We start from the raw sequence: 57,671 nt of genomic DNA, 5'->3' as shown, positions 1-57,671 counted from the left end.
GTGGTCAGCTTAACCTATCCACAGGCTCCTTCACTTACGCCGACCTTTCGAACACCAGTTACAACCAAAATAGAAGCATGGGGTTAAACACGAGTGTCGGAGTAAATGACGGTGAACTGGATTCAACCAATAATTCAACGTCTGTTCAATACAAGAATACGTCGGGTTACAGCAAATCTAAGACCCTAGCGACCATAGGGCAAGGTCAGTTAACCATCGCGGACTCAGAAAACTCCGACGACACCTCACGCTTAAATCGCGACATTGAACATACAGATAAAGACTTGTTTAGTGTTGACCGTCAGCAGGGAGATATCGATGTTACGGTTGATCATCGGTTGTTGAGTAAGGGTGGGCGCCAACAGATCGCGGAGGATATGAAGCGGACTGAGTTAGCGGGACAATCACTTGCCGATATCGCCCTAAAAGACTCAGTCACACTCGCTGATACCTTTGAGCACATGAACGTCGTGCAGAAAGAGCTGGATGTTCAGTTATTAATTGCTCAAAACAACGGTGATGCAGCGGTCAATATCAATAACCTCGACAGTGCTACCGCTGAGCAGAAGCAAACAGCCATCAATGATTACGCTGTTGCCTACTCAGAAGTATTCGGTATTTCCATCGAGAGTGCCTTGGTTATTGCAGTTAATAAATCGATTGGTGGTGCGCACTATACAGGCGACAAGGGCAGTAACATTGTTCTGAATGATAAGGCAATGAAAAATGCTCAAGACTATATGAACACTCTGGCTCATGAAGTTACTCACGGATTAGAGAAGCAAGGCATCATCGGGGATAAAGGAGATCAAGGAGAAAACTACGCTGAACTGGTAGGTAGCTATGCTGAAGGTAACTACGAATTTGCACTAGAGAACAGCGGTCTTGGCAAGGTTAATAAAGGCAATACTAACTCACATATTGGTAACGACTCTGCTCTGGTTAGAAATAACTGGGAGACAGTTAAGAATGTTCCTGTAGGGCAACTGGATTTCGAAACGGTTAGAGATGGCGGGTATGGTCGATTTGCGCAGTTAATGGCAACCGACCCTAATACTAAGAAGCTGTCTCTGGATGAAATGAACAACCTGCTGGAAAATGTCACCCATATTATGACCTATGGACCGTTGGCAAATTCGGGCGCATCTTCTACGTCTAAAATGAGGTATGTAACCGAGCAACTAAACAAGCAAGGCGTGAGTCCAGAAATCACTAAATTCTTGGAGAACAATGAAGCTAAGATTAATGACTTCATGATTGGTCCTGATGATGAGCAAAGGGAAGCATTTAAAAGAGCCACTTTGAATATCACATCATTAGGTGTCTCCGACATGCTCTTGGACCCATCAACAAGTGAACGTGTTAATGCCATCAAGGATAATTGGGATACAGCATATACTGCCGCGGGTGCTCCTTCAGCGTTAGCGGGTGTTGTGGGTGTAGCTCAACTTGGACCAGACATAGCACAAGTTCTACTTACTAAAGGTGTCGTGCTTAAGAGTAAGGATGAGCTGGTTGCTTCCTTAAAGAGCTGGAAAGTGGATGTTACTGACGCGACTAAGGCTGGCTTGGATGATTTGTACATTGGGTATAAAAATGCAGTTGATACTCTTAAAAGAGTTGAGGTAAAGGCAGAACAAGGAACATTTGGCAGTAATGGCGCGAATATTACAGTCAAGTTAAAGCCTAAAGCCAGTGATACTACTGAGATAATCAGTGATTCAACAACTCGCAAGCCTAATGGAAATCAAGGCTTCTACATATCAGATGAAGCAAAGAACGCTCTTGAAGATAAATATGGTGCCGAGAACATAGCGAGGGTTTCTATCGAACAAGATACAGGGCGGACTGTTATTGAAACTACTCCGGGGCAAAAAGGTGGGTGGAATAAGTTCCTAAACAACCCAGAGCCAAATACGAACTATAAAACAAGTGATAGCTTGTATAAAACAGATGAGTTGGGACGAGTAGATTCGGTTTCAACGGATTTAACAGAACTAGTACGAAGAGATAGAAATACTTATCAGCAACGGCAAGCTGGTAAGACAGGCGGTATAAAAGATGGTTTAGAGGATGATCACGGAGGACATCTCATTGCGTCTATGTTCGATGGACTAGGTGAGCAGATTAATTATGTACCTATGAACAAAAAGGTAAATGGTTCTGGTGGTGAGTGGGGCAGCCTAGAGAGAATATGGAGAAATGAGCTAGATAGGGGGAGTGTTGTTAAGGTGGATATTAAACCAGTATATACAGGAAGCAGTAAGCGACCAGATGAAATTGTTGTAACATATAAAATCAATAATGGAATAGAAAAAGAACGTGTGATTAAAAACGTGAGGATGTAATACAGTGAGTGAGATTGAAGTACAAGACCCACAACGAATTTATCAGGAAATAGGAAGTCTAATTTGGTCGATTTTTCCAGAAGATGCGTTAGAAGCGTACTTCCAATGCCAACTTTTCGACACATTTACAGAGTATGCGTACTCATGGTTAGATGATAATGGTAATGAAGCATGGCATGAATTTGGTTGCAATCCACGTGATGTAATACGATTGATCTCCAAACAATTAGAGCTCCTTCAACAACACCCCATATTTGCTCAAGAACGTTGGACTCACTGTAAAGTTACTGTTACAAATGAAGGCAAGTTGCATATAGATTTTGCTTATATTGAAAAAGATAACACTTGGAGTGGTTTGTATATGAGAAGTATCAGTTCTTTAACGAAGGAAGAAGCCGATACGTATAGCGTCCCCGGTGATATCTGGAAAGAGCATCAAGCTCGGTCTTAATCAGATAATATGTGACTTTGTAAGCTTTGTGCTAACGCCACTCATCCGAGTGGCGTCCCTCTTCCCTTAACCACCCAATCCACCCACAGAAGCCTTTCTCGTGACCAGAAGCAAAAAAACTCCAACGGTATCAGCCACGGGAATGTATTGTTAAACTATACGGTACTAGGGCTACGATGTAGCCTGATACATTGTGGTAATTGGAGTTGTTTTCAGTAGAAAAGTGAGATAGGGCAGCTATTACCTAATAGATATTCAATTCAGCAGTTTCTCTTACTTTGTTTTTAGTGCTGAAGCAAAGATATTTATAAGGCCCGCATAGTATTGAGGGCCCTTAAGCATAGTAACTAATCGTTTAGCTATTACTCAATATTCTGGATCTGCTCTCGCATCTGCTCAATCAGAACTTTCAGTTCCACGCCAGATGCGGTGATGTCAGTGCTGATAGACTTAGAGGCGAGCGTGTTCGATTCACGGTTGAACTCTTGCATCATAAAGTCGAGACGACGGCCACATGCGCCGCCTTTTTTCAGGATATTAGTCGCTTCTTTAACGTGAGAGTCCAAGCGGTCCAGCTCTTCTGCTACGTCTGACTTTTGCGCTAATAAGATCAGTTCTTGTTCAACTCGTGAAGGGTCGAGTTCAACCTTAGCTTCTTCAAATTTGGCAAACAGGCGCTCACGTTGCCAATCGAGAATTTCCGGCATGCGTGCACGAACTTTGACCACTTCGTCAGTAATGGCTGATAAACGCTGTTCAATCAGCGCCTTCATGTTTTCGCCTTCACGGCCACGGGCTTCGATGAATTCGCTTACTGCTTGGTCAAAAGCCGCCAACAAATCTTTGTTTACCGCATCCATGTCCTGCTCAGAAGTTTCCATCACGCCCGGCCAGTTCATGATCTGGAATGGGTTAAGACGGCTTTCATCACCAGTCATCTTCATCACTTGGCTAGCGGCGTTGATCACTTGCTGTGCCAAACCTTCGTTAATGCTCAGCTCGCCTTTTGCTGCTGGGTTAGCTTCAAAGCGCAACGCACATTCCACTTTACCGCGTGCTAGGCGCTTGCGAAAACGCTCACGAAGAACGGGCTCTAAACCTCGGAACTGTTCCGGCAGGCGGAAGTAGGTTTCTAGGTAACGTTGGTTCACACTGCGGATTTCCCAAACAGCGGTACCCCAATCGCCTTTCACTTCTTTACGTGCGTAGGCGGTCATACTGTAGATCATCGAATTTTCCTATTTCATCATCTTCGAAAATAACGCGTTGCAATAGTAGCAGAATGCACGAGATTTGGAATGTAACGCAGATGGGATGCTTTCCCGATATCCCGCTTTCTGCTAGAATCCTGCTCCAACCAAATTCGTCTCCCCCTCTCGTTAGGTAGATAACTAAGGTAGATGCCCATGCGTCCAAATGACCGTCAGGCGGATCAAATTCGCCCAATCAAAATCACTCGTAATTACACGGCTTACGCTGAAGGCTCAGTTTTAGTGGAATTCGGCAATACAAAAGTATTGTGTAATGCGACCGTTGAAGAGAACGTGCCACGTTGGCTAAAAGGTCAGGGCAAGGGCTGGGTGACGGCTGAATACGGCATGTTGCCACGTTCAACGCATTCACGTATGCGTCGTGAAGCGGCAAGTGGTAAACAGGGCGGTCGTACCATGGAAATCCAACGCCTGATTGCACGTAGCCTTCGTGCCGTGGTCGACCTAGAAGCGATGGGTGAGATTATGGTGACTGTAGACTGTGACGTAATTCAGGCTGATGGCGGTACACGTACTGCATCGATTTCAGGCGCAAGCGTGGCAATGGCCGATGCGTTCCAACACCTAATTGAGAACGGTAAGCTGAAGAAAAACCCGATGAAAGGCCATGTCGCTGCCGTTTCAGTCGGTATCCTGGGTGAAGACGTATTGTGTGACCTAGAGTATGTCGAAGACTCTGCCGCTGACACGGATATGAACGTGGTTATGACGGAAGACGGCCGCATGATCGAAGTTCAAGGTACCGCAGAGGGCGAACCGTTCACCCATGCTGAGCTGATGAAGTTATTGGAGTCGGCGACCAAAGGGATCACCGAGATTGTAGCGGCGCAGAAGGCGGCGTTAGAAAATTAATTTTTGTTAAATAGCTTCCCCTAAAAAGGAAGCTATTTTTTTATCAAGGCTTGGCTCAGGCGAAGTTTTGACCTGTTTATAAACCGTCTAGAAAACTAGACCTTTTATTTAGAGAGAAAGTGATGAAAGCATACCAGCGTGAATTTATTGAGTTTGCACTAGAGAAAGAAGTACTGAAGTTTGGTGAGTTTACTTTAAAGTCAGGTCGTAAGAGCCCGTACTTCTTTAACGCTGGTCTTTTCAACACGGGCCGAGATTTGGCGCGTTTAGGTCGATTCTATGCCGCTGCGCTGGCAGATTCTGGCATCGAGTTTGATGTTTTGTTTGGCCCAGCATACAAAGGGATTCCAATTGCGACGACCACAGCCGTTGCATTAGCGGATCATCACGAGATTGACACGCCTTATTGCTTTAACCGCAAAGAGGCGAAAGACCACGGCGAAGGCGGCAATCTGGTCGGCAGTGCGCTGGAAGGCCGCATCATGCTGGTTGATGATGTAATTACCGCGGGTACAGCAATCCGTGAGTCGATGGAAATTATTAAGGCAAACGGTGCAGACTTGGCTGGTGTATTGGTGGCGATTGACCGTCAGGAAAAAGGCAAAGGTGAGCTGTCTGCGATTCAAGAAGTCGAGCGTGACTTTGGCTGCGCAGTGATCTCCATTGTTAGCTTGGGTGACTTAGTGACTTATCTTGAAGAGAAAGGGAATGCAACCGAGCACCTTGAAGCGGTAAAAGCTTATCGTGCTGAATACGGCATCTAACAGAGCGCTATGGAAGAGGTTTAGCCATAGCCAGTAGTAAGTGACTGAACCTCGATCTGCAAATATTAAAAAGGGTTGATGCACATGCATCAACCCTTTTTGTTTCTTGCCTCTCGCGAGCTTGTATTGCTCTAGTGAGAGTTATCGTAGATTTCGCTTCCGTCTCGCTGCGTTTTTAATAACGACAGATTCCACATGTATTGTTCAGGATGCGGTCTGACCAAATCTTCGATCGCTTGGTTCATTGCTCGCGCATCGGCTTCTTCATCGCCTGTCGGGAAGTTTTCCAAGGCTGGCAGAATATGTACTTCGTACTTACCTGATTTGTCGTTGTAAGCAGGTAAAACTGGAATCACCTTGGCTTTCGATAGGCGTGCCATTTTACCAAAGCCTTTTAGAGTCGCTTTCTCCGTACCAAAGAATGGGACAAATACCGAGTTGGCGGCGCCGAAGTCTTCGTCTGGTAACCAGTAGCCAAGATAACCGTCTTTAATTGAGCGTACGAAAGGTTTTACCCCCGCTTCACGGGCGAAGATACGACCGCCATATTGCATGCGCTGTACTTGCATTAGCCAATCGCCGATTGGGTTGCGCTGCGGCTTCATGATGGTGGTGACTTTGTAGCCCTTTGCAGCCAGCATCACTGCTGGGTAATCAACTGCCCAAGCGTGAGGCGCTAAGATGATCACTTTCTCCCCCGCATCGAGCAGCGGCAAGATGTTCTCTTCGCCAATCATGACACCTCGTTCTTGGTTGTGCTTGGTAGAGCGTACCAGAAACTCAGAATAGCCAAACAGGTACTGAGCTGCCTTAACAAAAGTCTCTTCCAGAATATCCTGACGCTCTTGGTCTGACTTTTCAGGAAAACAGTACTTTAGGTTCACTCGTGCACGACGGACAACACGACCATTTTTGCGTACCACAAATACAGACAGTTTTCGCGCCAAGCTATCGCGCCAGCGGTATGGAATAAAGGCCAACAAGGCGGCAAATAAAATGCCCAGCCACGTCCCCCAGTGTTTAGGGTGTAAAAATGCCCACTCAAAGGTTGGGTTATGCAAATGTTTATCGATGCTATTTTTATCGTTGTTGCTCATTGAAAGCAGCACCTATGTTATTGATATCTTGAGTTAGTAAGAGAGTGGTCTGGCAGCGATTTGAATCGCTTGTGTAGCCACATCCACTGTTCCGGAGCGCGCATGATAATCTCTTCGACGAATTTATTCATGTAGGCTGCGGCCGCCGTTTCATCTTTTTGCGGAAAATCTTGGTCGATAGACTTATCGGCCATGATTTCGTATTTGCCGTTTTGGTTACGGAATCCAGAACCTGGCACGATGGCACTCTTACTAGTGTAAGCAAGGATGCTGGTTCCTGTTGTTGTACAAGCTTCTTCGACAGCAAAGAAAGGCACGAACACAGATTTATTATGGCCGTAGTCCTGATCTGGTAGGTAGAACAGGCGATGGCCTTGGCGCAAAACGCGCACCATCTGTTTAAGATCACGACGATAGATGAGTTGGTTGCCGTTACGTGTGCGTCCTCTATATTGGATGAACTCGTAAGCTGGGTTTGTGTGGGGGCGGTAAGCGCCGTATCCAGGTAAACCCAGTACACCAAATGCACGAGCGGTAATTTCTAAGTTCAGCGCATGCACACAACAGAGCAGCACACCCTTACCTTCATCGTTGAGCCGCTGTAGCTCTTTGATATCTTTCGCAATCAAAATACGCTTGAAACGCCAAGTCGGCCAAAACCAAGTAATGCCCGTTTCGATCAAAGCCATACCGGTGTTTTTGAAGTTCTCTACGACCATGTGGTCGACCTCTTTGGCTTCCATCTCAGGAAAAGCCAGCTCAAGGTTACGCTTGGCGATTTTGACTCGGGATTTACCTAACTTCATACCCAACGCACCGATACCTCGGCCGATTTTAAGCAGTAATGCATAAGGCAGAAGGTTGACGGTCAGGGCCAGTAAACCAAACCCAAACCATACGCCCCAATATTTAGGGTGGAGTAGGGCTGGAGTAAACTTAGGCTTTTCGACGGTATTTTTTTTGCTCATAGTGATTACTTAATCTGTGCACTCAACAGTGACCAGTATTCTTCAAAGTTGGCGGTCGGTTGATATTTAAAGTCTGAGCGTACGAAACGGTTCAAGCTGCCTTCTACTTGCCCAAGAAGCTGAGCGGCCAGAATGGTTTCGTCCACAGGGAAGGACTTACCTTCTCTGAGCTTACGTTCACGCAGAATTTGACGAATAGACGTTTCAATGCGTTCAAACAGTTGATTGATGCGCTCTCTCAGTCGCTCATTCTCAAACATTAGTGCGTGTCCAGAAAGGATACGCGTAAGCCCAGGGTTACGTTCAGCAAAGGCCAGAATCAGTTGCAACACCAGACGAATGCGGGTCAGGGTATCTTTTTCTTCATCCAGTATACGGTTGATGCGCGACATCAAGGATTCTTCAATGAACTCGATCAAGCCTTCAAACATGCGAGCTTTGCTCGGGAAATGTCGATATAGCGCCGCTTCTGATACGCCGACGCGTTTCGCTAGCTTGGCGGTGGTGATGCGAGAACCACCATCGTTAGATTCGAGCATTTGTGCGAGTGCTTGTAAGATTTCTTCCCGGCGGTTGCTTTTTCTTGTTCCGGCCATGAACGTGTTCCTTTTGTTACCACTGTTGATGCCCATAGACACAGGCATTCGCCCAACTTAGCAGGCTAAGATGGGCGGAATAGACGAATTTCTGATTGTTAGAATAGCGACTTAATTGTCTAACTTTGCGGCGATAATTGTAAGTATCTGCTTCGCAATTTGTTGTTTTGATGCAAGGGTAAGTGATTGCTCACCATCTTTCCAGTATAGGTTAATCGCATTGTCGTTGCTGTTGAAGCCTTGTCCTTCTACTGAGACATCGTTGGCACAAATCATATCGAGATTTTTCTTGGTCAGCTTAGTTCGAGCGTAATGTTCTACATCCTGAGTTTCTGCGGCAAAACCAACGGTAAATGGGCGCTGTTGAGTCATACCGGCCACTGAAGCGACAATATCAGGGTTTTTGACCATAGTGATGGTCATTTGTTCGCTGTCATCCGTCTTCTTAATTTTCTGATCTGAAACCGCTTGTGGGCGATAATCCGCCACGGCTGCGCAGCTGATGAAAACATCATGCTCACAAGCCTTGTCCATTACGGCGTTATACATATCTTCTGCGCTCGCCACATCAATGCGCTGCGAACCAGCTGGTGTTTTAAGATTCACCGGGCCTGCGACTAACGTGACCGTTGCACCGAGCTGAGCCGCTGCTTCCGCTAATGAGAAGCCCATTTTCCCTGAGCTGTGGTTAGTGATGTAACGTACTGGGTCGATGGCTTCACGGGTTGGCCCAGCAGAAATTAATACTGATTTACCTTTGAGAGGTTTGTCGCCCCAGAACTGTTCGCACAATCCCACCAGTTGCATTGGTTCTAACATTCGGCCAGGGCCGACATCGCCACAGGCTTGTTCACCGGCTGCTGGTCCCCAGATGTGCATGCCACGTCGCTCTAGCGTCGCAATGTTCTCTTGTGTTGCTTGATTGAGATACATCTGTTGGTTCATGGCCGGAGAGACTGCGATTGGAGCATCGGTCGCAAGTACCAGTGTGGTGAGTAAATCATTGCCCATGCCCGCTGCCATGCGTGCAATTAGATCAGCGGTGGCTGGTGCAAGTAAGACCAAATCCGCCCATTTAGCCAGCTCAATATGGCCCATAGAGGCTTCTGCCGCCGGATCCAATAAGCTATCGGAGACTGGACGTCCGGAGACCGCCTGCATTGTCAGTGGTGTAATGAATTCTTTTGCGGCTTTAGTCATAACAATCTGAACTTCAGCGCCACGTTCAATCAGACGACGCGTCAGGTCGGCACATTTATAAGCGGCAATACCACCACCGATACCAAGTAGGATCTTTTTGCCCGCGAGTGTTTGCATGATGATCATCCTTAAAAAATACTGCGAGTAGATTACCACGCAGCCAATTGAGACTCTAGAAATGGAAAGTGTTGTTGCAGATTCCGTGCGCTTTTGCCTTTCTCGTTATTGCTTCTTTATATACCTATCATTTACAGAAAATCTTTCACTGCGACGAAGATAATTCTTTTGCTCGCCAGTGAGTGAATAAGAAAGTTTAAGCTAATACCACCCTATTTATTGTCTTAAGGATAAGTGTTTACATGTTGCCTAGAGAGTCGATGCCAAGAGAAAAACTGCTCAGCCGAGGTCCACAATCGCTCACCGATGCGGAGCTGTTAGCGATTTTTCTTCGCACTGGTACGCAGGGCATGAATGTACTCCAGTTATCAGACAAACTGCTTAAGGATCTCGGTTCGCTACGCAGCTTATTTGCGGCGAGCAAAGAGGAGTTCTGTCAGCACAAAGGGCTGGGAGAAGCCAAATATGTCCAGCTGCAAGCCGTGCTTGAGATGACACAGCGCTACCTAAGCGAAACCTTACAACGTGGCGAAGCGTTAACCAGCCCTCAGCAGACCAAGCTTTATCTTTCTAGCATGTTGCGCGATCGCCAGCGGGAAGCTTTCTATATATTGTTTCTTGATAATCAACATCGGGTAATCAAGGATGAAGTGATGTTTGAAGGAACCATAGACGCCGCATCTATATATCCCCGAGAGGTTGTGAAGCGGGCATTGGAGCATAATGCAGCGGCTTTGATTCTTGCTCATAATCATCCATCAGGGGTGGCGGAACCGAGTCAGGCTGATCGCAGAATCACCCAGCGTATCAGTGATGCGCTGGCTTTGGTCGACATTCGAATTCTCGATCATTTTGTGGTTGGAGATGGCGATGTAATTTCCTTCGCTGAGCGTGGATGGATTTAAATCACATTATTTGTTGTGAGTTGCGCGAATTCTGCTACAATCCCCCGACATTTTTTGAACTATTATCAGCTCTGCCTAAAAAAGATCACGAAAACCTTGAAAAAGGATCTGTTCGGGTCTTGAGCAATGCTAGTCAAGTTAGTATAATGCGCGACCTTTGATAGCCTTGTATGGGTTTCCATAGCGGTATAAGACCTCAAACTTCTATATTTAGAAACTGAGAGGTTCGGCCACCAAGGTTGATATCGAGCTGAAACGATTTTGGAGAAGACATTCATGTCACGAGTATGCCAAGTAACTGGTAAGCGTCCAGTAACGGGTAACAACCGTTCACACGCACGCAATGCTACTAAGCGTCGTTTTCTGCCGAACCTACAAACTCATCGTTTCTGGGTAGAGAGCGAAAAACGTTTTGTTAAACTACGTCTATCTGCTAAAGGTATGCGTATCATCGATAAGAAGGGCATCGATGCTGTTCTTGTTGACATTCGCGCAAACGGCGAAAACGTTTAAGAGGAAATAGGCAATGGCAAAGAAAGGCGTACGTGAGAAAATCCGTCTAGTATCTTCTGCAGGTACTGGTCACTTCTACACTACTGACAAGAACAAACGTAACATGCCAGGCAAATTTGAGATCAAAAAGTTTGATCCAGTTGTTCGCCAGCACGTTATGTACAAAGAAGCTAAAATCAAGTAATTGATTTCTTCTTTGAAGCTTCTAAACAGAAGTCTGAATTAGAAACCCAGCGTTCTCGCTGGGTTTTTTATTACCTGAAATTCCCAAAAGGCTTCACAGTCTAGCCTACCTCCGCTCATTTCCCTCTTTCCTGTTTTCTGCTACCTTTTCTTATAGTTACCTACAGGGAAATCAAAGTTCATGCGTGTTTCTACTTCACGGCGGCGTCGCTGGAACAACATCATGATATTGGGCATCATCGCTTTCATCGCGATCCTCAATTTGCCGACTATCATCAAAACCTATTTGATTGATGACGAACCGGTCGCTGAAGTTAGTCCTTATCCTTATTTGCTCAATCCGTCGGCGGAGTTGAAAGCACTGCATTTTTCTGACTGGTCACTGGAGCACTTGAACGGTGAGTGGAGTTTGACTAAGCAAAGTAGCCTTTCACCACAGGAGCTAGTTGAACGCTGGTCGGGCTTAGTTGGGACCGAAGTTGATCAGGACACTTTTGATGGATTGAAGCCTCAATTGACCTCACCACAGACGATTGAAGTTTGGTATCGCGATCAAGAAGAGCCTCAAAGGATCACCTTCTATCAAACCCCACAATTCTGGTTGTTGAAAAACTGGCAGGATCAATGGATAGCCGTTTCAGTTGATCCAGAATATCTGCTACCTTAAACGCCCTGAGTTATTAATTGCCATACCACTATGCCTGAATTACCTGAAGTTGAAGTCAGCCGTATGGGGATCACTCCTCATTTAGCTGGACAAACCGTTGCCAAGCTGACTTTTCGCACCCCCAAGCTGCGCTGGGATATCCCACATGAGCTAAAGAAGATGGAAGGTCAGGTGATCCGCAGTATTTCTCGCCGTGCTAAATACTTGCTGATTGAAACCGATGTAGGTAGCGCGATTGTGCATTTGGGTATGTCGGGGTCTTTACGTGTACTGGATGCAGACATGGAGCCGGGAAAACACGATCATGTCGACTTAAAGCTGACCAATGGCAAGGTACTACGTTATAACGATCCCAGACGTTTTGGGGCTTGGTTGTGGACCGAAGATGGTGAACATGATGCCTTGGGCCATATGGGGCCAGAGCCGCTAACGGAAGACTTTGATGCGCAATACATCGCGGATAAGGCAAAGAATAAGCGTGTCGCGGTGAAGCAGTTCATTATGGATAACAAAGCCGTAGTTGGGGTAGGAAATATCTACGCTAATGAGTCATTGTTTAGTGCACGTATCCATCCGACACGATCAGCAGGCACGCTAACGGCGAAAGAGTGGCAACGTTTGGTTAAAGAGATTAAACAGGTGCTCGATACGGCCATTAAGCAGGGCGGAACAACATTAAAAGATTTTGCTCAGGCGGATGGTAAACCGGGCTATTTTGCTCAAGAGCTGCAAATTTATGGCAAAGCTGGTGAAGCCTGTCCTAGCTGTGGCGAAGCGATTGAAGAGCAGAAAATTGGTCAGCGCAATACGTTTTTTTGTCGCCATTGTCAGAAATAGTTAAATATAGAGCTGAGGTTTCATGTCAGCTCTATATCTCTATTAAAATTAGACTTTCGCTTTGTTTTTCAATGCCTCAGCTACCGCTTTAGGCACAAAGTTGGTGACATCCCCTCCATGAATAGCCACTTCACGGACTATGGTCGAGGAGATAAATGCGTGCTCTTCCGCGGGTGTGAGGAAAACGCTTTCTAATCCGGGCATCAGTCTACGATACATATTGGTTAAACCAAATTCGTACTCAAAGTCTACGGTGGTACGTAAACCACGGATAAGAACGTTCGCATTTTCTTGCTTCGCAAAGTCGACCATCAAACCCGAAAATCCCTTCGAGCTTACATTGTCCAAATGCTGAGTCACCTGCTGTGCAAAAGTTACGCGCTCTTCTAGCGTAAACATGGTGTTCTTACTTGGGCTGGCAGCAACAGCAATGATCACTTCATCAAACATATCTGCCGCACGTTCGATTAAATCTAAATGGCCATTGGTAATCGGATCAAAGGTTCCTGGATAGATCACTCGGGAAAGGCGTTTTTTGCTCACAGTCAGTTACTCAAATGATTCTTTTATATCGCTTAATGGTAACAAAAAGGCTCACATTTACCCAACTTAGCCGTTATCATTGGGAGCAAAGATTGAGAGTTAGGAAAAGTAATGAAAAAGATACTGGTGGTTCGTAACGACAAAATAGGCGACTTTATGCTGGCTTGGCCCAGTTTCGCGATGCTGAAAGCTTCGATGCCGGATTGTCAGATTACAGCGCTGGTACCTAATTACACGGTAGCGCTGGCAGAGCTGTGTCCTTGGATTGATAAAGTGCTGGTTGATCCAACGAAGAAGGGTTCTAAGCACGCGCAATCGACTTTGATTGAGCAAATAAAAGCGGAGCGCTTTGATGCATCCATCAACCTTTTCTCTACGACATATAACGCGAAATTGGTCTGGAAAGCGAAAATCCCTTACCGTCTTGCTCCAGCGACAAAGCTAGCACAGATCTTTTATAACAAGCGTATCAAGCAAAAGCGTTCACAATCAGCAAAGCCAGAATACGAATACAACCTAGACTTAGTGCGTGCGTTTTTAACGGATATTGGTCAAGCGGTGGCTGAGCCTAGCGCACCTTATCTCTCTTTCTCAGTTGACGATATACAGCAACAAAAGCACAAGCTCTCACAACAATTGAATTTGAACGTAGAGAAGCAATGGGTGTTCGTTCATACCGGTAGCGGTGGTTCAGCCAATAACTTATCTCTACAGCAATACACTCAGTTAATCTGCGATATGCCGGAGCCGTTTGAAATTATACTGACGGCTGGGCCGGGAGAAGAGCAGAAAGCGGCTGAGTTACATAACCTACTGAAAGAAAAGGGCAGAGCCTCGGTGGTGTACGACAAGAACGATGGCTTGGTCGATTTCTCTTGTTCTATTGCTTGTGCCGACTTGTTTATTGCAGGTTCTACTGGGCCCTTGCATATCGCGGCGGCGATAGATGTACCGACCGTTGGCTTTTTTCCAAGTAAGCGTTCAGCGACACCGCTGCGCTGGAAACCAATTAACTCGGCAGGCAACCATATCGCTTTTTGCCCACCAGAGGCAGAAGATAAAGCCAGTCAGGAAAATATGGCCAGAATTGATATAGATGTGGTCTCGAGAGAGTTACAACCATGGATAAGCCGTAAGCTGAATTAACAAGATTAGAATTTATCTGGCATCTTGTCCGTTTCACTGCGAACCCACAGATCCGCATATTTCACAAAAGTAGAATGTGCTGAAAGCAGAGAGAGCAAGAAGCCTTGCTTGCCATCAAGAAAGCCGGCTTTAACAACATACATTTTCAAGAAGCAGCCTAATGCGTGCAAAATGCCTTGTGAGATGCTGCTTTTCTTACCTTTTTTCTCGCGCTGTTCAGCCCAGGCTTTGGCATAGCCCGCCGACTTCACTAAGTAGTGATTCATGTCGTTATAGGTAAAGTGAATCAAATCTCCATTCAAGTTTTCGACTTTCATGGTTTTCGTCACTTCGACTTTTTCATGGACCAGAGCGTCATTGTATTGCGTTAACGTGGTTGGGTATAAGCGCAATACACGATCGGGATACCAGCCACAATGACGGATATAGCGTCCAAATACCCAGCTTAGACGCGCCGTTTGATAAATGGTATCAGCCTTGTTTTCACTCACTGAATCTAAAATGCTTTGCTTGAGCTCAGGAGTAACACGCTCATCGGCATCTAACCAAAGGACGTAATCCGACTCAACGTAGGACTGAGCCAAGCGGCGCTGAGGGCCAAAGCCAGGCCATTCAGGATTGACGTAAAACTTGTCCGTAAAACGGCGTGCAATCTGTTCGGTATTGTCTGTACTCCCAGAGTCCAGTACCACAATCTCGTCTACCCAGTCGTGAACGGTTTCTAAACAAGCTTTCAGGTGCTGCGCTTCGTTCTTAACGATAAGTGCGACGGCAATGGTTGGTTTACTCACTGTGGTACCTCTGAAGTCTCTCGGAGTTTATTGTAAATGGAGTTCTGTGGTTACTTTATCAAACATGGCGATGACTTGCTGAGGTTGAATGCGCTCCATGGCGTTTTTGTCTTTGACACGGGCACGCCAGCTAAGCTGAGCTGCAGATTTCCCCGTCTCAGCTTGAATTGCGTCTTCATAAGCAGACACCACATACTGGCGATATTGATAAGGCCCAGTGCGTTCAGGGTTGTGGTGGGCATACAAACCAATAACCGGTGTATTGACTGCATTGGCCATATGAGCAGGGCCAGTGTCGGGGGCGATCACCAAATCAGCTTGGTCTAACAGTGCCAGCATTTGCTTCAGCGAACTTTGGCCGACTTGATTGTTGATTGTGCATGTCAGCTTGTTTTCAATCTTCGTCGCTAGGTCTAATTCTACTTGTGCTGGGCTACCGGCTAAGGTGACCTGCCAGCCTTGGTCTACGGCGTGCTGGATAAGTTCTGCGTAGCCTTCGGCTGTCCAGTTCTTGTAGGCTTTACTTGCCGCAGGTACGACAACCAAGTTGCGTTTGTCGGTAGATAATTGCTGTTGTGCCCAATGTTCATCTTCATCTGAATATTCAAGCGTCCAGACAGGGCTCATATCTTCAATACCAAGTGTGTGGCCAAAGGCGAGTAGCCCATCTAAGACGTGCATGGAATCAGGTGAAGGCACTTTGACGTTGGTAAACAGAGTTTGGAAGTCCTGACTGCGGATAGAATCAAAACCGAGCTTGTATTTCGCCTTAATCCCTAGAGTGGCAATGCTGGCTCTGAATGCGTACTGCATGTGCAGCAGTGCATCAAACTTGTGTCCTTTTAGCGTTGCCCAGAGTTTTTTATAGCCCTGCCAGCCTTCCTTCTTGTCAAACACAATCACACGAATGCCGGGTATGTCTTCAATCAGTTTGGCTTCAAGCTTACCTGTGATCCAGACAATGTCGGTTTGTGGCCACTGATGTTGAATGGCTTGAACTGCCGCAACGGTATTACACACATCGCCAATCGCAGATAAACGCAGAATGCACAAAGACTCAGGGGCAGAAGAAAAAAGGCTCATAAACAATTCTTTTAGCTAGCAATGGTGAAGATTATGCAGAGGCGCTCAATAAATGTAAAATGGCCACTGAAATTTAATCAGAGATAGCCTCCGCATGAAAACCGTGCAATTGGATAACCAAACCATCTGGTATGACGAAACCTTGCTAAAGGAAGACCCTAAACGGGTGTTTGACGCCGGATTTTGGCAAAATGCCGGTAAAGTCATCGGCAGTGCCCAAGGGCGTGGAACCACTTGGTTTGTGCAAACGGAAACTATTGAAGCGGCACTCAGGCATTATCGTCGCGGTGGCTTGTTTGGAAAACTAGTGGAAGATAGCTATCTCTTTTCAAGTTGGGAAAAAACTCGCAGCTATCAGGAATTTCAGTTGCTAAACACTTTGATTGAAGCTGGCGTCAATGTACCTAGACCAATCGCTGCCCGCACGGTAAAAAGTGGTGTAACCTACAAAGCGGATCTATTGAGCGAAAAAATCCCCAATGCACGGGACTTGGTTTCTATCCTGATGGAAAAACCACTTCCTGCCGAAATGTATCAGAAGATTGGTCAAGAAATCCGCAAGATGCATGATGCACAGGTTAATCATACCGACCTTAACATTCACAATATCCTGATAGATGAGCAAGACAAAGTGTGGATAATCGACTTTGATAAATGCTATCAGCAATCAGGAAATGGCTGGAAACTGAGCAACTTGGATAGATTGAAAAGGTCGTTTGAAAAGGAAGTAGGTAAGGGTGGGATTCATTGGAAACTAGATGATTTTCAGCATCTAAAACAGTAATCTCGTATAGAGATATTCGCAAATTTATACCTTTAAACCGCGTCAGTGTATATATGAAAATATTTGTTATTAACCTACCAAGGTCAGTAGATCGTCGAATTTCTATGGAAGCTCAGCTAAAGAAGCTTGGGGTTGCCAATTATGAGTTTTTTGAAGCTATCGATGGCAGTCAGATGCCTAGTTATCTAGCTGACAAAGTTGATGATGAACATCGGAAGAAATTTAGAAGCAGGCCTTTATCATATGGAGAGCGCGGTATATATGCTAGCAATTATCTATTATGGGAAAAGTGCGTTCAGCAAAATGAACCTTTTTTGATCATGGAAGACGACGTGGTCCTCGAAGATTGTTTTGTTTCAATATGTAATCGTGTTGAAAAGCTACACAGCAAAGGGTTCGAATATTTTAGATTAGGGATAAGTGATACTAGCGAAGTTCCTCAAGTTATAGATGTTAATGAAAACATAGTTCATTGGTGTGATAACCAAAGTGGCTCTACACGATGCTACAGTATTTCACCTAGAGGTGCTGCCAAGTTACTGAAACGAAGTGAAAAATGGATTTGTGCAGTAGATAACTATATAGGCGAAGCTTATAGAACAAAGATTCCCTGCCTAGGGATTATGCCTTATGCGTCTTCAAAAGCTGAATACGAATCTACAATTCAGCTAGGTGAGAAAAGTAAAGTATCTCTAATCAATAAACTGAACCGAGAGTTGTATAGGTTTTACAGGTTTCTACGTATGAGCGTTTGGAACCGTATTTTATTCGCCAAAGCATTACCTAATAAAGGGCAGAGCTAAGTTTTTAACGCGACTTTAATGATGAAAGCACTTCCCAGAAAGTGAAGAAATAGCTTTGGCTGGGTTTCCCCCGATAACATTATTACTGTTAAACTGTGAAGTTACTGTCGAGGTACTTGCGACAACGGAATTTGTTGCAACGTGCGTCCCTTTGAGGATAGTGGATCTAGCGCCAACCCATACTTTATCTTCAATGGTTATAGGTTGATCTGGGTTAGTTTGTTGATTTTCTAAATCTGTAATTTTGTGTAGATCTGAATCCATAAAAAGAGTTTGCCAAGAGATTAGACAGTTATCACCAAAAGAGATCATATGATTACAAATGATAGTTGCTTCGCCAGTGAAATTGCTGCCTGAGCCAATTGCTAACGTGCCATTGATATGGAGTTTGGAGCCTGTACCTACCTTAATGTGATGGCCAAACTTTATATGTCCATTCTTGCCAATATTCCATATAAAACGAGAGTATTTGTTGTCAGCAATTTGTACTCGACCAAATCCTAGTTTGATCTTGCCTAGCTTCGCTGATTCAGGGATAGATATCCTGCCACCTAGAGCAACAAACTTGGTACGATGATTGACTAAAATTGGAAGTTTTATCGCTTGGTGAAATGGTAGGTAATAGAAATTAAAGAATAGAGTTTTGGGTATACATCTCACATAGTGGTACAGCTTGGATAACTTCTTCAAACTCATCTTGCTTCTCCGAAAATGTGTTGGATAGTGTTTTTGAGCGCGCCTCGGTTTCGCTCCACCACACTTAATGCGGCCTGGCCTTGTTCGTCCCTAAGATCTGTGGAGTGAAAAAGCTCAATAATTTTTTCTGCGAGCTCAGATTCAGAGTTGATGATCTGACAACTATTCGATGCAACTAGTTGCTTTGTGATATCAGAAAAATTGAAATAACTAGGCCCAGTCAGAGTTGGCTTTGCCAATGCCGCGGGCTCTAAGAGGTTGTGTCCGCCCACTTTATTTCCAAGTAAGCTTCCGCCCATGAAGCAGACATCGCTAGCGCCAATGAGTGTTAACATTTCACCCATGGTGTCACCTAAGTAGACTTGTGTACTGGCTGATACGGTTGAATTACCTGTCCGACGGACAGTAGTAAAGAGTTCACTGCATTTCACCATGACATCATTAAATCTCTCAGGATGCCTAGGAACCAGTATGAGGAGAGCATTAGGTACTTGTTTTAAAACCTGTGAATGAGCAGCGAGTATTTTTTCATCTTCTCCTTGATGAGTGCTGGCTGCAACCCAAATAGGGCGAGAGCTATCCAATTCACTCCTGAGCTGATTTCCCTTGATTGACTGCTCGGATGAAATGGATATATCGAATTTTATCGAGCCGGAGACAAAGATTTTATTTTGAGGTATCCCGAGATTTTCAAATCTTCTGGCATCATCTTTATGCTGACATATAACTTTACTTAAAGAAGGTGAAAGTAGATCAAATAACGGTTTGACTTTTGAGTAGCCACGGAAAGACTTGTCTGATAAACGTGCGTTGACTACCGTGATTGGAATGTGCTTTTCGGATACGGTAATTAATGTATTAGGCCAAAGTTCAGTTTCGACAATGATTAACTGTTTCGGTCTCACGACTTTTAAAAATGCTTTCACCGCAAAAGTAAAATCCAGAGGCATATATCTGTGTTCTGCATATTCCTTTAAATTATCTGCCTGCTTAGCGCCTGTTGGAGTTGTGGTAGTGACAAGGATTTTAGCATTTGGCTGGGCTTGATGTATCTTCTTAATCAACGGTGATGCAGCAATAACTTCTCCCACTGAAACAGCGTGAATCCATATGACAGGTTTCTTCTCAGGGTTGTTCAGGCTAGGTGTGAAACCGAAATGTTCTTTCCAGCGAGAGCCTACGGAAGGTTTACCAAGCTTATGTTTATATAAGCTTGGTAAAAGGAAAGGAAGTGCAATGACTAGTAAAAGTGTATATAGAAGTCGTATCACTTGAGGAGATCTTCCGGTTTTTTATGTGTCCATTTGCTACGAGGCTTATCTAGGTATTGGAAATATTCATTAGTAAATGTGCCTTGTATGCAAACGTATTTTCTTTCTTTGTATACGACTGACTTGTTATCCAGTACACCAGTTATAACCATTGGACCCGTAAGAAAATAAACACCTTGTTCTATGCTTCGGCTTTCTATATTTTCGACAATCTTATTGATCGCAAGTTCGTAATCTGGATTGTTAGGAGCTGAAGCGAGAAAGAAATTGGTATAGTGCTGATTCTTTTTTAACTTCACATACATCGCATTTTCATCGGTAGGTAAGATGCGTTTAAGTGGCCACACTAGTGTCGCATCAATATCCATGTAGATGCCACCGTGAGTGTGAATTGTGATGAGTCGCCACAAATCTGCTTGCGCAGCACCATCATTCAATTGCATGTAGGCGTTATACACTCGCTCAGAAGCATTTGCTTTAATGAACTCGGCTCGTTCTTCTGTACTCACATAGCGGTATTCATAATCTAAGGACATCAGGCGATTGAACAAATAGTTAAGATAAACAGGCAGAGTGCTTTGTGCAGAAAAGTTAGTTTGCCAAATTATCTTAGGTATCTTGGTTTGTTCGTTAGAGTTGACCTTTGGGCTGGAGAGCGATGGGATCGTAAAGCGCTTATTTGGAAACAAGGCATGAAAAGGATACGACAACATTTTAAAAATGTTGCCGATGAGCCTAATTAGTCTATTGGAAACTAAAATTGATAGATTTTTCATTGCTGCTTATAAAATTCCGAAATGAAGTTATTGATTCGATAGGGCACGGGAAATTGCATCTGTGATTTGCGCCGTGGTCGGTATTGAGCCATCAGCATTCATCACGATGTCATGGTGCTCATACAAAGGCGTATATCGAAAAGGCACCGTCGCATAGAAAATGCCTACAGTTGGTGTATGGGTCGATATTGCAATGTTCCGGACACCTGTATCAGGAGCGACCATTAGTGCAGCTTTTGCCGTTAGATCAACTAGCTCTTCAAGTGGTAAGCATGGTTGAATTTTGAAGTTTGGATATTTTAAAAGGCTTTGGCAAAAATCCCCTTTCTCAAAATCATTTTTTCCTTCCAGATACACGTGGGTATGATTTGGGTTCTCTTGGACTGCCTTCTCTAATACCGCAAACATTTGCTCTTTAGATAATATTTTTCGCAGCTGCGAGGCGCCGTTAAAATAGAGCACATAGGGAGCTTCAGTGTCTACCAGTTTGCGATGATCAGGATAGGCAAAGTCCAGTGGGTGAGCGGGGTTGTGGCCTAGTAGCTTGAGCATATCTAACATGCATTCCACTTCTGGCTGAAAATCTGAACGATGAACTGCAACATTAAACAAAGTACCGCAGAAGTACCATTTGTATGGAAACCCTATTTTTAGTTTGGCTTTACTTAATGCTGTCATCCAATGAGAACGGTTAGTGCTCGCCAAATCGAAAATTATGTCTTGCTCGCCTAGTTGTTTGATGTTTCGAACTTTTTCTTTGACAGGTGTTGTTTTTCCAGGCTCTTTTCCTGGCATCACATGAACATGATCAACCAAGTCACTCGGTATTCCATACATATAGTTGGAAACTGGAACTAACGTAATTTCAGCGTTAGGAAAAAACTTTCTGGCTTCAACTAGAAATGGGCGAACAACAACCTGATCCCCAAGTGCTGCGTGTCTAATTACTGCTATTTTCTTGATTTTTTGAGGCTGAAAATCATCTTGAATATACTTGCGTGCTTTTTTAGAAGCGTAAGCACCACGCTCAAACCATAGGTGTTTCATGAGTTATTGCTCTAGAAATTTATCAACAGCATTGATGACTTGAGAAGGCATTAGTTTATTGAGACAGTCTTGGTGGCCAAGCGGACACTCGCGTTTGAAACACGGCCGACACTCGATATCAGTATGCACCATTTCTAACTTGTCAGTCAGAGGCGGCGTATATTTTGGTGAGCTAGAGCCATAAATCGCAACTATATTGCACCCTACGGCAGCAGAAACATGCATTAAGCCTGAATCGTTCGATACAACGGTATGGCAAGCTGCTAATAAGTCTACTGCTTCGATTAGTGATGTTTCGCCAGCTAAGTTAAAGCAATATTGTTGTTGATCTGATGTGAGAGCTGATTTGATTTTTTCGGTGACAGCTCTGTCTTTTTCTGAGCCGAACAACCAAACTTGCTGGCCTTTATCTACAAGATGTTTAGCAAGCTTAGAATAGTGCCGGTCTGGCCAACGCTTAGCCGGGCCAAACTCCGCGCCAGGGCAGAGGCCTACAATTGGAAGTTGTAAATCTAGATTGAGTCTCTGACGAGCAGCGAGTTGTGAAGTGGTGTCGACGGTTAAACTGGGCTTTGGGCAATTGGCTAACTTAACCTCTTCCAACATCTTTTTAGAAGTTGAAGCGAGAGCGACGTACCTTTCAACCATATATTGAAATACACGCTTATCAGGACGAAGATCTGTAAGTAGCCCATATCTGAACTCACCTTTCCAGCCAGTTCGTACTGGTATTCCAGCAAACCATGGAATTAGGGCTGACTTTGCAGAATTAGGTAATATGAATGCATGGCTATAATGATTTTTACGTAACTCATGCCCAATTGCTCTTCGACCAAATAGATTGAAGTCCCCATGTCCAATCGGCATCTCTATGGCTTGATGTACTTCTGGCATGCGTTCTAGGATAGGTTTACACCAAGCAGGAGCAAGGACATCCAGTTCACAGTCTGGATATTTATCTTTGAGAGTCGTATACAAGCTTTGCGACATCACCATGTCGCCAACCCAAGAGGGACCGATAATGAGAATTTTCATTTAGGAAGCTAGGGTTCATCTAATAAGTCAGTTCATGCTGCCATGATACTCCATTCTGTACGACTTTGGCAGGGTTACCAACAGCAATGGCGCCCGATGGGACTGATTTGGTCAAGGTAGAGTTGATGCCAATGATTGATCCTTCACCGACAGTAACACCTTTTAAAACTGTTACATTATCTGTAAGCCAAACCTTAGGACCAATTTCGATACTCTGAGCACTGTTGATGCGCTTTCCATCTTTAGTAATATTATGGCCATCGCTAGTCATAATCTTCACGTTTCGGGATAGCATGCTTCCTTCGCCAATTGTTAGCTTAATTCCATTTTCTCTAGCAGAAAGGTAGCAGTCATGGCCTATGATTGTGTTGTCATCAATTGTTAAATGACAATTATTACCATCTATTTCAATGATGCAACGACGCAAGTTGGCATTTTTTCCTATTTTTAGGCTGTTGTTCTCTCCTTTAATAACAATCTTACATTGTCGTATTTTTGACGATGGATCTATTGCGAATTGATGTCGACCCGATATTTTTATTTTGTTTCTTAGTCTGTTAGTAAAACTGAGCATTGTATTCACCTATATCTATCCATTCATTTTTATATGGTATAGCTCATTAACTAAAATATAAAGCAATGACCATGTAATGACGTTGTCTATTACTGTTTTGAAAACACAGTTAATATAGTTGGGTTTATGGCTATTGAGCGTAGTTATGGTTGAGTTGTGCTAAACACTTGGACAAGTCTTCGGGTGAAACCAGTTGCTTTCGTGTTCTTGATTCGTTGGGTAAACATCAATTATTAAGAGGGTCGTGGGATGGAGGTGTGACGTTAGGTTTGTGTGAGTGTTGGTGAAATTCGGTTCAATTTAATTGTCATATATGGTCTAATGGCGTCCATTTCTCTTGGTTTGGTAGTGTTTAGTGAAAGTTTTTGTTATTAGTTTACAGCGTAGTCCTGAGCGTAGAGAGTACATCAAGAAGCAGCTAGACCAACTTAATATTGATTTTGAGTTTTTTGATGCAGTTGACGGCAGAGCAGAGCCTCCTCACAAATTGTTCGAAAATTATAACTATGCTAAACGGCTATGGCTTACCAGCGGCCGAATGCCCTCGAAAGGAGAGCTCGGTGTATACGGAAGTCATTACCTTCTATGGAAAAAATCGATTGAGCTTGATGAGCCTATTATAGTTTTTGAAGATGACGCTTCTATCTTACCTTCATTTCCAAGTAGCTTGAAAGTGGTTCAAGAAAAAATCGATAGATACGGTTTCTTGCGTTTAGAGTCTAAAACAGACAAAGGGGTTTTGTGTCTGAAGGAAGAGGATGATAACTTTAGCATCTCTTTTATGACGAATAACTATGGTGGACTTAGGTGTTATGCCATTTCACCGTATGCTGCAAAAAAGCTTGTTAGTAACTCTGAACGATGGTGTATGCCAGTAGATAACTATGTTGGCTCCTTGTATCTTCATGATATGCCTTCCTATATTCTTTCCCCTGCTGTTGTTGAAAACCCTCAAGAATTCGCAACAACAATTCAACTAGGTGAAGAAAGTAAAGCTAGGTTGTATCGAAAACCTACTCGAGAGCTTTACTCTCTATACAGAAAGATTGCCCTGCGTATTTATAACAGAAAGTATCAATGAAGAATTTAGCTCAGCAATTGGAGAAGGCATTTCTTTTCTCTCCAGTTTTTTTAGTTTTAATCTCAATATTTAACTTCACAGATACTAAGTCTTTAGTTTCTAGGGTTACTGTTATTGTTATTGTTTATAGCATAATAAGATATAGGCAATGTATTAAGACTAATTTTAACCAGTATGGTTACAAAAAGTTTTTTTTAGCTAGCATTCTGGTTTTTTCATATTTTTCTATTATGCATGTTTGGAGAGGTGACAATTTTGGATTGCCTAGGACTTTATTGACATGTTTAGTTTACTTATCTGTTGTTCCTTGGAGTAAGTTTTCTAATTCTTGGGTATATAATACAATTATACTTTCTGCATCTGTATGTGGGCTTAATGCTATATTTGAACATTACTATTTAAATATAGCTAGGGTTGGTATAGCAACCAATCCAATACCCTATGCACTTTACTGCTCTTTTGTTTCTTTGTCTTCTTTAGCTTTGACTAAACACTATGAATCGAGATTTATTCAAGGTTTATGTATTACTGGATTCTTATTGTCTTTATGGGCATTAATTTTGACAGACTCTCGTGGTGTTTGGGTAGCATACCCAATAGCAATGATGCTTGTAATTTATAGGAGCTTTAATAATTTATCACTCGTTAAGTTAGGTACTTTCACATTGATTGGCTTAAGTGCTATTTATCTGTCATTTAAGCCAATGATAGATGAACGTGTTGACAGGACAGTCGCTGAGTTTAACTCTATCAGCAAAGGGAACTACGAGACATCTTTTGGGGCACGATTAGATTTATGGACGTTCGGTGTTGATGTTTGGAAAGAGCAACCTATGGTTGGGGAAGGCGATATAATGTTAGAAGAAGGTATTCGAAAAGTACCAAACAGAAAGGCTTATCGACAACTTCACCTCCATAATCAGTACATAGATACACTTGCTAGATACGGTTCTGTTGGTTTTTTTATCATGATGGTTTGGTTTTTCTATCCAGTAAGGCTTAATAAAGCTCGAGAAAGAGATCGTGTCATCACCCAAGTGTTAGTTATGCTTGTGTTCATTGCGGGATTATCTGATGTGCCTTTTCACCATACGCATGTAGTTTATTTATTCACCTTGGTAGTTGGTCTATTCTCTTTGAATAGGATGGACTCAAGGTTAGGCTAATCTGTTGACGGAGGTTACTCATTACTCATGATAGTACTTTGCTAGCTTCTGAATATGTGTACTCATCGAAAACTCTGATTGTGCTCGTTGGTAAGCTCGAGCTGAATTTTTCTTCATCAACTCTTTATCGAGCAGATAATATTCTATATTGTCTGCTATTTTTTGAGGGTCTAATGGATCAGCCAACAAAGCCGTTGAGTATAGTATTTCTGGTAGTGCTCCAGTATTAGCTGCAACTATTGGCTTCTTTGCAGCCATAGCTTCGATTGCAGTTAAACCAAAAGCTTCGTTGTGGTTTGGTAGGCATACAATATCCATTGCAGCTAACATGCGATTAGTATCTGTCCTAAATCCAGCTAGATGAACGCGCTGGGTTAAGTTTAAGTGATTAATGCTATCTTTTAGCTTGTGAACGAAAGTGTTGTCCGAACCTTCTGAAACATCTAACCCTCCGACTAGTAATAGATGAAGCTCGGGATATGTGTCTTTCAGTAAATGGAAGGCCTCTAAAAGCTCCATTTGACCTTTGCCAGAGCAGACCCTACCTAGATTACCAATAATTATACTATCTCTAGGTAACCCCACTTCAAACTTTATAGTGGCAATTTGGTTTTGGTTATCAATTGGTTGCTCTGGGATGTCGGTGCCTAACCAGAGCCGGGTGATTCTATTTTCAGGTACAGGGAGTGCTTCTAGATTGCGTTTATAGGTTTCATTACTGATTGAAAAAATCTGGTCAATATGTGAATAAGCCCACTTATGGTAGAGGTCTTTTTTAGGGCGAGTAACCCCCATGTGCTCCGTGAAAAAAGTTTTCCGTCTAGTTAATAAGCTCAGTAGCGCTGAAACCAGAATATCACCAGATTTGTGGCAATGAATAATTTTGACGTTTCTTTGTTTTAGCCAGTGGTTCAGTCGTAAAAGTTTAGACGCTATTAACTTCCCTTTACTCGATATCTCAAAGGTCTCAATACCAGAGCTTCGCATTCCTTGAGCAACTTGTGTTCCACTGGTACATAGACCATAAACGTTATAGCCACGTTCAAGAAACTCTTTGCCAGTTCTTATCGGATACATTTCTAGCCCTCCCCAGCCTTGGGAAAGACAAATATGAAGAATTGCCGGTTTTGTCACAACTTACCTTTATCTAGTGGAGAGACAATAAAAAGGTGGCATTGAAACCACCTTTCTATAGTAGCCTTTAAAATATTAGAGGCTACTTGTTTATCTTCTGCATATATTCAGCAACGCCTTCTTCGACTGTTTTGAACTGGTGATCACAACCTGCTGCACGCAGTTTTGTTAGGTCTGCTTGAGTAAACTCTTGGTATGCGCCTTTAAGGTGTTCAGGGAATGGAATAGTTTCTACTTCACCTTTACCATGGAACTTAATCACGGCTTTAGCGACTGCTTCGAAAGATTCCGCATTACCTGTTCCAAGGTTAAAAATACCTGACTGGCCGCTTTCCAAAAACGATAAGTTTACTGCCGCAACATCGCCGACGTAAACGAAGTCACGCTTGAAAGTCTCGCTGCCTGCAAATAACTTTGGATTTTCACCTGAGTTCATTTGGTTGTTTAGGTGGAAGGCTACTGATGCCATTGAACCTTTGTGCTGTTCGCGAGGACCATAAACGTTGAAGTAACGGAAACCAGTAATTTGAGAAAGTTGCTCACCATGCTCTTCAGCATCTTGCAAAATGCGGCGTACATAGTTATCGAACTGTTGTTTTGAGTAACCGTATACATTTAGTGCGCCTTCATACTCTTTCTCTTCAATGAAAGTATCAGTTTCACCGTAAGTTGCAGCTGAAGAAGCATAAAGGAAAGGAATTTCACGCTCCAAACAGAAATGCAGCAGCTCTTTTGAATACTCATAATTGTTGAGCATCATGTACTTGCCATCCCACTCAGTAGTTGCAGAACAAGCACCTTCATGGAAGATGGCCTCGATAGGCCCAAAGTCATCGCCCGCCATTACTTGAGTGAGGAAATCATCACGATCCATATAGTCTGTGATATCTAAATCAACCAAATTTTGGAACTTCTTACCATTCTTAAGGTTATCAACTACCAAAATGTCGTTGATGCCTTTGTCATTTAGTGCTTTGACAATGTTGCTGCCAATCATGCCAGCGCCGCCAGTTACGATGATCATTTATAAACCTCAACCTACAAGTTATTTTTGGAGATATTACAGTATTGTTGCTCTTCTTGCAGTATCTCTAAGTACTAGAGTAAAGGTAAAATTCGATTACTTAAATATTTTATTGTATCATCCACTCAAAACGAATACCCCTACGTTTAATGCTCAGTTTACGTAGTGCCGAGCGCATATAGAAGCTCACTGATGGGGTCTTAATGTAGGTTGCTTGGCAAGCATGAACAAAACTTCTGAGGGTATTCTTTATGGTGGAACTATACTTACGGAATTAATCATGTTGAACAATAAAACGGTTCTTATAACCGGTGGCACGGGATCCTTTGGTAAGAAATTTATTAAAACAATCCTTGAGCGATACTCAGACGTCAAAAAAATCATTATATTTTCCCGAGACGAACTCAAACAGTTTGAGATCAAGCAGCAGTATCCTCAAAAAGCTTTCCCACAATTGCGTTTTTTTATTGGTGATGTTCGCGATCAGCAACGAATGGTGCAAGCTTGCGAAGGCGTCGATGTAATAATCCATGCGGCTGCAATTAAGCAGGTTGACACTGCCGAATACAACCCTACTGAGTGTATCCGTACAAATGTTGATGGTGCAGAGAATGTCATTCACGCGGCATTGCAATGTGGGGTAAAGGATGTAGTAGCGCTTTCGACAGATAAAGCATGTGCACCCATTAACCTTTATGGGGCCACTAAACTTGCTTCTGACAAGCTATTCACAGCAGCAAATAATATTAAAGGTTCGAAAGATATTCGTTTCAGTGTTGTTCGATACGGCAACGTAATGGGGTCTAGAGGTTCAGTTATCCCATTTTTCATGAAAAGAAAAGAAGAGGGCGTACTTCCGATTACTCATGAGGATATGACTCGCTTCAATATCTCCTTGCAAGATGGCGTAAACATGGTGATGTATGCTTTGGAGAACCACCTTGGTGGTGAGATTTTTGTACCCAAAATCCCATCATATAAGATCTTAGACATCGCCGAGGCTATTGCTCCCGATTGTGAAACCAAAATGGTTGGTATTCGACCTGGGGAAAAACTACATGAAGAAATGATCACAGATACAGATTCTCTTAATACTATCGATCTTGGTGAATACTACGCAATTCTGCCTTCTGTATCGTTCACTTACTCAGAGCGTGAATATCTAATGCACCACAAAGCTGAAAAAGTGCCGTTTGGATTCAAGTACAACTCTGGAACAAACACTGAATGGGAAACAGTAGAAAGTTTGCGCAAACTTATTGTTGAACATGTCGACCCAAATTTCACAGTCTAAGTGAGTAAAAAATAGTGATCCCATACGGTAAACAAGAAATAAAGCAAGAAGATATTGATGTTGTAGTCGATGTACTTACTTCAGACTTTCTCACTCAAGGTCCTAAGGTCCCTGAATTTGAACAGTCTCTCAAAAATCATTCTAGTGCAAGTTATGCCGTGGCAGTAAATAGTGCAACATCAGCGCTACATATTGCTTGCTTGGCTCTAGGTGTCGGTAAAGGGGATTGGCTATGGACTTCTCCTATAACCTTTGTGGCATCAGCAAACTGTGCTTTATATTGTGGTGCACAGGTTGATTTTGTAGATATCGATCCAGATACATACAACCTGTGTCCGCAGAAGCTGGAAGAAAAACTCAAAGAAGCAAAAGAGGCTGGAAAATTACCGAAAGTTGTTGTTCCTGTTCATCTTTGCGGACAGCCATGTGATATGAGAGCGATACATAAGCTTGCAAAAGAATATGGCTTCAAGGTTATAGAAGACGCCTCTCATGCTATTGGTGGACGTTATCATGGTGAGCCAATTGGTAACTGTGCGTTTTCAGATATTACAGTCTTTAGTTTTCATCCAGTGAAAATAGTTACCACGGCTGAAGGCGGTGCTGCGTTAACCAATCAAAAAGCACTGGCTGACAAAATGGAGCTCTACCGTAGTCACGGGATCACTCGAGATTTAGATCAAATGGAAGGTGGCAGTCATGGTAGATGGTACTATCAACAAATTGACTTAGGCTTTAACTATCGAATGACTGAACTGCAAGGTGCGTTGGGGGTGTCTCAAATGCGACGTCTTGACGAGTTTGTTGCATCACGTCACCGTTTAGCTGAGCGTTACAACAAAATATTGAGCTCTCTTCCTGTCGTTCTCCCATATCAGCTTGAAAATACATATTCAGGGTTGCATTTATATGTTATTAGGCTGAAGTTAGATGAGATATCTCTAACTCATAAAGAAGTGTTTAACGCTCTACGGGAAAATGGTATCGGTGTGAACTTGCATTATATCCCGGTCCATACTCAACCTTACTATGCCAGAATGGGTTTCAAGCAAGGTGACTTCCCAGCTGCTGAAAGTTATTACCGAGAAGCCATTTCGCTCCCTATATTTCACGGAATGACTCTTGAACAGCAAGACGAGGTGTATAAAGTCCTTAACGATATTTTGCTTGAGAGTTTGGAATGAAACTATCTTTAGGTACCGTGCAATTCGGCTTAGATTACGGAGTGACGAACAGTGGTGGACAAGTAGAACGCTCTGTCGTTGAGGAGATGCTTGACCTAGCGCCTAATCTGGGCATTAATTCTCTTGATACCGCAATAGCTTATGGTAATAGTGAGAGTGTGCTAGGGCAATTTGATTTAAAAGCTTTCAAGGTTACCTCAAAAATCCCTTCCTTGGCAGGAGCCAAAAGCTCTATTAATCAGATGACCAAGCAATCTCTCGAACGACTGAACATAGATCATTTGTATGGAATGATGCTTCATGACGAAAATGATGCATTTGCCAGCAATTGGCGCAATTTATTGGAGCTCAAGTCACTGAAAGAAGAGGGCCTTGTTAGTAAAATTGGCGTCTCATTTTATGACTCTCAAAGTGCGTTGTCTGTTATTGAGGCAGGACTTGTCGACCTCATTCAAATACCCGCTAACTTGTTCGATTCACGTTTTGAGATTGCTGGTGTCTTAGATGCGGCAGAAAAAAACGGAGTGGAAATCCATGTTCGATCTCTGTTTCTTCAGGGGCTTTTGCTCGCTAAACCTCAAGATCGACCTGAGAAGTTTTGCCATTTTAGCGATTTTTCTAAATACGATGATTTTTGTGCAAAATCGCGTTTTAGTCGACTAGAGTTGGCTTTGTCATATTTAATTGAAAAATCGCAAATAGAGTGTGGGGTTGTAGGCTGCACGAATGTTGAACAACTTGAGCAAATTGCTTCAGCTTATAACAATATGACTAAGTTAGATGAGCTAGACTTCCCTAATTTTACTTCATCAAACGAAGATTTACTTAATCCATCTAAATGGTAAGAAGGCAGTATGAAAGTTGTTGCTATTTTGCAAGCACGAGTTTCCTCTTCTCGTTTACCCAAAAAAGTTTTAAAACCCATCTTGGGTCTACCCATGTTACAGCGGCAGCTAGAAAGGCTCTCGCTGTGCAATACGATTGATGAGCTGATTTTAGCCACATCGGACCAAACTTCTGATGATGAGCTACAAGCTCTGGCGAACAGTATGGGGGTTAAGTGTTTTCGAGGTAATCTCGATGATGTTTTGGATCGTTTTTATCACGCAGCGAAAAGTGCGAATGCTATTCATGTCGTTAGGCTAACAGGCGACTGTCCTTTGATTTGTCCAGAGGTTGTGGACAAAGTAGTCGCTCATCATCTAGATTCTGGAGCGGATTATACATCAAATATTGCACCTCCCACTTACCCTGATGGACTTGATGTTGAAGTGATGACAATAGGCTCGCTGGAAAGGGCTTGGACAAATGCCAAGCTTCAATCAGAGCGGGAGCATGTGACACCTTATATACGCAAACCTGAGTCCAGTTTTTATCTTGAAAATGTTAAAAATGATAAAGACCTTTCATATTTAAGGTGGACTGTAGATGAACCGCGAGACTTTAACTTTGTTTTAGAGATCTATTCTCGTCTCTATTTAAACAACCCTCACTTTACGACACAAGATATCTTAAGTGTGATAGTTAACGAGCCTGAGTTGCTAGCGATAAATCAAAATATAGAGCGCAACGAGGGATACCATCTGTCATTGGATAAAGATAAGTATTGAGATTTTATTATGTCACAACGTTATGTCGCTTCAGAAAAATTGCTAGAGAGAGCGCTAAAAGCAATCCCACTCGGGTCACAAACTTTTTCTAAAAGTATGACTCAATTTCCACATGGTGTATCGCCCTATTTTGCTAAAAAGGCGAAAGGTGCCCAGATATGGGATGTCGATGGAAATGAATATATTGACTTTATTAATGGCCTTTTGAGTATTTCTATTGGGTATGCCAATGATGACATTAACAATGCTGTAAAGGCACAGCTAGAGAATGGGGTAACTTTTTCTTTATCACATAGTCTGGAAGTTGAAGTCGCGGAAAAACTTATTGATTTAGTCCCTTGTGCAGAAATGGTTCGATTTGGCAAAAATGGTACGGATAGCACTTCTGCAGCGATTCGATTAGCGCGGGCGTACACGAAAAAAGATATTGTGCTCGTTTGTGGTTACCATGGATGGCAAGACTGGTATATAGGGTCGACAAGCCGAAGCCTGGGGGTGCCGGAGGTGACTCGCTCGCTGACAAAGGTTTTTAAATACAACGATTTGCAATCTTTTGATCAACTGATTCATGACTATAAAGACCAGATAGCTGCGGTCATTATGGAGCCAATGAATGTAGAGTTTCCTCAAGCTGGTTTTCTTGAGCACATTCGTGAAGTCACGAAAAATGAAGATATTGTAATGGTCTTTGATGAAACTATTACAGGATGTCGCTTTTCCCCTGGTGGAGCTCAACAACTATTCAACGTAACGCCTGATCTTGCGACGTTTGGTAAAGGTATTGGCAATGGATTTCCTCTTTCTGCTGTTATGGGAAGAAAGGATATTATGGTGCTGATGGAGGATATTTTTTACTCGGGGACGTTTGCCGGTGAAACGTCTTCTTTAGCTGCTGCGAATGTCGTACTTGAGAAAGTGAAAAACGATAAAGTGTGTGATTACATAGCTGAATTAGGGGAGTATTTAATAGCCAATCTGAAAGATCTCATTGACAAGCAAGACCTACAAAAAGTGGTGCGTGTCGTTGGTCACCCCTCTTGGTCATTTATCACTTTCTCCGATTGTGAAAACGCAACGTCTTTAGAGATTAAAACACTGTATATGCAAGAAATGTTTAAGCACGGAATCTTATCATTTGGTTCGCATAACCTAAGCTTTTCTCATACTAAAGAACATATTGATGCGCTCCTAAAGGCTTACAATGAATTTTTTGTATTACTAAAACGTAGTCTTGGAAACGGTGATATTACAGCGCAGTTAGATTGTGACGTTCTGGTACCGCTATTTAAAGTACGATGAAAGTAGTTTTTAGGGTAGATGCCTCTATTTATATAGGTAGCGGTCATGTGATGCGCTGCCTAGTGCTTGCTGATGAGCTAAAAAAGAGAGGAGCGGAAGTAAAGTTTTCTTGTATCGCCCAACAAGGGGACATGATAGATTTCATTGAAAAAAGAGGGTACAAGGTCGAGGTTTTGCATCTAGGAGCTTCGATATATGTACCGAGTAGCCCAGTTGACTACGTGGGTTGGTTAAGAAGATCTGTTATTGAAGATGCGAAAGATTTTGTTGCGACGCTCATTTCTGCTGATTTAGTTATTACTGATCACTATGCGATTGGTAGAGAGTGGCAAGACCTAGTTATCGATTCTATGAATTGTCGACTGCTAGCGATTGATGACTTAGCAAGATGTCACAGAGCAGATTTGATTTTGGATCAGACGCTAGGTCGTTTAGAAAGTGATTACAATGAATCAAAAGCTCCAGCGCTTGTGGGGAGTGATTATGCTTTATTGCAGCCTCGCTTTTCTATTAAAAGAGAGTTCGCTCTGTCAAAGGCGTTGAGTAACGATAAACCTAACGTACTGATATCCATGGGGGGAGTTGATGCTCCAAATGCGACTTTAAAAGCCTTAAATATTTTACATCCTAATGTAAGTGCCAACTTCACAGTCCTGTTATCTCCAAGATCGCCGAATTTTCAACAAGTAGCAACATGGTGTTCACGTTACTCTAATGTTACTCATCTAGATTTTGTCTCTGATATGGCTGGTTTAATGCTAGAGCATGACATTGCTATTGGAGCCCCTGGTACTACAAGTTGGGAAAGAGCTTGTTTGGGTTTGCCGAATGTAATCGTCCCCCTTGCTGATAACCAACAGATGATCAGCGAAGAGCTTGTTAAATATGGTGCAGCGATAAAAGTTGACATTGAAGACATTCCAAGTCGGTTACTTTCTAGCTATCAAACGACACTTCGACACTGGGAGGCGTTTAAGTTGGCTAACCTTAGTATCTGCGATGGACGTGGTGTAAAGCGAGTAGTGTTTGAAATTGAACAGTTATTTAGTGTTAGTGATGACAGTTATTGTCTTGAAAAAGCGACCCAACAAGATATTAAACAAGTTTATGAATGGCAATGCCACTCAGAAACAAGAAAGTACGCATTGAACACGAATATTCCATCATGGGTTGAACATCACGAGTGGATGTATAAGAAGTTGCAGTCCCCATCAGACTATTTCTATATGGTAATTGACAAAGAAAGTGGCGAAAAAGTGGGAGTCGTGCGTTTAGATAGAAAACGGGCTGGCCACTACCTTGTATCTATCTTTATTGATCCAATGAGTTATGGAAAGGGCATAGCCTCTGAAGTTCTTAAGTTAGTGGATCTCATCTACCCTGACATTACTTTGCATGCAAAGGTACTAAAAGCTAATTTAGCTTCTCAAAGGCTCTTTCAGAAAGCTTGCTACCAACAAACCGATGAAGAAACTTATGTCCGACACCCTATCTATTGAGGCAAAAATGAAGCCATTTATCACTATTGACGGCCGAAAAATCGGCCCAAATTTCCCACCATATATCATCGCAGAGCTATCCGCTAATCACAACGGTGATATTAATCGTGCATTCCAAATCATGGAAGAAGCCAAAAAGGCAGGCGCCGATGCGATAAAGCTGCAAACCTATACACATGAAACCATAACAATAGATTGTGATTCAGAGGAGTTTCAGATTCACGGGGGGCTTTGGGATGGGCAGACCTTATATGAGCTATATAAAGGTGCGCACATGCCTTGGGAGTGGCATCAACCACTGTTTGAAAAGGCAAGAGAGCTGGGTATTACAGTATTTAGTTCTCCATTCGACTTTAAGGCAGTTGATTTACTTGAAGAGTTAGATTCTCCTGCATACAAAATCGCATCTTTTGAAGTTATTGACTTACCACTAATAAAGCGTGTAGCTCAAACGGGTAAACCGATGATAATCTCTACTGGCATGGCTAATGAAGTCGAAATTGCAGAAGCCATTGAGACGGCTAGAAATAACGGTTGCCAAGAGTTGGTAGTTTTACATTGTGTTAGTGGTTATCCAGCCCCCGCAGAGCAATATAATTTAAGAACAATTGCTGATATTGCAAAGCGTTTTAATGTGCTTTCAGGTCTCTCTGACCATACGATAGATAACGCTACGGCAGTGACGTCTATTGCTCTGGGTGCTTGCTTAATAGAAAAGCATGTTACGATGGATAGAAATGGTGGTGGCGCTGATGATAGTTTTTCACTTGAGCCATTAGAATTAAGAGCCCTTTGCCAAGACACCGAGACTGCATGGCGGGCGTTAGGCAACGTAAACTACGAAAGAACTGAAGCTGAAAAGGGTAATGTGAAGTTTCGTCGTTCTCTATACATAGTGAAAACGGTTGAAAAAGGTGAAATTCTGACAGAAGAAAATGTCAGAAGTATACGACCGGGGTATGGTTTGGCACCAAAATATTACGAGCAAGTTTTAGGTCGTCGTGCTTTAAAAGCTTTACCTAAGGGTACAGCTTTGAAGTGGGAGGATTTATCTGATTTCTAAAGCAAAAATTAATAGGTATGAAACATGAATAACCCGAAAATACTTGAATGTACTCTACGTGACGGCAGCTACGAAATTGATTTCCAGTTTTCAAAAAAGAATGCAGATGATATTGCACTAGCCCTTGATGAGGCTGGATTTGAGCTTATAGAAGTAGGTCACGGTGTTGGATTAGGGGCAACAGAGAAAAAGATAGGTGTTGCGTTAGAGTCTGATGAAGTTTACATGAAATCCGCTGCCGAATCAGTCACGAATGGTAAATGGGGCATGTTTGCTATTCCAGGTATCGCTACCTTAGAGCACTTGGAAATGGCAAAAAACTACGATATGGATTTTATTCGTATTGGTTCCACTATTGAGGATTTTCCCAAGAGTGAAGCATTTGTTTCATCTGCTAAATCCCAAGGTATGATGACTTGCGCTAACTTTATGAAGTCTTACGCAGCTAAACCAGAAGATCTAGCCCAAGCTTCAAAACTGGCATTTGAGATGGGCGTGGATGCGGTGTACGTCGTAGATTCTGCAGGAGGCATGTTACCGAATGAAGTTAAGCTATATGTTGAAGCCATTTTGGCAGAGAAATCGGATGCTGTGATCGGTTTTCATGGCCACAATAACTTAGGTTTGGGTATTGGCAATGCCCTAGCAGCAATAGAAGCTGGCGCTTCTATTATTGATACGTCCTTACAAGGATTTGGTCGAAGTGCTGGTAATACGACAACTGAACAAATGTTGGGCTGTTTGGCTCGTATGGGTCTTGAAGGCAATATCGATCCTATCAAAGTTATGGACATTGGCGAGGAACTAATCAAACCAATGATAGAAAAGCGTGGCCTTACCTCCATAGATACGGTATCTGGTATGGCTCTATTCCACTCAAGTTACATGCCTGTGATCCATGAAATGTCTACCAAGTATCGTGTTGACCCTCGTCAACTTATTTCTGCAGTGTGTTCAGAAGATATTGTCAATGCAGAATCTGAGCTTGTAGAACATCATGCCAAAGCTATTGCTGAAGCCCACAGTAAAAAAGGAGCATGGAAACCGAGCTACAAAAATTACTTTGTGAATGAACAAGCTGAGTTATGATCGATAAAATATTGAGGGGCGATGGGGAAACCATCGCCATTGAATACAATGAAACGCAAATCACTTACCGTGAGTTAGAAGAGCAAGTTTTTCTTTCATGCCAAAAGTTAGATGACATCGGAGTAGGTCGAGGTTCAAGAGTTTGTTTGAAAGCAATTGAACCTGTGGACTACTTCGTGTTCCTCTTAGCGTGTTTTACAAAAGGGGCAGTTGTCTGCCCTTTATCCGATTCGTACTCAGACGAGTACGTTCATACTATTCTTGATATTTTCCAACCAGACGTAGTCGTTTTGTCTGAAGGGAAAGTGGAGCTCATTGAGCAACAAGAAAGGCATACACCTTGTTCGCTGCAAGCGATGGGATTGGTGACCTTTACCTCTGGTACTACGGGTGTGCCTAAAGGAGTGTGTCACAGTGTGGAGCGCCTTGTTAAATGTGCGGAAGTCTTTAATAAGCATAATAACTTAAGTTCTAACACAAAAATGATGCACGTTATGCCTCGTTTTTATATGGCAGGAATATTGAACACATTTTTGTCTCCCCTTGTTGCGGGCGGAACAGTTGTTCTAGGTAATACTTTTTCTGCTCAGAATGCGCCTGTTTTGTTTAAAAAGTACTATGACTGTAAAGCAAATACGATTTGGTTGAGTCCATCGATGTTATTGTTGTCCTCCAAAATGGCTAGAGATCCTGAATCAGTTGCGTGGCTTTCTAAATCCAGTTCCAAGGTATTTGTCGGAACCGCTCCATTACCTAGAAACAGTAAAGACTTCTTTAAGGACAAATTTTCCTGTGAAGTGCTTGAAAGCTATGGTACTAGCGAACTATTGTTTATCTCTTGTGCTCAATATGGGGAGGGTCAGGAAGAAGGTGTAGGACGCTTACTTGATGGGGTTAAGATGACGTTTGCACCAGATGATGAAATTTTGATTGAATCACCATGGGCGATGTTAGGCTACTTGAACGCCAAAGGTAATGGAAGAGAGAGTGGAGATATTGGCAAACTGAACAATGAAAAGCTACTTATTACAGGACGCAAGAAAGATCTGATTATTAAAGGTGGTCAGAATATCAGTCCTAGATATATTGAAGAAGCCGCTCTTGAATATGAAGGTGTGGACGAATCTGCTGTTGTCGCTGGAACACATCCGTTCTGGGGCGAAGTACCTATCTTGTATGTGTTGCCAAATGACGCTTACTGTGAAAAATCGCTAAGAAACCTGTTAGGGCAGAAGCTTTCTTCGGATCAGCTTCCAGAAAAAATATATACAGTAAAATCATTTCCTAAAACCGTTACAGGTAAGATAGTTAAAAATAGCATCGTTCAAGAGTGCAAATAGATGATTGTTGGCTTTTCACATTTAATCTTCAACACCCCCAAGGTTGAAACAGTTATTAATGACCTTAAAAACCAAGGTTATCAAATTGATTTTTCTGAGTTGGGTTTGCCTAACCACACCAACAAGAAACCTTTGCTAAAGTTCTACAGTGAGAAACATGATATCCATCTACTTCGTCATGAAACTCATTATGATGTGGAGGTTCTTAACCATTACAGTGAGACTAGCGAAGTTCAGAATCGTTTGTTCAACGACAAAGATAAAGTTGTCTCAATCATTATCCCTACTGGAAAACAACCATCAGAAAGTGAGTTCTGGGCTAACCTCGGATTTAAAGTGAATGACGGTGGTGTATATCTAAAAAGGCCTGTACCTGCTTGGGACATTGAAATACAATTCACAGAATCTTCGGCCACTTTGGTCGAGCAAAAACTGGATTTAAATGGTTTCACGTCTATTGCTTTTATCACAAAGAACCTACAAGCGTGCAAGCAGTTGGTAATGGAGAGTGCATCTTGGATTTCTGACACATTTTCCTTGGAAGTAAACGGGAAATCTCTTTCAATCGCTTTGATGAAATCACCGACCGGGATCATTATCGAATTAGTTGAGGTATAGAATGAAAATTACGGATCTATCAATGGTGTTGGAAGAAGGAATGCAGACCTTTGCTGCCCACTGGCACCCTTTTTATGAGTCAACACAGTTGGGTCGACATGGTATAGAGAACCGAGAAACCAGAAAAATTATTTTGGGTACTCATACCGGCACGCATATTGATGCTCCTCGACATTTTATCGCTGAAGGCGAAACCATTGAAAATATTTCACTGGAGCAACTAAATGGTCCAGCTCGAATCGTTGATTTTTCTGCCCTACCTGATAAGCATGAAATTACTGAACAAGAGCTGCGGTTAGCGCTAGGTGACAAATGCCCTGAGCGTTTAGTTGGAAGATTTGACTGGGACCTGAAACTCAACTCTAACGAATATTACACAGATCATGCATTCTTTTCTGAAGAAGCCTGCCAATGGCTGGTTGATAATGGGTGTAAAGTCATTGCACTCGATACACCACAACCAGATAACCCACTCAATGGACGTGGAGCTGAAAAAGATGCTCCTAATCACAAAATCCTGCTCGGGGCTGGTGTCGTTATCGTTGAATATTTGGTCGACATTCGAAAGATAGAAAAAGAAGAGATTACTCTTATTGTCGCACCATTGAAGATAAAAGATGGTGATGGTGCTCCTGCTCGATGTTTTGCAATTGAGGAAATGTAATGACAATTCAGCAAAAACTCCTTTCATGGTTTGAGCAACAATCTGGTCAAACTGACATTGTTCAAGAAGCTAATTACTTTGAAACTGGTCTTATTGACTCTTTTGATGTGATCATGTTGATGGACTATTGTGAATCTGAATTTGGGGTTGTGTTTTCGGAAAGCCAGTTTGAAGACAGACGATTTTCAACCATTCTGGGCTTAGTTGAGATTATTAATGAACTAAAAGGTTAAATTTTGGGAAAGGGATACTCTCTAGAAGCACTGACGAAAGCTATTCGTGAAGTAGGAGTTACAGAAGGTGATATTCTCTTCTGCCATAGCAATGTCGGTTATTTAGGTCTACCGGAAGGTGCCAAGAGCAAAAATGATGCTCTAGCAATGATATATTCTAGTATTCGGAGTGTGATTGGTGATAGCGGGACTTTGGTTGTCCCAACCTTCACATACTCATTTGGTACTCAGGAACGTTTTAATGTCGAAACCTCAGTATCAAATTGCGGTATGTTCTCTGAATATATTAGGCAATTGCCTGACTCTTACCGTAGTAATGACCCTTCAGTTTCTGTTGCAGCAGTAGGTAGGCACGCCGATGCTTTAACGCAGGTTATCGACGATAATGCATACTCTGATAGCAGTGTATTTGCTCGATTAATAGAGCAAAAAGTAAGGGTTTTTAATATTAACTTTGATGCTGGCACAACACTACTTCATTTCTTTGAACGCAAATATGAAGTTCCCTACCGATTTGACAAAACGTTTAGCGGAGAGCTGTATTTGGACGGTGATTACCACCAAGCAACATCGACACTTTGGGTTAGAGATCTTGAGATCGCTGGGTCGGAAGCTAATTTTGAGCGCTTTAATGAGTATGTGTCAGAGAAAGGAAGTTATGTTCGTAGCATCGTAGGTCGAGGCAATGTTGGGAGTATCACGATAGAAGATGTAGAAACTGCTTTCAAGGAACTACTAGCCCAAGACACTTGGTTTTTAACGAACAAAGGTAATTGAATGAAAACTTACGGCGATGAAATGCATGAGTTGGGGAAAAGACTATTTCCGATATGTCGTAGTTTAACTGGTAACGGAGTGCGTGAGACGTTCGATATCTTAAAAGAGCACTTACCAGACTTGGTGGTTCACTCTGTTCCTTCCGGATATCAAGCTTTTGATTGGCAGGTGCCTCAAGAGTGGAATATTAAAGATGCTTACGTTCTAAATGAAGCTGGTGAGAGAGTTATTGATTTTAAAAAGTCGAATCTTCATGTTGTTGGATACTCCGAGCCAGTGAATGAAAAGATGACACTTGAAACCCTGTGCGAACGTATCCACACACTTCCTGAGCAGCCTAATGCTATCCCATATATTACTTCTTATTACTCGAAGTATTGGGGTTTTTGCATGGCCGAAAAGGCAAAAAAGGCTTTAGTACCTGGTGAGTATCATGCAGTTATAGAGTCAGCACATTTCGATGGTGAACTGAACTACGGTGAAATTATCATTCCTGGTGAAAGTGAAAAAGAGGTCCTTATTTCTACCTACATTTGTCATCCTTCAATGGCGAATAATGAGTTATCAGGGCCTTTAGTCACTACGTATTTGGTGAAATGGCTCAAAGGCCTAAAAAATAGAAAGTACACATATCGTATCGTGTTTGTACCAGAGACAATTGGTTCAATTGTTTATATAAGCAAAAACTTAGAGCATCTAAAGAAGCATGTTGTCGCTGGTTTTAATATTAGTTGTGTAGGTGATGATAGAGCTTACTCATTTTTACCATCTCGGGCAGGGAATACGATTTCGGACAAAGCTGCACAGTATGTACTGAAAAATATTGACCCTGACTTTAAAACTTACAAGTGGTTAGATCGTGGTAGTGATGAGAGGCAATATTGTTCACCAGGTGTTGACTTGCCTATAGCGTCGATAATGCGCACTAAGTATGGCGAGTACCCTGAATACCACACTTCCTTAGATGACTTTACGCTAGTGACACCGGACGGATTACAAGGTGGCTATGATGCGATTAAACAGTCAATTGAAGTGATTGAAAGGGATTGTAGGCCCAAAATTACGGTTCTATGTGAACCGCAACTTGGTAAACGCGGGCTCTATCCTAATTTAAGTACTAAAGAGTCAGGTATGAAGGTACGAATGATGCTCAATCTTCTGTCTTACTGTGATGGTGAGCATACCTTGTTGGACATAGCTCAATTAATCGACGAATCGTTTGATGATTTATATGCAACGCTTCAGCCAATGATTGAAGCAGATTTAATAGTACTTCAATAATTTTAAGTTGCTAGTTAGCTTTATAGCCTAGATAAGAATACTCAAATTTAGGCTATATAGTTTTGTAAGATGAGAAACTGTAAAATAATATAGTGAGTTTAAATCTACTGATTGAGTTTTTTACTGAGAGATATTTATGATTATAGGCAAAAGAATAAAGTTAGAAGAATTAAACGCTGATATGGTTTCAGATACCTACGTCGCTTGGTTGAATGATCCTAAGGTGAACAAATATCTAGAGTCAAGGTATGTATCGCATACAATGGAGACGTGTAAAGACTTCGTGCAATCAGTGCAAGATGACGAAAACTCGGTGATGTTCGCAATATTTGAGCTGGAAAGCGGTACGCATATTGGTAATGTTAAGTTGGCAGAAATCAACCGTAGGTATAAGCGAGCAGAAATCGGCATTTTGATTGGTGACCAGAATGTTTGGGGTAGAGGCTATGCCCGAGAAGCTATTCAATTGTTGGAAGAATATGCAAAAAGCCAACTGTCGCTAAGAAGGATTACTGCTGGCTGCTACGATTGTAATGAACGCTCAGTAAGTCTATTTGAAAGTATGGGTTACAAACGAGAAGGGGTCTTCGTTGAGCACTTTATATTTGAAGGTCGCTATGTGGATAGCATAAGAATGGGCAAGCTAATTTAGGTTATTAAAAATGCAAAAAGATATCTTTCTTTCATCAGAAGCAGACCAATGGTTTAAAAGAAATATAGAATCACTCAAAGATAAGCTTGCAATAGACGATTATCTGTATCAAAACATTAAAAAGCTTGATGCAAAAGGTAAAGTGCTAGAAGTTGGTGCTTCAATAGGATATCGATTGGGTTGGCTTAAAAGTGATGGCTATCAAGTGGTCGGAATAGAGCCGAGTAAAGAAGCAGTAAACTACGGTATAGCGAACTCTGATTTAACTGAGTTGGAGCTATTGGTTGGTGATGCTAGTACTTTTCTAGATAAGTGTGTAAGCAAGTTTGACATGATCATTTTTGGTCATTCTTTATATTTGATGGATCCCGAAGACTTGCCAAATATAGTGGCTAATACAATGCGATTACTTAATGAAGATGGATATATCGTTATATTTGATTTTGATTCGGATCCTCAAAAAAACCCGTATCATCACAGAGAAAACCTATACTCCTATAAAATGGAGTTTGATACATTGTTTACGTGGAACCCTTGCTTCAAGTTGATAAGTAAAAAAATCATGCAACATGATGGTAGTACTTCGGTTGGAAATAAACATGAAGACTGTGCACTTTCAATTATAAAAAGAGTTGACTTAAAACACGCTTATCCGACATTAGCTTAGCACCAATGTTATTGAAAAATAAAATATTTTTACTAGCACTAAAAGGATTTGGTCTAACAGTAAAAATGATATTTATACTTACTATAGCAAAATTGCTGTCTGTTCAAGATGTAGCGGCTTATGGTGAGTTTATGTCTTATCTAAATATTATGCTAGTAATATTTGGATTTGAAATTTATGCTTATTCTCAAAGAAGAATAGCAACAAAAGATGATAAAATGTTTGAGATATTTAGCCATCTTAAAACTCAGGCTATAATCTCCATTCCACTCTTTGTCCTATTAGCCATACTTTATTTTATAGATTATATTTCAGTTTATTCATTCTACATGCTGATAGTACTGCTTTTCTTTGAACTTATTGCTCAAGAACTTGCTAGGTATTTAATCGCTTTAGATAGGCATGTGCAAGCTGCCATTGCTTCATTCATTCGAAATGGTGGTTGGAGCTTGATTGTTGTTATTTTGTTTATTAGTAACACAGAGTATAGAAACATCGACACGCTGTTTGGAGTATATGTGGTGATGTCGCTAATATCAGGATTGTACTCTTTTGTTAATATTAAAAAGTACTTTTCAAAAAATAAAACTAGCACGGAAGATGGCGATTTTAAAAACTGGTTTAAAGAATCTACTAGAAATTCAATTATTTATTTCATTTCTGGTATAGGCGCTAGTTTGTTATTTTTTATTGATAGATATACTTTATCTAAGCATGGCACTGATATCAGCTTAGCTACACATACTATTTTTATTGTAATATCGACATCGGTTACTTCACTATTACTATCGACGGTCTATTCATATAACCTACCTGACTTTATTCGTTCAGTTGGAAGTAAAGATTGTAATGTCATAGCCAAAAAAACTAGGAATATTTTATTAGAGCTTATAGTAGTTCTTGTTATCGTTAATGTGTCTGCCGTAATAATATTACCCTATTTGTTTGAATATATCGGCAAAGAGGAGTATTTATCTTCGATGGACTATTTCTTTGTTCTTCTTTTGGTGGCAAATATTAATTCATTATCTTATCTGCCACATTACTATATGTATGCGTCAGGTATGGATAAAAAATTATGTGCAGTGTCAGTGACAAGTGTAATAGTATTAATTCTCGCTATTTATATATTATCTCTTTCTAATTTAGAAATCATTTATACTGTTGGCTATAGTTTACTAATAACGTTTTCTTATCTGTTTTTAATAAAGTCAATAATATCATTTAGACATTTTAGGGTAGAAAAATGAAAAAGAACCTAATGCTTTATGCCTTTGATTCCGAATTGTGGAATGAAGTATCTCGAGAGCTTTCTAATAATTATAATATAAACAACGTAAAACAATTAGATCTGAAGCTGCTAGGGGCTTTTCATTTGGACAAAGAAAACCATATCGCTCCTAGCAGAGTGAATCTTAACCAAGACGATCTAATAATGTACAACCAGCTCGTTGCACGAAGAGGAACCTACTACAATTCGTTCCCAATGGTAAGAGACGAGTTTTATTACTTTATTAAGCTATCTGAAGAAATGCTCTCAAAGTCAGGTGTGGATTGCCTAGTGTTCCAAAACTTACCTCATGAAGGTTTCGACTACATCTTATATAGAGTAGCGCAAGAACTTGAGATTAAGACTGTTATTTGTCACCAATCAATATTTTCTAATCGATTTTATATCTTCGATACTATCGATGATTATGGTTATTTTAAAACGTCAGTTAAAAGTGACTATCCTCCAGTTGATTTGGAAAAGTATTTTGAGGAAGGCTTATGCTATATGAAGGGAATAGCTGGATTTTCGCCATTACCAGAGCTTATCTACTACAAATTTAGAGACCTAATTGATAGAGTTTCATTTAAAAAATTAAGGAAAAAAGGTTATTTTCGTCACCGAGCACTAAAGCTTATTGAAGGTATCGACAACTATGTATATAAAAAAAGAAAAGCAGAGTTTTTTTCAGCCAATCTTCAAAATCTTGTTAATGATAAAGTGAAGTATGTATACTTTCCCTTGCACCAGCAGCCGGAACTAACGACGTCAATTTTGGGTAAGGAATACGAAGATCAAGTGCTAGCTATAGAGCATTTGGCGAAATTACTTCCAGATGAAGTCAAAATAGTTGTTAAAGATAATCCTCGACAGGATAACAGATATCGTTCTTCTAGTTTCTTTAATCGTCTAATGAGTATTAAAAATGTCATACTGATTCACTCTTCAACGCCTTCTCATAAGTTGCTAGAGCATTCAATTTGTAGTGCGACGATATCGGGTACTATTGCATGGGAATCCGCAGTAGAGAATAAGTATTGTATCGTTTTCGGACATACTTGGTACATGGGTTTAGATAACGTATTAGAGTTGTCAGATCTTAAAGATAAATCAACTGACGATATTTATAACCTTATCTCTAGCGAAGTTAAATTTGAGCATACAGCGTGTAATAAAATATTCTCAAAAATGCCTGTCGGTATTGTTGATGACTTCTATTTACGTGGCGTCGATGGTTTTTCTTACCAAAGTAATGCGAAGTTAGTTGCCGCTGCTATAGAGTGCAATATTTAATGTATAGCCTTCGAGAAAACCACAGGTTAGATGGAGAATCAATAATTAATAACATGCTATTTGTTATTATTTGCTTTTTTCTGATTGCCTTAACTCATCAAGTATTCTTTGTCGATTTTAAAACTTTTGACTTTACGATACTTATGATTGTTTATTTATTCCCTATTATTGCTTTGTATCTATTTAAAGTAGGTAGCAAGCCACTTTACTTCCCCGATGTTAGGTTTGTACTTTTAGTTTTCCTAATATCCATGATAGGTAAGATGGCAAGCCGAGTAGGTTATGCTCAGCTGTTTTTTGACTACTCATCTGTCTATGATATTCGGAACAATGCAGCCGGGGGAGGTTGGTTTTCTTATCTGGCTATATTCTTTTACCCAAGCTGTATTATAATCTTTTACCTCAATAGAATATACAAGTTTCATCATTTGATCTATTTTGCTATTTTTGGATTTTTGATTTTTGATGCACTTTTTCTTGCAATGCGAATGACACCTACCTTTGTTCTGTTATTTTGGATCGTTTTTACTTTCGATGTGAAAAAAATGCTAAAAAGCAAGCTGTCTTGGTTTTTAATGATCATATTTGTATTGTTAATAGTTGTGATATTCAAAGAAACGACCGAAATGAAAGCATTTAATGCGGAAGGTTTTGATTGGAGTGTGCACTTACAAAGTACCATATCTACGCAAATCGTAGGAATTAGTGATTGGGTAATAGCTCTTGATGGCTTCGAGTATTTTAAAGGATATGTATTTTTGTCACATTATCTTTACCATTCTATAGGTGAGTTTTCGACTTATTTAGCAGCCGACATACTTAATATACTTGATCTTAATGGTCAAATATCTAAAAATGCAACATGTTCAGTGCTTGGTTGTACACTAGATGAAGATTTCTATCGTGCAGGTGTTTACAAAACTATATATTTCGACTTTATTTATGACTTCGGGGTTTTTTACGCTAGTTTTATATTAGGAACTATATTCTTATTTGTTTTTGCGTTAAGTTTATCTGTTAAATATTTTAGCGTAGATATTTTTGTTTTTTTAGTTATCATGATGCTGAGCCCGATAGGTAACTTTTTCTATGGTGGGCTAGGTATATTTCAGATACTCTGTATTTCTGTTATATCGCTAGGTTCGTTTTTGTTATCTAAGAATAAAAGTGGTGTTTGACGTGAAAGTTTTGTTTGTAGAGAACCGGTTTAAAACTGTGTTCTGGGCACGGTGTGCGAGTGAAATAAAAAAACTAGATAATAATGTTGAAATTAGATGGCTAGCTCAAAACCATTATTTTTCTCCGACTAGCGACTGTTTTAATATACCTTATCCAAAAAAAGTGGATTTAGAATATTGCGAAACTCCTTTTTTTTCAGATCTCGAAAAAAGAGATCGATCAGTTTATATTTATGGCGGGCGTGTTGACCATTATAAATATTATTACGATGTTATATATAGATACTTAGAAAACGAGAAACCGGATTTTGTAATCGGCGAAGTGACGTTATTTCACGAGCAAATGGTTGTGGAAGCGTGTAAAAAGCTCAATATTCAATTTTTGCACCCTTCCCCCACTCGTTATCCATTGGGCAAGTTTGCCCTGTTAGACTCTGACTCGCTCAATAGCTACGACGAAAAGGAGTTTGAAGTTAATGATGAAGATCTGGCGATCATTGACGGTATAGTTAATAAAAGTATTGTTCCTAGTTATATGAGTTTCTCCATAGGTTTTACTTCCGTTAGAGGTACAATATATAAACTCTACAATACATACACTTCATTGCGTTCGCGTTTAACAGGGGAATGTTACAATACGCCAAGCCCTGTTGTTAAATATAAGTTTCAAAAGATGCTAGCTAACAACAAGTCTCGTCTTGAAAGGTGCGCTCAAAGGGATCAAGTATCCCATGATGATCTTGTTAACGGCATCCTGTACCCACTCCAAATGCAACCTGAAGCAAATTTGGATGTATGGGGCTATCCTCACAATGATCAGCTTAAGAACTTAAAGAGACTAGTATCAGTATTGCAAGAAGGCGAAAAAGTTATTGTTAAGCCGAATCCGAGGTCAAAATATGAGCTTTCTGATGAGCTTTTAGATTATGTAGAAAGTTGCGATCGTGTTGTATGTCTCAGCCAAAAAACAAAAATGACAGATATTTTTGATTCTGTATGTAGAGTTTATTCTGTTACTGGAACCGTCGGAATAGAAACAATTTTGGCCCAAAAAGCATTGATTACTGAGAAAGAGTCTCTCTTCTATGGTTACCCAAATTCGCATTATGTGGAAGACAGTCAGATTTTGCCAGCTGAGGTCAAGTTTCCTCTTGAACGAATAATTACCCACTCTAGAGGTAACTCATACTTTGGTGAAATATCTGACCCTATTTACTCTAAAACATGTACCCTTGATACAAATGTTAAGCTTGTGGCTGGGCAATTATTGAAAAAGCTTAAAGAGTCCTAGTGTATGCATAAAATATTTTTCGCTATTATATCTCTTTTTGTGCCTAAAAGTAGAATTAAAAACCATTTATTTCGATTGATGGGGGCTAAAGTATCACCTTCAGCCAAGGTTGGTTTTAGTTTAATTCTTAATACAGATCTAGATTTAGAAGCTGGTGCCTCAATAGGCCACTTTAACTTAATCACTTCTAGAGGGAAATTAGAACTACAATCGAATGCTTCCCTTGGCCACTTCAACCAAATAACAGGTAATTTTTCCCTTAGGCTAAACGAAAGCGCGAGAATATCAAATTTTGTACTATTCCGCGGCCCTAGGCGAAGCGTTTTCAAACATAATAGCTCTTTGGTTCTTGGAGATAGCAGTATAATAACCAGCTCTCACTATTTTGATTTGTCGGAGTCAATTTACGTGGGAGATTTTTCTGTTATTGGAGGACGTGATAGTAAGTTTTGGACACATGGTTTTCTTCATGTCAATGAGGGAAAAACAAGATTCATCAAATTAGAAAGTATCCGGATAGGTAGCGGTGTTTATATTGGTTCTAACTGTACGATTAATCCTGGTTCAATAATAGAGAAAAACGTTAACGTTGTATCTGCTACTACGGTGAACGGCCGCTTGATTGATGGAGGAGTTTATGGTTCTAGTTCGATAAGAAAAATAATGCAAGTAGACGAAAGTGTTATCAATGACACATATGAATTGGATGAGAATCATTCATCTGGTCACCCGAGAATTATAAAGAGAAAGTAGTCAAATGAGCAAAATATTGCATGTTTATAAAACGTGTTACCCTGAAACTCAGGGTGGCATAGAGCAAGTTATTAAAAATCTTTCTAAAGGGTTGTTAGAGTTAGACCAAAACGTCCGAATCCTTGCATTGTCTGATGAAGACAAGGTTGTAAATTATCAGGGAGTAGAAGTTGTCTTTTTTAAAAGAACTTTTTCTATTAAGTCCAACTGCTTTTCTCTATCAATGTTGAAAAATATCAAGCCTCACTTTGATTGGGCTGATGTTATCAACTTTCATTATCCTTGGCCATCAGGAGACATGTTCATACCCCTAATTGACAAAGTTAAACCTATTGTAGTTACGTATCATTCAGATATTGTCAGACAGAAACTGTTAAGAATAGTTTATAGCCCGTTAGAGAAATACTTCCTAAAAAGGGCTGATGCAATTGTTCCGACTAGCCAGAATTATCTAAAATCAAGTACAACCTTAGCCTCTTATAAAGAAAAATGCTCTGTTGTGGCGCTTGGTGTGGACTTCGAAGAGTATACAGCTGTTGACACAGTGATCAGAGAGTCAATGGAGGAGAAAGTTGGTCGTGACTTCTTTTTGTTTGTTGGTGTACTCAGATACTATAAAGGGCTTCAGTATCTTGTGGAAGCGGCAAAGATATCCAATTGCCCAATCGTTATTGCCGGAAAAGGACCAGAAGAGAAACGACTTAAAGAGTACGTAAAGCAAAATCAGTTGAGTAACGTCCACTTTTTAGGTTTCGTTTCTGAAGCAGAAAAAAATGCCCTCCTTTCCTTGTGTAAGTGCTTCGTATTTCCATCTTTCATAAGGTCTGAAGCTTTCGGTGTGTCATTAGTTGAAGCCTTATATCACGGTAGGCCAATTATTTCATGTGACATATCAACAGGTACTTCATTTGTCAATGAACACAACTTAACAGGCTACGTGGTTGCACCTGCGGACTCTCAGGCATTAGCGACAGCAATGATTAATATGAATGAAGACAAACGATACCTTGAGTTTGTTGATAATGCGAGAACAAGGGCAGAATCTTTGTTTTCTTACCAAACAATGGCTGAAAGTTATCTAGACATATACAATAGTCTTCTTAGTGATGAAAGTTAAACATTATGAGCTAAGTACTAAATGCCGAAGTTGTTAATTACGGTGAAGCTGGATTTGCCGGTCGCAGTTTAGTTGAAAAGCTTGGTGTATTAATGAAAGTGGTGAAAAACTACACATATAGTGAATCGAAGTCCTATTGACTTCATAGGAGTGCTGACTTCTAACATTTGTGGAGTTATTAGAACTGTACTGGGAAAACGCTAATTTAGCCCTCCCAGTTTTGCTGGTGCGCTAAATTTGAGTTTTCCTGCCTTGCTAGACCCTCCTAGGGAGTTAGTTGATTGAGTCATGAGGGGGCTTATCATCGTATTCCTTCATCCATTGCTCTGTCAGTTCTCGGACTTCGTTCAGGGCTTTAAACGCGTACATGTGAGTATTTATGTCCGACAAGTTCGATTAAATCGTTCAATGTAAGAGTTTGTCAGTTGGATTGTCAGGGCGGATAAACTCAAGCTCAACCTTGTTCTTTTCCGCCCACTGAGCCAGAGCGATTGAGATACGTTCAGGGCCATCCATGCGCAGCTTACTGGGCTCCTCGCCAGGTAATAATACGCTCAAGTATCCTTTCGTCCTTGCACAGTAGGTTTTATTTTATAGAGTGATGCTCCATAAATTATTGTTTATGATTCCATCAGTGTCCTCCAACGCCTAAGTACTTTAAATAATTTGCCAAATCCGTACGCAGGATGCCGCTCTGCTACTTACTGTAATTTCGCTGGAACTTCATCCTCTCAATGGGGAACTGGTCGATAGCGATTGACTAAGCTGCTAATGCCAACTGCGCGGCGGAGCATTCGTAAACTGACCTGATATTGTTTGCGAGCGAAATTGACTAGCTCGCATTCAATCACTGGCTTTACAGCTTTTTTTCCAGAATATCTTTCATGATACGGTGCTCGATACTGAGGTCGGCAAACATTTGTTTGAGCCTCCGATTCTCGTCCTAGAGTTCTTTTAGTCGTTGAATATCCGATTCCATACCACCATATTTGGACTTCTAGTTGTAGTATGTCGCATCAGAGATACCATATTCACGACAGACTTCGTTGACCTTTCGATATGCTTCCACTTCATTCAGGGTCTTTACGATTTGTGTTTCTATTTTTCATCATGCGTTCTCCGTTTTTTTCATTGTAAACGGAAAAGTTCTAATTGCTAACGACTAGCTTTTGGGAGAGGGTGACACAATTGCGAACAAATTATTAAGATTTAGCCCATAACCTTATTCGTATGATTTTTAACTCTAATGCAATAAGGAAATAAGGAAATAAGGAAATGAGGAAATAAGGAAAGATTTTGTTACAGGTATTATTTATCGTTGCCCTAAGTGTGTAATAGATGTATATCGTTTGATTACGAAATATATTAAAAAATAAAGGTGTCGAAGTAATCGTCTATGATCTTGCTTTATACGGTGGTATGTAATCAGATATCTAAATAAATTTAGAGCTTCATGTTTTATAATTGCATGGAATCGTTGATTAAGCTCAAGAGGGAGCGACAAGGCTTGAGCTTAATGGGCCAGTATAATGGCTTTACTTTAGGATTACTGTTTTTGTCTACATTTTCTTATATTAGCAGTAATCTTCCAAACGTTACTTAGTATTGCTATATAGATAAAAAAGCATGCTAAGAATGCATATAGCATTATGTATTCCGGTATATTAATCATCTCTGCGTAGATACCAATACCGGCATATAATGCTGCAATTGTACAGATAGCGACCAGCGTTTGTGTGGAGCTAAGTCCTATACGTTGAAAAAGGTGGTGTAAATGCTCTCTATCAGGCTTAAAGGGTGAGTCACCACGTCTAAGTCTTCGAATCATAATTGCAGCCATATCCATTAAAGGAACTGAGATCAACCAGAGAGCTGTTACTGGTCTAAGTGGAGGATTCGTACCATTTTGACTTGATAGCAATAGCAACCAGATCACGGTAAAACCTATTAGCATACTACCAGCATCGCCCATGAATACTTTTCTTTTTCTACCAAAAAAACCCAGATTGAGAAGGATGTAAGGAATAATAGTAACGATTAGTATCACGCAAATATACGCTAAGTTGAATTGTTCGTCATAAGCGAGCATGATACCTAGTCCACCAAAGGTGACTATTGATAAACCGCCTAGAAGTCCGTCAATACCATCTACCATATTAAAAGCATTGATAGCTCCAACGACAGCAAGTATCGTAACAAAATAGCCAAACCAGCCCAGGGTTATGATCTCTCCTGTACCAAATACATCACCTATAGTGTTTAGTTCTATTCCACCAAGAACCATCATAGCGACCGAGAGTGCAGCTTGAATAGCAAACCTTAATTTAAAACTCAAATCATACTTATCATCTAAAGCGCCAACACTTACAAGGATTAATATGCAAGCAGCATAAAGAGGAGTGTTAGGTAGTATATTGGGGTTATTAAATAGAAAGTAAAGGATAGAGATGCATATCGAGATACCCCCAATAAGAGGTATAGCTCCATTGTGTAGTTTTCTCTCGTTTGGTTTATCTACGAGGCCTATTTTTTGCGCAACTTTTCTCATTGTAAAGGTCGTAACCAATGAGAAAAAAAATAAGAACGATAAGTCAACAAATGGAATTAACACTTTTTAGCCTAAGGTTGGTGGTTATAAGGTAAAATTGAATTTATAGAATTTGCTTCAATACCCGATCTGCTTTTACGCGGGTAATCTTACGCATCAGCTTTTGAACAGCATCAGGGTAATCTTCTGCTTTCTCTAATTGTCTATAGGTACAAATTAGCTGAGTGTGCTGAAGAATATTCTCCACCTCTTTTTCAAATTGAGGTGTTAGGTGGTGGAAGTTATCTTGGATAAAGAGAGCGTTTTCCAAGTCCAAGCTCCATGCTCTCGGGTTTAGGTTATTGCCCGTAATCAGCATGTAACGCTTGTCTACCCAAATGCCTTTTAGATGGAAGCTGTTTTCTTCATGCTTCCATAGGTGGATAGAAAGCTTGCGACTGGCGATATTGGCCTCATTCGACTTAGCAAACTGACGCAAATTACGTTCATAAAGGTAGGGCAGACCACCGATGGTTTTAAACTCTTCCTCAGGTGAGATATAAAAGTCATTCGCCGTTTTATCACCAACCACTATAGTCACTTTCACACCACGCTTTAGCGCTTTTTTTACTTCCTTAGCCACGCTGCGCGGGAAGTTGAAATAAGGTGTACAGATGAAGATCTCATCTTTGGCTTGTGCGAGTAACTGATTGATGCCTTGATTAAGCTTGTTACGTTTTTTACCCACGCCGACGATAGGCGTTACTGCAACCTGCTCTTGAGAGACTGCTTGTGACTCAAATTGATACGAGGACTTGGCGAGCGAAGCCCTTAATTGGCGAATTTGCGCCTTTATCTCTTTGGTCTCTGGTTTCTTTGAACAAGCTAGGTTGTTAACTGCAGGGTGGTCGATCATCTCTTTCTGAACGAAATTAACCATGCTATCTGCAAGAGCTTTGTTATTTAGTACATGATAGCGGTCGAAGCGATAACGTTCTTTGTAGTTGAGATAGATGTTGTTAAGGCTCGCACCACTGTAGATAACTTGGTCATCAATAATGAAGCCTTTTAAATGCAAAACGCCGAATACTTCACGTCCACGAACCGGAACACCATAGATAGGAATTCTGTGCTCGTAATTATCCGCGAAGCTTTTATACATAGAGGCGTTGGTTTCGCCTGGTTCTGCACCAATTAAGCCGCGCTGAGCACGATGCCAATCAACACATACATTGATCTCAAGACCAGGGTTGCGCTGTTTCGCTTCATAGAGCTCAGTTAAGATCTCTCTTCCTGCTTCATCATCCTCCAAATAAAGAGCAACCAGGTAGATTCGTTTACTTGCCTTACGAATCGCTTCTATTAAGCGAGTTCGAAAATCTTTAGCTGCATAAAGTGTCTCAAACTGAGCTGGGTCTTGCGCTAAAGTAGGAAGTTGTTCGAATAAGTTCCTATTAGTCATCATGTTGGATGGGTTACCTTTACTTAAAGTGGACAAGGATATTAGCAAAATGTACTAGCAGTTCCTAGTTGCCAGATCCTAGTTCGACAATGCTAGTTGTAAAACCTGTGATTTACTGATGAGGACGAAGACTGATTTCACCACCGATGAAGGTTTCTAATCCACTTTCGGTTTCTAAAATAACGGCGCCTTGTTCGTTGATGCCTCTGGCGATTCCGGCAATCTCTCTAGGCCCCATAAGCAGTTTTACCGGGCGGTTGATAAAGTTGTCCAAACGATTCCATCTCTCGACAAAACCAGCCATCCCATAGAGTTCGTAGTCATCCAAAGCCTTGTGTAGGGTGGTTATCATGGTAATCGCGAGTTGGTTTCTATCAATCTGTTGATTATCTGCAACATCATCTAAGCTGGCCCAAGGCTGGGTAATGCCTTCTGTCGCCTCTGACATCATCAAGTTGAGCCCCATACCTATGACAAGGTTGGCTGCTGCACCAGCTTGGCCTGACATTTCGACCAGAATACCTGCGAGCTTCTTGTCTTGATAATAGAGGTCATTCGGCCACTTTAGTTTTACGCCTGTCAGTCCCATCTCTTCGAGAGCTTCAACGATTGCTACGCCAACAACTAGGCTTAACCCCATAGCGGCTGCCATACCAGCATCTAAACGCCAAAACATCGATAGGTATAGGTTTGAGCCAAAAGGAGAAACCCACTCGCGCCCACGGCGACCTCGGCCTTGAGCTTGATACTCAGCAAGGCATACTGACCCAGATTCTAAGCTATCGACTCTATCAAGTAGATATTGGTTTGTTGAGTCAATTATGGGGATCAGCTCTATTCGGTTCGTTAAACTATTTTGGAGTATCTCTTTGTCGAGCAATTGCATAGGCTTGGCGAGCTGGTAGCCTTTCCCCTGTACACGAAACACATCGACGCCCCACTCTTGGATGCCTTTGATATGCTTACTAATCGCGGCTCTGGATACGCCAAGTCGATCTCCAAGCTCTTCTCCGGAATGAAAGCCGCCTTGTGATAAAGCTTTCAAGATAGAAAGTTTTACGGAATGCTCTTTCATTGTTGGCTCTCTAATATTGTCTCTAAATTCGTTTCTGTATGAGAACCGATAAATCTCACTTCATGCTCTAATGCTATCTGATATTTTTCTAATACGGTTTGGCGCACTGTTGCGGCTAACTTGATCACATCGTTTGCGTTCGCATTGCCTGTATTCACTAGCACTAAAGCCTGTTTAGGGTGGACTTGAGCACCACCGATTTGATGGCCTTTCAATTGGCATTGATCTATTAGCCAGCCTGCAGCGACTTTTACGCCACCTTGTGTTGGGTATGCAGCAATATTTGGGAATTGTTTACTCAACATTTCGAATCGTTTGTTTGAGATAACCGGGTTTTTAAAAAAGCTCCCTGCATTGCCTAGATTGGCAGGATCAGGCAGCTTTTCCATTCGGATTTGGCAAACTCGCTCAAACACTTGTTGCGCGGTGAGTTTTTCGCTTTGTAGAGATTGAAGCGGGCCATATTCGATATTTGCTGACCACTGCTTTGGGAGTTTTAAGCCGATCGCTGTAACCATAACTTTCTCAAACAGCTCATGTTTAAAAATGGAGTCTCGATAGCCAAACTGACACTCGTCAGCGCTCAACCGTTTGGTATTGAAGGTTTCTAAACAAAGTACGTCGACATATTCGCAGATGTCTTTCAGCTCAACGCCATAAGCGCCGATGTTCTGAATAGGAGCGCTCCCAGCACAGCCGGGGATGAGAGCGAGATTCTCCAATCCAAAATAACCTTGTTCGACACTCCATTTCACCAAGTTTGGCCAATCTTCACCACCAGCGATATGCAGATGCCAGTGCGTGTCGGATTCACTGGCCGACTTACCGAGCAATTTATTGACTACCACCACGCCTTGGTAGGGCTGGGTAAACAAAACATTACTGCCTTTACCTAAAATCAGTTTAGGAAGGCTCAACCACTCTTGTTTTTGATAGGCATGTTTGATCTCTTCAACGGTTGCAACTTCAACCAGATAAGAGCAGGTTTGCGAGATAGAAAAGGTGTGGGAGCGACTAAGATCTGCGTTGGCTAATATTTGCATCGGATTTATCGAATAATCTAAACTGCCTGTATTCTACCCTAAATTGAAGTTTGGTGATAATGAGCAACTTACAAGGGCATTATGTAAAGTGAGATATTTGGGTAGGTCAGGGATAAGTGGTACAGTCGCAACCTGAAAATATCAATGGGATTTTAGATGAGGGAAATGACTTGAAAATTATTCCTGTTATTTTAGCTGGAGGTATAGGTTCTAGATTGTGGCCTTTGTCTAGAGCACAGCACCCCAAGCAGTTTTTAAAGCTTACTAGTGAAAAAACTATGTTGCAGGAAACTGCGATAAGAGCTGAAGCTATATGTAATGAAAGAAGCATAACAATATGTGGCGATGAGCATCGTTTTCTAGCTGCTGAGCAGCTTAGGGAAATCGGCCTTTTAGGAAAATTAATCCTAGAGCCAGAAGGTAGAAATACGGCACCTGCAATTGCTTTGGCAGCCTTAGAAATAAAAAAAGAGCATGGCGATGCTCTAATGTTGGTTCTTTCAGCAGACCACTTTATTGAAGAACAAGCTGACTTTTTAGACAGTGTTCATAAAGCTTCTATGATCGTAAGTCGTGGGAAAATGGCTACATTTGGTGTGAAGCCTACTTACCCTGAAACTGGCTACGGGTACATTAAACCTGGAAAGAAAGTAATAGATGGATGGGATGTTAAACAATTTGTAGAAAAACCCGATATAGAGAATGCTCAGCGTTATTTGGACGAGGGGTATTACTGGAACAGTGGAATGTTTCTATTTAAAGCTTCACAATATTTGAAAGAGCTCCAGCAGTTTCGTCCAAACATTTACCGAGTTTGCGATAACTCTATATCGACAGCAACCAAAGATTTAGATTTTCTTCGAATTGACAAAGATCTTTTTTCTAAGTGTGAATCAGAATCGATAGACTACGCAGTTATGGAACATACAAAAAACGCAGTTGTTGTGCCATTGAGTGCTAAATGGAGTGATATAGGATCTTGGTCTGCGTTATGGGAGTTAACAGATAAGGATGCAAAAGGGAATGTGATTCAAGGTGACGTGCTTTGTTTAGACAGTTCTAATAACTTATTTCGTGCAGAGCATAAGATGATCGCTGCTGTTGGCGTAGATGATATTGTCGCAGTGGAAACTAAAGACGTAGTGCTAATTGCTAACAAGGATAAAGTGCAACAAGTTAAATCACTTGTTGAGTCGTTGGAGAGGAGTGGCCGTCAGGAGCATATTCTTCATCGAGAAGTTTATCGCCCTTGGGGTAAATATGATGCAGTAGATACTGGTAATAGGTATCAAGTTAAGCGTATCACGGTTAAACCAGATGAAAAGCTATCACTTCAGATGCATCATCATCGCAGTGAACATTGGATTGTAGTTGCAGGAACGGCTCTAGTTACAATAGGGGATTCAACTAAGCTGGTAACAGAGGACCAGTCTATATATATACCTCTTGGAACAGTTCATGCTCTTGAAAATCCAGGAAAAATCCCTTTGGAGATGATAGAGGTTCAAACTGGAAGCTATTTGCAAGAGAATGATATTGTTCGTTTTGAAGACTGTTACGGGTGTAGTAAATAGGTTAAAGCGATGAGTAATACAAAGAAGGCAAATGAAATTCTTTATAGTAGTGGGGTCACTTTTGGTACAAGTGGTGCGAGAGGTTTAGTAAAACA

Annotated in this window: 58 protein-coding genes and 1 pseudogene (2 of these 59 cut by a window edge); 38 read left to right on the top strand and 21 right to left on the bottom strand. The window is 41.4% G+C overall.

Annotated elements, in window-relative coordinates; genetic code table 11:
• Positions 1-2,348, top strand: the final stretch of a protein-coding gene (locus VIC_RS25965; protein WP_236612208.1) for a hemagglutinin repeat-containing protein. It extends 8,215 nt beyond the left edge of the window; 2,348 of the gene's 10,563 nt are visible here — the last part of the coding sequence; its start codon lies off the left edge, out of view; the stop codon is at positions 2,346-2,348.
• A gap of 4 nt (positions 2,349-2,352) precedes the next feature.
• The gene (locus VIC_RS25960) at positions 2,353-2,799 is read left to right on the top strand and encodes an immunity protein YezG family protein (RefSeq protein WP_039952758.1); all 447 of its coding nucleotides are present in this window, start codon (positions 2,353-2,355) and stop codon (positions 2,797-2,799) included.
• 362 nt (positions 2,800-3,161) lie between these two features.
• Here VIC_RS25960 and VIC_RS25955 read toward each other — a convergent pair whose 3' ends face one another.
• Positions 3,162-4,028: a YicC/YloC family endoribonuclease gene (locus VIC_RS25955; RefSeq protein WP_006963409.1), complete on the bottom strand. Its 867-nt coding sequence runs from the start codon at positions 4,026-4,028 to the stop codon at positions 3,162-3,164.
• A 177-nt stretch (positions 4,029-4,205) separates the two neighbouring features.
• Here VIC_RS25955 and rph point away from each other — a divergent pair, with 177 nt between their 5' ends.
• Positions 4,206-4,922: a ribonuclease PH gene (gene rph, locus VIC_RS25950; protein WP_006963408.1), complete on the top strand. Its 717-nt coding sequence runs from the start codon at positions 4,206-4,208 to the stop codon at positions 4,920-4,922.
• Between the two features lie 122 nt (positions 4,923-5,044).
• Positions 5,045-5,686, top strand: a complete 642-nt coding sequence (gene pyrE / locus VIC_RS25945) for an orotate phosphoribosyltransferase (protein ID WP_006963407.1) — start codon at positions 5,045-5,047, stop codon at positions 5,684-5,686.
• A 131-nt stretch (positions 5,687-5,817) separates the two neighbouring features.
• On the opposite strand, the gene lpxM is transcribed toward pyrE, so the two are convergent.
• The 4 genes from lpxM to coaBC all read right to left on the bottom strand — a co-directional run bounded on the left by lpxM (position 5,818) and on the right by coaBC (position 9,664).
• Positions 5,818-6,783, bottom strand: a complete 966-nt coding sequence (lpxM, locus tag VIC_RS25940) for a lauroyl-Kdo(2)-lipid IV(A) myristoyltransferase (RefSeq protein WP_006963406.1) — start codon at positions 6,781-6,783, stop codon at positions 5,818-5,820.
• A 17-nt stretch (positions 6,784-6,800) separates the two neighbouring features.
• Positions 6,801-7,751, bottom strand: a complete 951-nt coding sequence (locus tag VIC_RS25935) for a Kdo(2)-lipid IV(A) acyltransferase (RefSeq protein WP_006963405.1) — start codon at positions 7,749-7,751, stop codon at positions 6,801-6,803.
• Between the two features lie 5 nt (positions 7,752-7,756).
• Positions 7,757-8,347 (bottom strand): nucleoid occlusion factor SlmA, encoded by a 591-nt coding sequence (gene slmA / locus VIC_RS25930; RefSeq protein WP_006963404.1) that lies wholly within the window; start codon positions 8,345-8,347, stop codon positions 7,757-7,759.
• A gap of 111 nt (positions 8,348-8,458) precedes the next feature.
• Positions 8,459-9,664: a bifunctional phosphopantothenoylcysteine decarboxylase/phosphopantothenate--cysteine ligase CoaBC gene (gene coaBC / locus VIC_RS25925; protein ID WP_006963403.1), complete on the bottom strand. Its 1,206-nt coding sequence runs from the start codon at positions 9,662-9,664 to the stop codon at positions 8,459-8,461.
• A gap of 230 nt (positions 9,665-9,894) precedes the next feature.
• Between coaBC and radC the strand changes: the two genes are divergently transcribed.
• The 5 genes from radC to mutM all read left to right on the top strand — a co-directional run bounded on the left by radC (position 9,895) and on the right by mutM (position 12,769).
• A complete protein-coding gene (radC, locus tag VIC_RS25920) occupies positions 9,895-10,569 on the top strand; it encodes a RadC family protein (protein ID WP_039952754.1) in 675 nt (224 codons plus the stop codon).
• 276 nt (positions 10,570-10,845) lie between these two features.
• Positions 10,846-11,082, top strand: coding sequence for a 50S ribosomal protein L28 (gene rpmB, locus VIC_RS25915; protein WP_004410867.1), 237 nt, complete (start codon positions 10,846-10,848; stop codon positions 11,080-11,082).
• Between the two features lie 13 nt (positions 11,083-11,095).
• A complete protein-coding gene (gene rpmG, locus VIC_RS25910) occupies positions 11,096-11,266 on the top strand; it encodes a 50S ribosomal protein L33 (protein WP_004410866.1) in 171 nt (56 codons plus the stop codon).
• A 180-nt stretch (positions 11,267-11,446) separates the two neighbouring features.
• Positions 11,447-11,932 (top strand): hypothetical protein, encoded by a 486-nt coding sequence (locus VIC_RS25905; protein ID WP_039952752.1) that lies wholly within the window; start codon positions 11,447-11,449, stop codon positions 11,930-11,932.
• Positions 11,933-11,962: 30 nt separating this feature from the next.
• Positions 11,963-12,769 carry a bifunctional DNA-formamidopyrimidine glycosylase/DNA-(apurinic or apyrimidinic site) lyase gene (gene mutM / locus VIC_RS25900; RefSeq protein WP_006963400.1) on the top strand — a complete coding sequence of 269 codons (807 nt, stop codon included), beginning with the start codon at positions 11,963-11,965 and terminating at the stop codon, positions 12,767-12,769.
• 48 nt (positions 12,770-12,817) lie between these two features.
• Here mutM and coaD read toward each other — a convergent pair whose 3' ends face one another.
• Positions 12,818-13,312: a pantetheine-phosphate adenylyltransferase gene (coaD, locus tag VIC_RS25895; protein WP_006963399.1), complete on the bottom strand. Its 495-nt coding sequence runs from the start codon at positions 13,310-13,312 to the stop codon at positions 12,818-12,820.
• A gap of 111 nt (positions 13,313-13,423) precedes the next feature.
• Here coaD and VIC_RS25890 point away from each other — a divergent pair, with 111 nt between their 5' ends.
• Positions 13,424-14,458 carry a glycosyltransferase family 9 protein gene (locus tag VIC_RS25890; protein ID WP_006963398.1) on the top strand — a complete coding sequence of 345 codons (1,035 nt, stop codon included), beginning with the start codon at positions 13,424-13,426 and terminating at the stop codon, positions 14,456-14,458.
• A gap of 5 nt (positions 14,459-14,463) precedes the next feature.
• On the opposite strand, the gene VIC_RS25885 is transcribed toward VIC_RS25890, so the two are convergent.
• Together VIC_RS25885 and VIC_RS25880 are read right to left on the bottom strand one after the other, a co-directional pair.
• Complete coding sequence (locus tag VIC_RS25885) at positions 14,464-15,249, bottom strand: glycosyltransferase family 2 protein (RefSeq protein WP_006963397.1); 786 nt, start codon at positions 15,247-15,249, stop codon at positions 14,464-14,466.
• Positions 15,250-15,276: 27 nt separating this feature from the next.
• Complete coding sequence (locus VIC_RS25880; protein WP_006963396.1) at positions 15,277-16,332, bottom strand: glycosyltransferase family 9 protein; 1,056 nt, start codon at positions 16,330-16,332, stop codon at positions 15,277-15,279.
• Positions 16,333-16,426: 94 nt separating this feature from the next.
• Here VIC_RS25880 and VIC_RS25875 point away from each other — a divergent pair, with 94 nt between their 5' ends.
• Together VIC_RS25875 and VIC_RS25870 are read left to right on the top strand one after the other, a co-directional pair.
• Positions 16,427-17,116 carry a 3-deoxy-D-manno-octulosonic acid kinase gene (locus tag VIC_RS25875; RefSeq protein WP_006963395.1) on the top strand — a complete coding sequence of 230 codons (690 nt, stop codon included), beginning with the start codon at positions 16,427-16,429 and terminating at the stop codon, positions 17,114-17,116.
• A gap of 53 nt (positions 17,117-17,169) precedes the next feature.
• Complete coding sequence (locus VIC_RS25870) at positions 17,170-17,919, top strand: glycosyltransferase family 25 protein (RefSeq protein WP_006963394.1); 750 nt, start codon at positions 17,170-17,172, stop codon at positions 17,917-17,919.
• A 15-nt stretch (positions 17,920-17,934) separates the two neighbouring features.
• On the opposite strand, the gene VIC_RS25865 is transcribed toward VIC_RS25870, so the two are convergent.
• Genes VIC_RS25865 through VIC_RS25840 form a run of 6 tightly spaced genes read right to left on the bottom strand, consistent with a single transcriptional unit; the run spans position 17,935 to position 23,318 of the window.
• On the bottom strand, positions 17,935-18,615 hold the full coding sequence (locus VIC_RS25865) for an acyltransferase (RefSeq protein WP_006963393.1): 681 nt from the start codon (positions 18,613-18,615) through the stop codon (positions 17,935-17,937).
• On the bottom strand, positions 18,612-19,886 hold the full coding sequence (waaA, locus tag VIC_RS25860; protein ID WP_006963392.1) for a lipid IV(A) 3-deoxy-D-manno-octulosonic acid transferase: 1,275 nt from the start codon (positions 19,884-19,886) through the stop codon (positions 18,612-18,614). The genes VIC_RS25865 and waaA overlap by 4 nt, the downstream gene beginning before the upstream one ends.
• The gene (locus VIC_RS25855) at positions 19,883-20,662 is read right to left on the bottom strand and encodes a glycosyltransferase family 32 protein (protein WP_006963391.1); all 780 of its coding nucleotides are present in this window, start codon (positions 20,660-20,662) and stop codon (positions 19,883-19,885) included. Before VIC_RS25855 ends, waaA begins: the two co-directional genes overlap by 4 nt.
• A 27-nt stretch (positions 20,663-20,689) precedes the next feature.
• Entirely contained in the window at positions 20,690-21,709 is a 1,020-nt protein-coding gene (locus VIC_RS25850; RefSeq protein WP_006963390.1) for a glycosyltransferase family 9 protein, read from the bottom strand.
• Positions 21,710-21,712: 3 nt separating this feature from the next.
• On the bottom strand, positions 21,713-22,744 hold the full coding sequence (gene waaF / locus VIC_RS25845) for a lipopolysaccharide heptosyltransferase II (protein WP_006963389.1): 1,032 nt from the start codon (positions 22,742-22,744) through the stop codon (positions 21,713-21,715).
• A gap of 19 nt (positions 22,745-22,763) precedes the next feature.
• Positions 22,764-23,318: an acyltransferase gene (locus VIC_RS25840; protein ID WP_039952747.1), complete on the bottom strand. Its 555-nt coding sequence runs from the start codon at positions 23,316-23,318 to the stop codon at positions 22,764-22,766.
• A gap of 355 nt (positions 23,319-23,673) precedes the next feature.
• On the opposite strand from VIC_RS25840, the gene VIC_RS25835 reads away from it, so the two are divergent.
• A complete protein-coding gene (locus tag VIC_RS25835) occupies positions 23,674-24,399 on the top strand; it encodes a glycosyltransferase family 25 protein (protein WP_006963387.1) in 726 nt (241 codons plus the stop codon).
• On the top strand, positions 24,396-25,565 hold the full coding sequence (locus VIC_RS25830) for an O-antigen ligase family protein (protein ID WP_006963386.1): 1,170 nt from the start codon (positions 24,396-24,398) through the stop codon (positions 25,563-25,565). The genes VIC_RS25835 and VIC_RS25830 overlap by 4 nt, the downstream gene beginning before the upstream one ends.
• 21 nt (positions 25,566-25,586) lie before the next feature.
• Here VIC_RS25830 and VIC_RS25825 read toward each other — a convergent pair whose 3' ends face one another.
• Positions 25,587-26,699, bottom strand: coding sequence for a glycosyltransferase (locus VIC_RS25825; protein WP_050778657.1), 1,113 nt, complete (start codon positions 26,697-26,699; stop codon positions 25,587-25,589).
• Between the two features lie 82 nt (positions 26,700-26,781).
• Positions 26,782-27,723: an ADP-glyceromanno-heptose 6-epimerase gene (gene rfaD / locus VIC_RS25820; RefSeq protein ID WP_006963384.1), complete on the bottom strand. Its 942-nt coding sequence runs from the start codon at positions 27,721-27,723 to the stop codon at positions 26,782-26,784.
• Between the two features lie 280 nt (positions 27,724-28,003).
• Here rfaD and pseB point away from each other — a divergent pair, with 280 nt between their 5' ends.
• The 22 genes from pseB (at position 28,004) to VIC_RS25710 (ending at position 49,895) form a co-directional block, all read left to right on the top strand.
• Positions 28,004-29,017: a UDP-N-acetylglucosamine 4,6-dehydratase (inverting) gene (pseB, locus tag VIC_RS25815; RefSeq protein WP_038514007.1), complete on the top strand. Its 1,014-nt coding sequence runs from the start codon at positions 28,004-28,006 to the stop codon at positions 29,015-29,017.
• A 14-nt stretch (positions 29,018-29,031) separates the two neighbouring features.
• The gene (gene pseC, locus VIC_RS25810; protein WP_006963382.1) at positions 29,032-30,201 is read left to right on the top strand and encodes a UDP-4-amino-4,6-dideoxy-N-acetyl-beta-L-altrosamine transaminase; all 1,170 of its coding nucleotides are present in this window, start codon (positions 29,032-29,034) and stop codon (positions 30,199-30,201) included.
• Positions 30,198-31,046: an aldo/keto reductase gene (locus tag VIC_RS25805; RefSeq protein WP_006963381.1), complete on the top strand. Its 849-nt coding sequence runs from the start codon at positions 30,198-30,200 to the stop codon at positions 31,044-31,046. Before pseC ends, VIC_RS25805 begins: the two co-directional genes overlap by 4 nt.
• 9 nt (positions 31,047-31,055) lie before the next feature.
• Entirely contained in the window at positions 31,056-31,811 is a 756-nt protein-coding gene (locus VIC_RS25800) for a cytidylyltransferase domain-containing protein (protein ID WP_006963380.1), read from the top strand.
• A gap of 9 nt (positions 31,812-31,820) precedes the next feature.
• Positions 31,821-33,110 carry an aspartate aminotransferase family protein gene (locus tag VIC_RS25795; protein WP_006963379.1) on the top strand — a complete coding sequence of 430 codons (1,290 nt, stop codon included), beginning with the start codon at positions 31,821-31,823 and terminating at the stop codon, positions 33,108-33,110.
• Positions 33,107-34,609, top strand: coding sequence for a UDP-2,4-diacetamido-2,4,6-trideoxy-beta-L-altropyranose hydrolase (pseG, locus tag VIC_RS25790; protein WP_006963378.1), 1,503 nt, complete (start codon positions 33,107-33,109; stop codon positions 34,607-34,609). The genes VIC_RS25795 and pseG overlap by 4 nt, the downstream gene beginning before the upstream one ends.
• Positions 34,610-34,616: 7 nt before the next feature.
• Complete coding sequence (gene pseI / locus VIC_RS25785; protein ID WP_038513989.1) at positions 34,617-35,672, top strand: pseudaminic acid synthase; 1,056 nt, start codon at positions 34,617-34,619, stop codon at positions 35,670-35,672.
• Between the two features lie 24 nt (positions 35,673-35,696).
• On the top strand, positions 35,697-36,761 hold the full coding sequence (locus VIC_RS25780) for a 4-hydroxy-2-oxovalerate aldolase (RefSeq protein ID WP_006963376.1): 1,065 nt from the start codon (positions 35,697-35,699) through the stop codon (positions 36,759-36,761).
• Positions 36,758-38,101: a class I adenylate-forming enzyme family protein gene (locus VIC_RS25775; protein ID WP_006963375.1), complete on the top strand. Its 1,344-nt coding sequence runs from the start codon at positions 36,758-36,760 to the stop codon at positions 38,099-38,101. The genes VIC_RS25780 and VIC_RS25775 overlap by 4 nt, the downstream gene beginning before the upstream one ends.
• The gene (locus tag VIC_RS25770; protein WP_006963374.1) at positions 38,102-38,719 is read left to right on the top strand and encodes a hypothetical protein; all 618 of its coding nucleotides are present in this window, start codon (positions 38,102-38,104) and stop codon (positions 38,717-38,719) included.
• 1 nt (position 38,720) lies between these two features.
• Complete coding sequence (locus VIC_RS25765) at positions 38,721-39,383, top strand: cyclase family protein (RefSeq protein ID WP_006963373.1); 663 nt, start codon at positions 38,721-38,723, stop codon at positions 39,381-39,383.
• Complete coding sequence (locus VIC_RS25760) at positions 39,383-39,616, top strand: acyl carrier protein (RefSeq protein ID WP_006963372.1); 234 nt, start codon at positions 39,383-39,385, stop codon at positions 39,614-39,616. Before VIC_RS25765 ends, VIC_RS25760 begins: the two co-directional genes overlap by 1 nt.
• A gap of 3 nt (positions 39,617-39,619) precedes the next feature.
• Complete coding sequence (locus tag VIC_RS25755) at positions 39,620-40,393, top strand: AAC(3) family N-acetyltransferase (protein ID WP_006963371.1); 774 nt, start codon at positions 39,620-39,622, stop codon at positions 40,391-40,393.
• Entirely contained in the window at positions 40,394-41,674 is a 1,281-nt protein-coding gene (locus VIC_RS25750) for a DUF4910 domain-containing protein (RefSeq protein ID WP_006963370.1), read from the top strand.
• A 136-nt stretch (positions 41,675-41,810) separates the two neighbouring features.
• Positions 41,811-42,326, top strand: coding sequence for a GNAT family N-acetyltransferase (locus tag VIC_RS25745; RefSeq protein WP_039952742.1), 516 nt, complete (start codon positions 41,811-41,813; stop codon positions 42,324-42,326).
• 10 nt (positions 42,327-42,336) lie between these two features.
• The gene (locus VIC_RS25740) at positions 42,337-42,993 is read left to right on the top strand and encodes a class I SAM-dependent methyltransferase (protein WP_006963368.1); all 657 of its coding nucleotides are present in this window, start codon (positions 42,337-42,339) and stop codon (positions 42,991-42,993) included.
• Between the two features lie 11 nt (positions 42,994-43,004).
• A complete protein-coding gene (locus VIC_RS25735) occupies positions 43,005-44,243 on the top strand; it encodes a lipopolysaccharide biosynthesis protein (RefSeq protein ID WP_157622151.1) in 1,239 nt (412 codons plus the stop codon).
• The gene (locus VIC_RS25730) at positions 44,240-45,556 is read left to right on the top strand and encodes a capsular polysaccharide export protein, LipB/KpsS family (RefSeq protein ID WP_006963366.1); all 1,317 of its coding nucleotides are present in this window, start codon (positions 44,240-44,242) and stop codon (positions 45,554-45,556) included. The genes VIC_RS25735 and VIC_RS25730 overlap by 4 nt, the downstream gene beginning before the upstream one ends.
• 143 nt (positions 45,557-45,699) lie before the next feature.
• Complete coding sequence (locus VIC_RS25725) at positions 45,700-46,734, top strand: hypothetical protein (protein WP_162048700.1); 1,035 nt, start codon at positions 45,700-45,702, stop codon at positions 46,732-46,734.
• A 1-nt stretch (position 46,735) separates the two neighbouring features.
• Entirely contained in the window at positions 46,736-48,025 is a 1,290-nt protein-coding gene (locus VIC_RS25720; protein ID WP_006963364.1) for a hypothetical protein, read from the top strand.
• A 3-nt stretch (positions 48,026-48,028) separates the two neighbouring features.
• The gene (locus VIC_RS25715) at positions 48,029-48,778 is read left to right on the top strand and encodes an acyltransferase (protein ID WP_006963363.1); all 750 of its coding nucleotides are present in this window, start codon (positions 48,029-48,031) and stop codon (positions 48,776-48,778) included.
• Between the two features lie 4 nt (positions 48,779-48,782).
• Complete coding sequence (locus tag VIC_RS25710; RefSeq protein ID WP_006963362.1) at positions 48,783-49,895, top strand: glycosyltransferase; 1,113 nt, start codon at positions 48,783-48,785, stop codon at positions 49,893-49,895.
• Positions 49,896-50,174: 279 nt separating this feature from the next.
• Here the strand turns inward: VIC_RS25710 and VIC_RS26070 are convergent.
• The 5 genes and pseudogenes from VIC_RS26070 to murB all read right to left on the bottom strand — a co-directional run.
• Positions 50,175-50,997 (bottom strand): annotated as a pseudogene (locus VIC_RS26070) (integrase core domain-containing protein); the annotation flags it as partial.
• A 444-nt stretch (positions 50,998-51,441) separates the two neighbouring features.
• Positions 51,442-52,506 carry a UDP-N-acetylglucosamine--undecaprenyl-phosphate N-acetylglucosaminephosphotransferase gene (gene wecA / locus VIC_RS25700; protein WP_006963359.1) on the bottom strand — a complete coding sequence of 355 codons (1,065 nt, stop codon included), beginning with the start codon at positions 52,504-52,506 and terminating at the stop codon, positions 51,442-51,444.
• Positions 52,507-52,546: 40 nt separating this feature from the next.
• A complete protein-coding gene (gene pssA / locus VIC_RS25695; RefSeq protein WP_006963358.1) occupies positions 52,547-53,887 on the bottom strand; it encodes a CDP-diacylglycerol--serine O-phosphatidyltransferase in 1,341 nt (446 codons plus the stop codon).
• Positions 53,888-53,996: 109 nt separating this feature from the next.
• On the bottom strand, positions 53,997-54,959 hold the full coding sequence (gene birA / locus VIC_RS25690; protein ID WP_006963357.1) for a bifunctional biotin--[acetyl-CoA-carboxylase] ligase/biotin operon repressor BirA: 963 nt from the start codon (positions 54,957-54,959) through the stop codon (positions 53,997-53,999).
• Positions 54,956-56,002 carry a UDP-N-acetylmuramate dehydrogenase gene (murB, locus tag VIC_RS25685; protein ID WP_006963356.1) on the bottom strand — a complete coding sequence of 349 codons (1,047 nt, stop codon included), beginning with the start codon at positions 56,000-56,002 and terminating at the stop codon, positions 54,956-54,958. Before murB ends, birA begins: the two co-directional genes overlap by 4 nt.
• A 176-nt stretch (positions 56,003-56,178) precedes the next feature.
• Between murB and VIC_RS25680 the strand changes: the two genes are divergently transcribed.
• On the top strand, positions 56,179-57,576 hold the full coding sequence (locus tag VIC_RS25680; protein ID WP_274869747.1) for a mannose-1-phosphate guanylyltransferase/mannose-6-phosphate isomerase: 1,398 nt from the start codon (positions 56,179-56,181) through the stop codon (positions 57,574-57,576).
• Between the two features lie 9 nt (positions 57,577-57,585).
• A protein-coding gene (locus VIC_RS25675) for a phosphomannomutase (RefSeq protein WP_006963354.1) crosses the window boundary here: on the top strand, positions 57,586-57,671 show its 5' end (the start). Its footprint extends 1,345 nt past the window's final position; 86 of the gene's 1,431 nt are visible here — the first part of the coding sequence; it begins with the start codon at positions 57,586-57,588; the stop codon falls past the right edge of the window.

This window comes from Vibrio coralliilyticus ATCC BAA-450 (assembly GCF_000176135.1).
GTDB classification, from domain to species: Bacteria; Pseudomonadota; Gammaproteobacteria; order Enterobacterales; family Vibrionaceae; genus Vibrio; species Vibrio coralliilyticus.
Note: the sequence above shows the minus strand (reverse complement) of the source record. Positions and strands in the feature narration are given on the sequence as shown.

Excerpts from the sequence above, each read along its gene's own strand:
- coaBC (WP_006963403.1), bottom strand. The coding sequence starts at position 9,664 with ATGCAAACACTCGCGGGCAAAAAGATCCTACTTGGTATCGGTGGTGGT.
- VIC_RS25800 (WP_006963380.1), top strand. The coding sequence starts at position 31,056 with ATGAAAGTTGTTGCTATTTTGCAAGCACGAGTTTCCTCTTCTCGTTTA.
- VIC_RS25890 (WP_006963398.1), top strand. The coding sequence starts at position 13,424 with ATGAAAAAGATACTGGTGGTTCGTAACGACAAAATAGGCGACTTTATG.
- VIC_RS25855 (WP_006963391.1), bottom strand. The coding sequence starts at position 20,662 with ATGAAAAATCTATCAATTTTAGTTTCCAATAGACTAATTAGGCTCATC.
- VIC_RS25765 (WP_006963373.1), top strand. The coding sequence starts at position 38,721 with ATGAAAATTACGGATCTATCAATGGTGTTGGAAGAAGGAATGCAGACC.
- rpmG (WP_004410866.1), top strand. The coding sequence starts at position 11,096 with ATGGCAAAGAAAGGCGTACGTGAGAAAATCCGTCTAGTATCTTCTGCA.
- pseG (WP_006963378.1), top strand. The coding sequence starts at position 33,107 with ATGAAAGTAGTTTTTAGGGTAGATGCCTCTATTTATATAGGTAGCGGT.
- pseI (WP_038513989.1), top strand. The coding sequence starts at position 34,617 with ATGAAGCCATTTATCACTATTGACGGCCGAAAAATCGGCCCAAATTTC.
- waaF (WP_006963389.1), bottom strand. The coding sequence starts at position 22,744 with ATGAAAATTCTCATTATCGGTCCCTCTTGGGTTGGCGACATGGTGATG.
- VIC_RS25745 (WP_039952742.1), top strand. The coding sequence starts at position 41,811 with ATGATTATAGGCAAAAGAATAAAGTTAGAAGAATTAAACGCTGATATG.
- rph (WP_006963408.1), top strand. The coding sequence starts at position 4,206 with ATGCGTCCAAATGACCGTCAGGCGGATCAAATTCGCCCAATCAAAATC.
- birA (WP_006963357.1), bottom strand. The coding sequence starts at position 54,959 with ATGAAAGAGCATTCCGTAAAACTTTCTATCTTGAAAGCTTTATCACAA.
- VIC_RS25905 (WP_039952752.1), top strand. The coding sequence starts at position 11,447 with ATGCGTGTTTCTACTTCACGGCGGCGTCGCTGGAACAACATCATGATA.
- VIC_RS25750 (WP_006963370.1), top strand. The coding sequence starts at position 40,394 with ATGAAAACTTACGGCGATGAAATGCATGAGTTGGGGAAAAGACTATTT.
- VIC_RS25730 (WP_006963366.1), top strand. The coding sequence starts at position 44,240 with ATGAAAAAGAACCTAATGCTTTATGCCTTTGATTCCGAATTGTGGAAT.
- VIC_RS25830 (WP_006963386.1), top strand. The coding sequence starts at position 24,396 with ATGAAGAATTTAGCTCAGCAATTGGAGAAGGCATTTCTTTTCTCTCCA.
- VIC_RS25955 (WP_006963409.1), bottom strand. The coding sequence starts at position 4,028 with ATGATCTACAGTATGACCGCCTACGCACGTAAAGAAGTGAAAGGCGAT.
- VIC_RS25775 (WP_006963375.1), top strand. The coding sequence starts at position 36,758 with ATGATCGATAAAATATTGAGGGGCGATGGGGAAACCATCGCCATTGAA.
- lpxM (WP_006963406.1), bottom strand. The coding sequence starts at position 6,783 with ATGAGCAACAACGATAAAAATAGCATCGATAAACATTTGCATAACCCA.
- slmA (WP_006963404.1), bottom strand. The coding sequence starts at position 8,347 with ATGGCCGGAACAAGAAAAAGCAACCGCCGGGAAGAAATCTTACAAGCA.
- rfaD (WP_006963384.1), bottom strand. The coding sequence starts at position 27,723 with ATGATCATCGTAACTGGCGGCGCTGGCATGATTGGCAGCAACATTGTC.
- VIC_RS25780 (WP_006963376.1), top strand. The coding sequence starts at position 35,697 with ATGAATAACCCGAAAATACTTGAATGTACTCTACGTGACGGCAGCTAC.
- VIC_RS25795 (WP_006963379.1), top strand. The coding sequence starts at position 31,821 with ATGTCACAACGTTATGTCGCTTCAGAAAAATTGCTAGAGAGAGCGCTA.
- VIC_RS25710 (WP_006963362.1), top strand. The coding sequence starts at position 48,783 with ATGAGCAAAATATTGCATGTTTATAAAACGTGTTACCCTGAAACTCAG.
- rpmB (WP_004410867.1), top strand. The coding sequence starts at position 10,846 with ATGTCACGAGTATGCCAAGTAACTGGTAAGCGTCCAGTAACGGGTAAC.
- VIC_RS25715 (WP_006963363.1), top strand. The coding sequence starts at position 48,029 with ATGCATAAAATATTTTTCGCTATTATATCTCTTTTTGTGCCTAAAAGT.
- pyrE (WP_006963407.1), top strand. The coding sequence starts at position 5,045 with ATGAAAGCATACCAGCGTGAATTTATTGAGTTTGCACTAGAGAAAGAA.
- VIC_RS25725 (WP_162048700.1), top strand. The coding sequence starts at position 45,700 with ATGATTGTTTATTTATTCCCTATTATTGCTTTGTATCTATTTAAAGTA.
- VIC_RS25850 (WP_006963390.1), bottom strand. The coding sequence starts at position 21,709 with ATGAAACACCTATGGTTTGAGCGTGGTGCTTACGCTTCTAAAAAAGCA.
- VIC_RS25875 (WP_006963395.1), top strand. The coding sequence starts at position 16,427 with ATGAAAACCGTGCAATTGGATAACCAAACCATCTGGTATGACGAAACC.
- murB (WP_006963356.1), bottom strand. The coding sequence starts at position 56,002 with ATGCAAATATTAGCCAACGCAGATCTTAGTCGCTCCCACACCTTTTCT.
- VIC_RS25865 (WP_006963393.1), bottom strand. The coding sequence starts at position 18,615 with ATGAGTTTGAAGAAGTTATCCAAGCTGTACCACTATGTGAGATGTATA.
- VIC_RS25840 (WP_039952747.1), bottom strand. The coding sequence starts at position 23,318 with ATGCTCAGTTTTACTAACAGACTAAGAAACAAAATAAAAATATCGGGT.
- pssA (WP_006963358.1), bottom strand. The coding sequence starts at position 53,887 with ATGATGACTAATAGGAACTTATTCGAACAACTTCCTACTTTAGCGCAA.
- VIC_RS25760 (WP_006963372.1), top strand. The coding sequence starts at position 39,383 with ATGACAATTCAGCAAAAACTCCTTTCATGGTTTGAGCAACAATCTGGT.
- VIC_RS25805 (WP_006963381.1), top strand. The coding sequence starts at position 30,198 with ATGAAACTATCTTTAGGTACCGTGCAATTCGGCTTAGATTACGGAGTG.
- VIC_RS25740 (WP_006963368.1), top strand. The coding sequence starts at position 42,337 with ATGCAAAAAGATATCTTTCTTTCATCAGAAGCAGACCAATGGTTTAAA.
- mutM (WP_006963400.1), top strand. The coding sequence starts at position 11,963 with ATGCCTGAATTACCTGAAGTTGAAGTCAGCCGTATGGGGATCACTCCT.
- VIC_RS25935 (WP_006963405.1), bottom strand. The coding sequence starts at position 7,751 with ATGAGCAAAAAAAATACCGTCGAAAAGCCTAAGTTTACTCCAGCCCTA.
- VIC_RS25770 (WP_006963374.1), top strand. The coding sequence starts at position 38,102 with ATGATTGTTGGCTTTTCACATTTAATCTTCAACACCCCCAAGGTTGAA.
- VIC_RS25880 (WP_006963396.1), bottom strand. The coding sequence starts at position 16,332 with ATGAGCCTTTTTTCTTCTGCCCCTGAGTCTTTGTGCATTCTGCGTTTA.
- pseB (WP_038514007.1), top strand. The coding sequence starts at position 28,004 with ATGTTGAACAATAAAACGGTTCTTATAACCGGTGGCACGGGATCCTTT.
- VIC_RS25870 (WP_006963394.1), top strand. The coding sequence starts at position 17,170 with ATGAAAATATTTGTTATTAACCTACCAAGGTCAGTAGATCGTCGAATT.